The sequence below is a fragment of the Roseateles puraquae genome (assembly GCF_002205845.1).
GTDB classification, from domain to species: Bacteria; Pseudomonadota; Gammaproteobacteria; order Burkholderiales; family Burkholderiaceae_C; genus Pelomonas; species Pelomonas puraquae.
Genome location: NZ_NISI01000006.1, coordinates 282208 through 337814 on the forward strand (window position 1 = coordinate 282208; position 55607 = coordinate 337814).

A 55607-nucleotide genomic window follows, 5' to 3' on the forward strand; every position below is an offset into this window, starting at 1 on the left:
GCCCTGGCGCAGCACCTGCACCTCGAAGCGCTCGCCCAGACGCGCCAGACGCCGGCTCAGCGAGCCCGGCGCCCGCAGCCAGTCACGCAGGCTGTCGCGGGTGGCGATGCCCACTCAGCCGAACTCGCGGCCAAGTTCCGCCGCGCGCTGCTGAGCTGCGCGCACCGCACGGCGGATGGCGGCGTCCACACCGTCTGCCTGCAGCGACGTGATCGCCGCATGCGTCGTGCCGCCCTTGCTCGTGACCCGCTCGCGCAAGGTGGTGGGCGATTCATCGGAGCGCAGGCCCAGCGCCGCGGCACCACCGCAGGTGGCCAGCGCCAGGCGCCGGCCCTGCTCGGCGGTCAGGCCCATGTCCACGGCCGCGGCCATCATGGCCTCGACGAAGAAGAAGAAATAGGCCGGCCCCGACCCCGACAGCGCGGTGACCGCATCCAGGTCGTCCTCGCGGTCCACCCACAGGGTCTGCCCGGTCGGCTTGAGCAGTCGCTCCACCGCCGCCCGCTCGTCGGCCGACACCGACGGCCGGGCATACAGGCCGGCGATGCCCTTGCCGATCAGGGCTGGCGTGTTGGGCATGCTGCGCACGACGCGCTCGCTGCCCGTCACACGCGCCAGGCTGTCCGACGGGATGCCGGCCATGACCGACAGATGCAAGGCGTGCGCCAACCAAGCCTGCAACGGTTCGGCCGCGGCCGTGAACAGCTGAGGCTTGACCGCCCAGACGATGGTGCCAGCCTGGGCCAGCGAGGCGTCACCTGCGGGCAGGGCCTCGATGCCGAGGTCGGCGCGCAGCTTGTCGCGCTGCGCCTCGTGCGGTTCCACGACGATGACGTCGTTCGCCTTGACCTGGCCCGCACGCAGCAGGCCGCCGAGGATGGCGCCGGCCATGTTGCCGCCGCCGATGAATGCCAGGGAAGAAGCCATGGGCGGCAGTCTAGGGCTTGTTCAGCAGGCGCTTAGACGATCAGCGCCCGCCGCTGCGCCTCGACCTGCTGCCTGACCTGCGACTGCAGCGCCACCACGCGCGGCAGCTCGCGCACGCTGGCCAGGGCCGGGTCATGCGGCACCGTCCAGGCCCGCCGCCAACCCAGGTTGACCGCCTCTTCCAGCAACGCCGCCGCCGCTTGCGGCCGCCCGCGCAGGGCTTCGATGCGGGCGCGCAGGAAGGGCCCGGTGTGCCAGGTGTTGCCCTGCTGGCGATAGCGCTTGAGGAAGGTCTCGGCCTGGGCGAGCAGCGGCTCGGCGCGCGCTGACTCCCCCAGGGCCACCCACACCGCCGCGGCATCGATCAGCGCATGGCGCCCATTGAAGGCATCCCAGTTGCCCCAGGCGGGCAGCGGGTCGGACAGCATCAGCCCCACGGCGGGCTCGAACAGGCGCCGAGCGCGCGACAGGTCACCGAGCTGAACCCACAGCAGGGCCGTCTCGATCTCCAACTCGCGCGCACCGCTGGCGGGCAACTTCAGGCCTTCCAGCGTGCGGCGCAGCGCGGCCTCGTCGGCCAGCTGCAGGCGTGCAGCGCCCAGCCGCGATTCCGCCGGGTGGGCGGCCAGCGACTCGCTCTGCGCGAAGGCATGGCGCGCCTCGTCGGCCAGCCCGAGGTCAAGGTAGAGCCAGCCCAGCTGCAGCCACAGCGCATCGCGGCGCGGATCGATCACCAGCGCCTTGCGGTAGCCCTGCACCGCCTCGCCCAGCTGGCCGCGGGCGTAGCCCACCAGCCCGAGGCCCCAGGCGCCATTGGCATGCCGGGGCGCCAGCGTCATGGCACGTCGGTAATGGGCCTGAGCGGCGTCGAAGCGGCCGGCGTAGGTGGCCGCCAGGCCCAGCAGATGCTGCACCTGCACCGCAAGCGGGCTGAGCTGCGCCGCCCGCTCCAACAGCGGCAGGGCCGCCACCGGGCGCCCGTCGTCCATCTCGTTCTTGGCCATCCAGCCGAGCAGGGTCACGTCACTGGGCGACTGCTGCAGGGCCGGCGCCAACCAGCGCCGGGCCTCGTCGTGCAGGCTGAGGTTGGCCTTGAGATGCCCCTGCAGGCCCTGGGCGAGCGGCAGGTCGGGGGCCAGCTGCAGGGCGCGGTCGATCAGGGGCTGCGCGCGGGCGTCCATGTCGCGCAGGGACAGGCCGCCGCCGTAGTGGAACTGGGCGATCCAGGTCGCCGCCTGGCCGACATAGGCCGGCGCGAAACCGGCATCGCGATCGATGGCCCGCTGGAAATACTCGCGTGCCTTCAGGATGCCCGGCAGCTGCGCGCTGCGCTGGTGCTGCAGGCCGGTCAGGTAGAGCTCGTAGGCATCCGGCGCCGCGGGGGGTGTCGCCCGCGCCACCGGCGTCGCGCCCAGCGCCTGCAGCGCCTGGTTGGCCACCTGCACCGCCAGCCGGCTCAGGTCGGCCAGTTCGACCTCCAACGCCTGCTGCCAGACCAGTCGCAGGCGCGGCAGGCCGTGCAGGTGCAGGCTCAGGCTGACCCGTTGTGCCGAACGCGTCAGCTCGCCGCCGAGCACATGGGTCACGAAGCGCTGCTCGGCCAGCGGCTGCAGCGCATCGGGGCTGTCGAACTGGAAGGAGGTCGCTCGCGCCAGCACGCGCACCTGGCCGTGCGCGGTCAGCGCGCCAATGACCTGCTCGGCCAGGCCCTCGGCCAGCGGCTGCTCGAGCTTGTGCGCCGAGGTGTCCTTGAAGGGCAGCACCGCCAGGCGCACCTGGTCAGGCGGCATCTGCGCGGCGCGGGGCCACCACCACACCGCGCCGCCGGCGGCCGCCAGCGCGGTCAAGCCGCCGCCCAGCAGCCAGCCGCGCCGGCGAGGACCAGGCTGCGATGTGCGCGCCGCCACCTCCGCCGGCTGGGGCGCCGGGCTGACTGCCGGCGGCTGGACCGGTGCCGCTGCCGCTGGCTCGGCTGGCACCGGTGCCCGCGGCACCCGCACCGGCTGCACCACCGCCACCAGCCGGTAGCCCTTGCGCGGCACCGTGGCGATGTAGCGCGGGCGGCTGGCGTCGTCGCCGAGCACCTGGCGTAACTGAGACACCGCCTGGTAGACCGAACTCTGGGTCACGACCAGATCGGCCCAGACCTCGGTCAGCAGCTCGTCGACCGTCAGCACCTCACCCGGGCGCTGGGCCAGCGCGGCCAGCAGGCGCATGTTGCGCGGCTCGATCTTCACGATCTCGTCGCCCCGGCGCAGCTCGTCCAGCCGGCTGTCGGCCAGCCAGTCACCGATGAGCCACTGTTCCGCGGGCGCCTGCGAAGCGTCCGGCTCCGTCGATCGCACGTCACCCCCCGGGTTGAATGGCTGCATAAGTCGTTGTTTTCACTGCAGAAATTCTCTCTTGAGGCAAGCCTCAGAGAAGGTTGAGGACATCCGTGTCGCCGCTCGACAGCATGCGTCACACGCGGCACGGCCGGCGCGGCGGCGCAGCCGGGCCCCACCGCCCACTGCCGCGCAGTATCCGAAGAACCCAGGCCCCGCAGCGTCCCCTTTTTGAGGGCGGCATGCGGCGCCCACCTGCCGACCGACATTCCGACACCCGTCCATGCTGCGCCTGCTGACCGTTCCCGCCTGGGCCCCCGAGGGCGCCGCGCCGCACCGCCTGCCAGCCACCGTGCCTGGCGCCCTCGTCCTGGTGCTGGCCCTGCAGGGCGACACCGGCATGCCGCGCGAGCGGCTGGCGGCGCTGTTCTGGCCCGACGCCGCGCCGGCCGATGCGCTGCATCACCTGCGCGTGAACCTGCACCGCGCCCGCACCCTGCTGCGCGGCTGGGGCTTTGCCGAGCACTTGCGGGCCGAGGGCACGCACCTGCACCTGACGCTGCCCACCGACCTGACCGACGACGCCGGCGCCAGCGCGCCGCCCGACGCGCAGGACTGGCTGGCCGGCTGGCGGCTGAGTGGCTACGAAGGCTTCGAGGCCTGGCGGCGAGAAACCGCTCAGGCCCTGCACCGGCGCTGGCTGCAACGACAGCGCCAGCAGCCCGCGGCCGCCCCCGCCAGCCCGCCGCCGCCCGCGCGTGAGGCCGAGCACGAGGCCCTGCGCACCAGCACGGCGCCCGCCCTGCTGCTGCTGGGTGAGCCCGGGGCCGGCAAGACCACGCTGCTCAGCGCCGCTTTCCCACAGGCACCCTGCCTGCGCGGGCTGGAAGGGCTGCACGGCATGCCCTACCGGCCGCTGCTCGACGCCCTGCGCACCCGCATGCCCACCCTGCAGGCCGCCGTCGACGACCCCCGCGGGGCGCTGGGCGCCTACCGCCTGGACCTGGCGCGCCTGCTGCCCGAACTCGCCCCGGACGAACCCCTGCCCCCGCTGGACGCGCTGACCGCCCAGGCCCGGCTGACGGAGGCGCTGGCGCGCGCCTTCGAGGCCCTGGGCCCCGTGCTGCTGGTGGACGACCTGCAATGGTGCGACCCCGCCACCGTCGAGTGGCTGCTCATGCTGGCCCAGGGAGATCGCCTGCGGTGGCGTGCCGCGGCTCGCTGCCACGACATGCCGACCGCCACCACGCAGGCCCTGCGCCCGCTGGTGGATGCCGGGCGGCTGCTGACCCTGTCGCTGGCGCCGCTGACCCGGGCCGAGCTCGCCGCCGTCTGCCGCGCCCGCTGGCCGGGCAGCAACTTCGCCGACACCGCTCTGGACCAGCTCCATGCGCTGAGCGCCGGCAACCCCTTCGCCCTGAACGAGCTGGTCGCCGCAGGCGCTCCTGCACAGGCCTTGGGGCAGTCGCTGCCCGAACGTGTCCAGCAGATGGTGCAGCGGCGGCTGCAGGCCCTCCCACCCCTGGCGGCCCAGGCCGTGGAGGCAGCCGCCGTGATGGTGCAGCCCGCGCCCGCACAAGCCCTGCGCCACCTGCTGGGCCTGCCAGCCGGCGACGCAGGCGACGCCGCCTGCCAGCAGGCGCTGGCGCAAGCGCTGGACGCCGGCATGCTCGCCGAGCAGGCCGCCGGCCTGGCCTGCGCGCACGACCTCATCCGCCAGGCCACGGCCGCCCAGCTGGGCGACGCGCGCCGGCTCAGCCTGCATCGCCACGCCGCGCTGTGGCTGGGCACGCGGCCGGAGGCCGACGCCATGACCGTGGCCGAGCACTGGCGCACCGCCGGTGAGCCGCAAACGGCACTGGCGTGGCGACATCGCGGCGCCGAACAACTCAAGGCGCGTGGCCGCTACGACGAAGCCTGCGCCGTCTGGCGCGAGGTGGCCGACGAATCGCTGGACCTGACCCAGTCGCTGCTCGCCCGACTGGAGCTGGCCGCCTGCGATCTGTTCGAAGACCTCGCACGGGGCGAGCAGGCCTTGAACGCCATCCGCGCCCAGTTGGACGGTGTGAGCGACCCGGCGCAGCGCCAGCTGATGGAAGGCCGGCTGCGCGCCGCGCTGGTGGACAACCGCGTCTTCGCGGGTGACCTGGCCAGCGCCGGCAGGCACGCCGCGCGGCTGCGGGAGCTGCTGCCCGAGCTGCCCACGCGAGAGCGCATCCAGGCTTGCGAGGTGCTCATCGAGCTGGCCATGCGCGAGCCCGACATTCCGGCCGCCTGGGCGCTGCTGGCCCAGCTGCGCGAACTCGCGCCACGGCTGCCGTCCGTGCTCAGCTTCGAAGGCCAGATCCACTGGTTCGGCGGCCATGTGCGTGCGGCGCACGACGCGCTGGCCCGGCTGCTGCAGCGCCACCCCGACTACTGCCGCGGCCTGACCGTCGAGAACGACCTCGCCGTGATGCTGCACACGCTGGGCGAATTGGCGACCGCCGAAGACATGGCCCGCCGCAGCCTGCGGAGCTGGGCCGGTGTGATGCACACCGAATGCCTGTCCAGCCTGGTACTCGGCAGCGTGCTGACCTCCGCCGGCCGCCACGCCGACGCGCAGGCCAGCCTCCAGCGCGCCCTGAGCCTGGCGCAGGCCCAGTCCAGCGCACTGTTCGAGGCCGAGGCCCGGGTGCGCCTGGCCCGGCTGCACCTGCAATGCGGCCGGCCGGCGGAGGCCGCCGGGCTGCTGGCCGCCGCTGCACCGCTGTTGCGCGACGCCGAGGAGCCGCTGCGCGTGTCGAACTGGGTGCTGATGGCCACGCTCAAGGCCACCGCCAATGGCCACGCCCCCGCCCCACAGGATATCGACCGCCTGCGGGCCGCCAGCGCCCGGCTCCAGCACCCCTTGGTGCAAGCGCGCGAGGCCCGCGTGGATGCCGAACTGGCGCTCATCGCGGGTGACGGCACGGCCGCCCTGGCCGCCGCCGACCGCCAGGCGGCCGTGGCCCGCAGCCACGGACTGCAGGAATGGGCCACCGAGGCCGCCTTGCTGGCTCTGCGCGCCCGCCGCCTGCTGGGCGAGCCCGCCGCCAAGCTGCGCCCGCTCGCGCAGGACATCGAGGCCCAGGCCGCAGCCCAGGGCTATGCCGACCTGCGCTGGCGTGCGGCGGCCTGGCTGGCCGCGCATGGCGGCACGGCGGCCGATGGACGTCGGGCACGGGCCGCCCTCTCGAGGCTGCGGGGCAGCGAGCGCCCCTCGCTGTTCAACGCCGACGTCGCCGCGACGCGGGAGCCCCGGTGGGCCTGACCGCCTCTCCTCCCCCATCCGCGGGGGCGCCACGAGGCGGCCAAGCCGCAGCGGAGACCACGGCTGAGACGCCGCTGAGACGCCCGCCGGACAGCATGACAGCCAGACCGATACGCCCCGACAGCCGGGGCACCGCCCTTTCAGGAGAGGACCGCTGCATGACCCCCACCCCCGTCGCCTTCCCCCGCACGCCGATGCCCACCGCGCGCCGCACGCTCGCGCTGCTGGCCACGCTGTGCGCCGCCGCCAGCGCCCAGGCCGACACCCGCGTCTACACCAGCGAGGCCGAGTTCCTGGCGGCCCTGGCTGGCACGCGGACCGAGACCTTCAACCAGTTCAACCGCGACATCTCCATCGCGTCCGACCACCCGGCTTCCAGCGGCAACTTCGGCGGCGACTTCACGTTGCAAGGCGGCTGGATGATCGACGCCCCGCAGACGCTGAGGGACATCGACGGCAGCACCAACCTGTTCTTCGGCATGAGCCCGGGCAGCTGGGCCGACATGAGCTTCAGCACGCCGCTGCGCGCCTTCGGCGCCTGGTTCAACGGGGTGCCGCCGACCTTCATCATCGACGCCAACAGCCTGGAGGGCTACGGCTCCTACCGGCGCGTCGCCCGGCTGGAGCCTACCGGCAGCGGCCTGCAGTTCATCGGCTTCACGTCCGACCAGACGTTCAACCGCCTCGTGTTCGAGAGCGCCGGCTGCTGCTCGACCAGCTTCGCCATCGACAACCTGAGCTATGCCACGGCCCTGGCCCCGGTGCCCGAGCCCGAGACCTGGGGGCTGATGGGCCTGGGCCTGGCCGGGCTGGCGGCCTGGACGCGCCGTCCCGGCCAGCGGCGCCCACGCCGCGGCTGACGCGCACGACACCTGGCCCGGGAGAACGCCATGTCCAAGTCCCTCGATGAGCTCCTCACCAAGCTGCCCGAGTGGCTGGGCGAGTTCACGCGCACGCTGGCCCACCCGAGCCGCGTGCTGGCGGAGCAGCTCAGCACCGCCGCACCCGCCAGCGGCGAAGCCGGCGGCCCAGCGCCAGGCAAGCCGATGCAGGACGGCGCGGCCTTCCTGATCCTGTCCTTCGCCGTGGCGGCGGGCGTGGCCATCGCCTTCCCCGTCGCCAGCATGGATTCGCTCGACGCGACCCCGTCCGACGGCGTGCTGGCCCGCAGCGCGGTGGTGCTGCGCCACCTGTTCGTCTTCCTGGCCGCGGCCGCCATCGTGCATGGCGCCAGCAGGCTGCTGGGCAACCGGCAGGCCTTCGCCGGCTTCTTCGGTGCGGTGGCGCGCTTCGGCGGCGCCACGCTCGTGCTGCTGGCGCTGGCCGGCGCCCTGACCAACATCGGCATGGCCGACCCCGTCGCCGCGCGCAACTGGCAGGAGCTGCGCCAGATCACGCAGCAGATGGGCGAGGGCGCCCGCACGCTGGCATGCGCCGCCGACGCCAAGACAGGCGTGCCGGCGCCGGGCGCCGCGGTGCCGTCACTGGACCCGGCGCAGCTGGCCCGCGGCCAGGCGCTCTACCTCGACACCGCCGCGCGCCCGCTGATGCTGGTGGCCAGCGGCCTGGAGTTCCTCTGCCTGCTGGCGCTCACCGTCTGGCTGGGCTGGGTCTGGTGGCGCTATCTGCGGGTGAGCCAACTGACCCCCGCCCGCGCGCTGGCGGCCAGCGCGCTGGGTGTCACGGGGCTGGGGGCAGGCTATCTGGTGCTGGTGCTCATCGACAGCGGCCAAAGGGTGTCCTCGCTCATGCAGACCTGCCCGCAGCCCTGAGTTCCATCGCACCGTTCTTACCTCGCATCCATGGGAGATTCACCATGAAGAAGTTGCTCCAACCTCGCTTGCTGGCCGCCGCGGCACTCGCCGCCGGGGCTGCACCGGCCACGGCCGCCACGCCGGTGTTCGTGAACCCGACCACGCCGTACCTGTCGAGCGCCGACATCCCCGTGGGCTTCTACTTCGGCGGCGCGCCCACGCTGCTGGACACGCTGGAAGACGGCAGCCTGGATGCCAGCCTCACCGGCACCCACGGCGTGCTGCTGGACGTGGGCTTCGGCGGCGCACGCGACTCGGTGGACGCCGACGATGGCCTCATTGACGGCAACTGCGGGCCGCAGACCGCGGGGCGCTGCGTCAGCTGGTTCAACGGCAACGGCGCGGAGGGCGTGACCTTCACCTTCGTCGGCAGCGGCGCCATGCCGACCGCCTTCGGCCTGGTTTGGACAGATGGCGGCGGCATCGTCACCTTCAGCGCCATCGGCGCCGATGGCCAGAGCCTGGGCAGCATCAACGCCAGCGGCTTTGCGGATGGCAGCTTCGGCGGCACCACCGGTGAAGACCGCTTCTTCGGCGTGCAGTTCGCCGGGGGCATCCGGTCCATCACCATCACCAACAGCAGCGGCGGCATCGAGGTCGACCACATCCAGTACGGCGCCATGGCGCCGGTGCCCGAGCCGGGCAGCTGGGCGCTGCTGGCCGCCGGTCTGGCCGGGATGGCCGGCTGCAAGCGCCGCCACACCGCCCGCGCTTGAGATCCGACGTCAAGGAGCCCACCCATGCGTCCCTGCCCCACGCTCATGCGCGCCCTGCCCGCCGCCCTCGCCCTGATCGGCCTGCTGCCTCACAGCGTCGGCGCCGCCGTGCATCTGTGGACGGGTGCAGGCAGCAGCGCCAACTGGAGCGACACCGCCAACTGGACGGGCGGCCTGCCGGCCAATGGCGGCGAGCTGCTGCTGGACAGCGCCGCCCGCCCGGCCAGCTTCAATGACCTGGCAGGCCTGAGCCTGCTCGGCCTGACGCTGGGCGCGAACGCGCCGGCACCCACGCTCAGCGGCAATGCGCTGCGCTTCCAGGGCCCGGGCGCCTACCTGCGCATGCTGTCCAACGGCGGCGCCGGCACCGTCAGCAACGCGCTCGTGCTGGACAGCACGCTGCAACTGACCGGCGGCCCCAGCACCGCCAGCCAGCTCTTCCTGCGCGGCGCCATCAGCGGCAGCGGCGGTCTGGACGTGGTCGGGGGCACGGCGGTGCTCAGCGGCAACAACAGCTTCGGCGGCACGACCCGCGTGGCAGCCGGTGCCGCCCTCGGCGTCGCCGGCAACGCGCTGGCAGGTACGGCCGGCATTCAGGTGGCGCGCGGGGGCGAACTGCAAATCGTCGGCTCGAATGTCATCACCTCGCTGAACGCGCCGCTGGCGCTCGGAGGCCGGCTCAGCAGCAGCGCGCCCGAAATCGTCGTGAACCCGTTGATCGGCCTCCAGCCGGGTGGCCTGTACACAGGCCCGATCACCGTCACCGACGATGCTGAGATCCTGGCGCTGGGCGGCACGCCGGGGGCACCGGTGCGATTCATCGTCAACGGCGGCATCGACCTCGCCGGTCAATCGCTCACGCTGGCCACCGACAGCGGCAGCAACCGCCTTCAGACCGCGGCGATCGGCGGCACCGGCACCCTCACGCTGCGGCCGCAAGGTGGCGAGATCACCACAGGCGCCGTCACCGGCACCACGACACTCGCCGCCAGAGGCAACGCCGGCAGCGCCACCGTGGCCAGCCTGGCCGGCGATGGGCGCGTGCTGGTGGACTTCGACAGCAGCTTCGGCCAGCTCACCATCACCGGCGCCTTGACCGGCCAGCGCGACCTCGACGTGCGCCGCGGCACGCTGAACCTGGGCACGGTCACACCGCTGAGCTTCACGGGCCAGATCACGCTGCGCGGCGAGGGCACGCTGAGCCTGGGGCGGGAGAGCTATCTCGGCAGCGCCAGCCCCGTGCTGCAGTTCGACGGCGGCGGCCGGCTCGTGCTGCGTGATGGCTTCGGCCTCACGCGCGACATCAGCACCACCGGTGGCCGTGGCGTGCTGGCGTTCGGCGGCACGACGAACACCGTCAGCGGCAACATCAGCGGGGACGGCGGCATCAGCTTCATCGGCGGTGTCATTACCGTCACCGGCAGCAACGGCTTTGCCGGTGGCCTGGCCGTCTTCAACGACGGCAGCATCAACGCGGCGGGCCAACCCAACACGACCACGCTGCGCTTCGTGCACGACGGCAACCTGGGCGCCGCAGGACAGGGCATCACGCTCGGCGGCGGCCTCGCCCTGCCCGATGGCTACGACCTCAGCCGGCCCCTGACCGTGGTGGACACGGCGGCCAACCTCAGCGGCAGCGGCAACCACGTCATCAGCAGTGCCATCAGCGGCGACGGCCGACTCAACCTCGGCGGCGCCGCGCGCTACGTGCTGACCGGCATCAACACGCACACTGGCGGCGTGGCGCTGGCCGGGCAATCCAACGGCCAGGCGGCCGAGCTGGTGATCGACAGCGACGCCCGCCTGGGCGCCGCGACCGGTGTGCTCAACATCGGCCGCACCGCAGCCAACAACGCCCTCATCACGCTGCCCGGCACTTTGGTCGCGGCGGGCAACCTGGACATCGCGGCCACGCGCAGCACCAGCTTCCGCAACATGACCGTGGACACCAACGCCTTCGACGTGGTGTTCAACCAGCCCATCAACGGCCTGGGCATCACCAAGGCCGGTGCAGGCACCTGGACGCTCAACACGGCCAACACCAACACCAGCGGTGACAACGTCGTGCAGGTGCTGCAGGGCACGCTGGCCCTGGGCGCCAACGAAGCGCTGGGCGCACGCAACCTCGTGACCGTGGCCGATGGCGCCCGGCTGGCGCTGAGCGGCCACGTGCTGACCATGACGTCGCTGGACACCGCCGCCGGCAGCACGGTCGACCTGGGCACGGGCGGCACGCTGCGGCCGTTGTTCGGAACACTGGAAGGCGCGCTGACCGGGCAAGGCAGCCTCGTCGTCGGCCGCGCGGGCTTTTCGCCCGCCGCCGTGACGCTGAACGGCGCCAACCGTTTCACCGGGGCCATCGTCGTCACCCAAGGCAGCCGGCTGACCATGGGCCATGCGGATGCGCTGGGCAACTCCGGCACCTTGCTGACGCTGGACAACGGTGCGCTGGAAGCCAGCAACCGGCTGACCGCACCCGTGGTCATCAGCGCAGCGACGCCCCTGCAGATCGGCGCGGGTGGCGCCGGATTCGTGGCCGGCGGGCAGTCCATCGTCATCGAGCGCGCACTGACCGGCCCGCTGACGCTCAGCATCCAGGGCGGCAGCCGGCCGGGCGACAGCGGCGACAAGTTCGACGTGCGCCTGGCCAACCGCGCCAACAGCTTCGTCGGTGACCTGCAGCTGGGTGACCCCCAAGGCTTCGGCACCGCGGTGCTGGGCATCACGGCCGACGGCTCCCTGGGGGCCGCCGGCAACCGACTCATCCTCGGCAAAAGCTTCTTTGACGGCGAGTCCACCCGCAGCGCCCAAGGCGGGCTGCGCGCCTGGGATTCGCTGACGCTGGCCGCCACGCGGACGGTGCTGCTGGATGGCGAGTCGGGCAGCACGGCCGGCTTCATCGACACCAACGGCCACACCCTGGTGCTGGCGGGCCGCATCGGCGAACTGCAGTCCGGCCTCGGGCTGCTCAAGACCGGCGCCGGCACGCTGGTCGTCAACGGCGTGCAGGCCTACACCGGCCGCACGACGGTCGAGGCCGGCACGCTCGGCGGCCATGGCGAACTGGAGGCCGTGCGCCTGCGCGGTGCCGAACTCGCCCCTGGCGAGAGTGCGGGCTTGCTCAGCATCCGCCAGGACCTGAGCTTCAGCGATGGCGCGCTGCTGACGCTGGAGCTGGGTGGCCTGCTGCGCGGCAGCGGCTACGACGCGCTCGACGTGGGCGGCAGCGTCGACCTGGGCGACAGTACAACGCTGCGGCTGAGCTTCATCGGCGGCTTCGTGGCGGCGGCCGGCCAGACCTTTGAGCTCATCCACACGGGCGGCGGCCTCTTCGGCCAATTCGCCAACGCGGCCGATGGCGAGCGGCTGCTCACCACCGACGGCAGCGGCAGCTTCGTCGTGCACTATGCCGACGGCCAAAGGCTGCTGCTCAGCGACTTCCAGGCCACCGCCGTGCCCGAACCGGGAAGCTGGCTGCTGATGCTGGCGGGCCTCGCGGCGCTGGGTGTGCGGCGGCCAAAGCGCTGAAGTCGCACGAGGCTGCGGGCGTCGGCGGCAGGCCGACTGGTGGCGCGGCCGGGCCGCTTGGTTCCCGGCCGGCCCCGTCTCGTGGCATCGGCACCCGAGCTGGGGAGAGCCTCCCTAGAGTGCGGCCCTGAGGTCACCGGCCAGGGCCGGCGAGAGGTGACGGGGCTTGCCATGCCAGGCGCCCCGCCCGCGGACCTCACCTGCCCCGGAGCCAGCCGCGCCGGCTCGAGTCCCGCTTCTCCCGCAACGCCCGTGTCCACCACTTACATTTTCTACTCTTCCGACGACAGCTGCGGCCCTTGGTTCGGCCTTCAGCTGGCCCGAGGCCTGGCCGAGCACCGCATGCGCGTGCGGCTGTTCTGCCACGACGTGCCGGCCCTGTCGGTGGCACAGGCCCACCTGGACCCGCGCGTGGTCATCCAGCACCTCGGCCAGGTCGAAGTGCTCGACCACCGGCTGGCCCGCAACGTGGGCGCTGCGCGCAACCTCGTCGACCTCTTCGGCGCCGTGCCGCCGGCGGCCTACATGGCGCGCTACTTCAGCCAGCCGACCAGCGGCAACCGCTACTCACTGCATGCGCCGTGGTCCACCCAGGGCGCGGGCACGCCCATCCTGCTGCGCTCGCAGACCCAGACCCACCGCCATTTCGACCTGCATCTGGGCGACTCCCCCCAGACCGCCGGCCTCATCCGCAGCTTTGGCCACAGCCACCTGCTGCGCAACAGCCCGCACAGCACGCTGGCCGCGCGCGCCAGCCTGCTGAGCCTGCTGGGCCTGCCGAGCGACCTGATCAGCGGCGAGCGCAGCCTCTACCTCAGCGCCAGCCCCTCCATCGCCTGGCCGAAATGGCTGCAGAGCCTGATCGAAGGGGAGACCACGCACTGCCTCTTCATCGAGTACGGCGAGTTGCAGCAGCACATCGCCCCCATCTTCTCGCGCGTGCCCGGGCAGCCGGGCACCAGCTCGCTCGGCGGGCTCACGGTGGTCTTCCTGCCGCCGCTGCTGTGGGCGCTGGAAGACGAAGTGCTGACCCTCAGCGACCTCGTGCTGACCGACCGCACCGACGTCGCCTTCCGCGCCGCCGAGCGCGGCACGCCGGCCATCCGCGCACGCCTCAGCTCGGTCGATACCGACCTCACCGACTGGTGCTTCGGCCGCACGCAGGTGGCCCTGGCTGAGGTGCACCGGCAGGCGGCCAACTCCTTCGGCTCCGGGCGCAGCCTGGTGGAAAGCTTCGACGCCGTGATGGCCCGCCTGGCCGACTTCAAGGCGCATGCCCGGCAACTGCAGACACGCATCGGCCGCGCGCCAGACCTCGTCTCGATGATGCTCACCGCCAGTGACATCAGCAGCGCGACCCATGTCGAGCGCCTGTTCGCGCCGACCGAACCCAACCCGATGCTGTGACATGCCGCAGGACACGCCCTACGACCTGCCGCGCGTGCTGGTGGTGTGCAACACCACGGCGCTGCGCCGCGAACTGGCCGATCTGCTGTACGAAATGTGGGTAGAGCCGCACTGGCATCTGCAGCTCGGCGGCCTGGCCGAATACGCGGCCTGGTGCCGGCCCCAGGTGATCGTGCTGGCCATGCGCAGCCCGCAGGAGAACCTCGCCGCCTACACCGCCCTGGAAGCCGCCTACGGCGACTCGCCGGCCGTGGTCATCGGCATGCTCGGCGTGCCGATGGACGGCCTGGCCTTTCCGGCGCGAAGCCGGCTGCAGCTCGACAGCTACCTCACCCCGCCGCCCAGCCTGCACGAACTCGCCTGGCTCATCGGCCGCGCCACCGAGGGCAAGCGCCCGAGATCCATCCGAGACCTTCCGGCCGAGGTCCCCACCGTCACCCAGGGCAAGCCCGATGCAACCTGACACCCCGCCCGGCAACGACACCGAGGCCAGCCCGCCCGCCCCCCCGCATGCCGAGCCACATGCCGAGCCACATGCCGAGCCACATGCCGGGCCGGATGGTGCGCCAGCGCCGCACGCCGGGCTGCCGCGTTCGGTCGTGCCCTGGCTGGCCGCCGGAGCGGGCGCGCTGGCCGCCCTGCCCCTGTGGCTGCTGCGCGACTCAGCCGCCGCGCAGGCCTTCGCGCTGCTGGTCAGCGTGATCGCGGCCACCACCGCAGCCGGCATGGCCCGGCGGCCCGCTGCCGGCTGTGCCTTTGCCTTGGCCCTGCTGGCCGGGGCAGCCATGTCACTGCTGCTGGCCTCAAGCCCCGCCTCGCCGCCCGCGGCGGACGCGACCCACATGCCGGCCCTGGCGGCACTCGCGCTGGCTGCGCTGGCCTGCATCGCTGTGTCGCGCCATGCCCGTGCACGCCTGCAGGCCCACCGAGACGAGCGAGCCCGACACCGCGACACCGCCGAGGCCCTGCGCGCCCGCAGCCGCGAGCTGCAGGAGGCCACCAGCTCGCGCATCCGCATCCTCGGGACGGTCAGCCACGAGATCCGCCAGCCGGTGCACGCGCTGGGCATGATGGTCGAGCGGCTGCGCATCGACCCCGGCACCACCGAATTCCGCAGCCAGATCAGCGACATCGGCGCCGTGGTGCGTTCGCTGGCCCATTCGCTGGCCATGTTGCTCGACATCTCCCGGCTGGATGCCGGCACGGTCAACGTGAAGATGGGGACGGAGAGCGTGCGGGTGCTGATGGACCGGCTGCGGCGCGAGTTCGCGGTCGACGCCCGGCGCAAACACCTGATGCTGGACTGCAGCAGCACGCTCGACCTCAAGATCGAGACCGACATCGCGCTCTTCTACAACGTGCTCGCCAACTTCGTCAGCAACGCCATCCGCTACACCGACCAGGGGCACGTGAAGGTCTACACCTCGCGCAAGAGCGAGCAGGAGCTGTGGGTTCACGTGGCCGACAGCGGCCGCGGCATTCCGGACGACAAGCTCGGCGAGATCTTCAACGAGTACGTCCGCCTGGACCGTGAGCACCAGTCCGCCCAGGGCTTTGGGCTGGGCCTGGCCATCGTCAAGCGCACCGCCCAGCTCCTGGACCTGTCCATCCAGGTCGACTCCCGGCCCGGCGTGGGCAGCGAGTTCCGCATCTCGGTGCCCTGCACCGGCCCGCAAGGCGCGGCGGGCACGCCGGCCACGACCCTGCCGCGGCCCTCGATGGTCAGCCGCTCGCTGGTCGGGCTGCGCGTGGTGCTGGTGGACAACGACGAGCCGGTGCTGCGCGGCATGGACAGCATGGTGCGCGGCTGGGGCTGCGTGCCCCTGGCCTGCCAGAGCGTGGCCGAGCTGCAGGACAAGCTCGACGACATGGCCGGCGAGGAAGTCGACTGCATCATTGCGGACTACCACCTCGGCGTCGGCATGCCCAATGGGCTGGACGCGATCGAGCTGGTCCGCCGCCGGGTGCCCACACCGGTGGCCGCCACCCTGTTCACCGGCGACCTGAACATCCGCCAGGCCGACGTGGGCCTGCAGGACATCCGCGTGGCCCACAAGCCGGTCGTCCCGGGCCGCACGCTGGCGCTGCTGGAGGAAATGGCGGCCGAGGCGCGCCGCCACCGGCAGCAGGCGGCCGCTCAGCCCGCCGCCGCCGACGCCTTGCCTTGGGACCCTCCGGCCTGACTTCCTTGCCTGAGGTGTCAGGCAAGGCCCCCGCGCCTCAACCCGCGCGAGACACAAACCAGCGACACGGCTTGGCTATGCTGCCGCCGCCATGCCTGCACGCCGCTCGCCCGCCACGCCACGCCTCCTTGCCACGTTGACACTCGCCCTGGCCGGGTGCGCCAGCGGCCCGCCGGCTCCGCGGCCCTGGGTCGAAACGGCCACGCGGACCCTGAACCTGTCACTGGCCAGCGTCGAGGTGCAGGGCCGGCGCGTGACCCTGACCCGCAGCGCCTCGGCCAGCGGGCCGCTGCCGGTGGTGATCTATCTGCCCGGCATCGGGCAGGAGGGCGACAGCGGCCAGCGCTGGGCCACCGCCTGGGCACAGGCGGGCTATGCGGTGCTGGGCGTGCAACCCCTGGAAGACGATGCCGCGGCCTGGCGCTCGCCGCTGGCCCGCACGGGCGAGTTCCGCGCGCTGGGCGAGCGGCACTATGGCGCCGCCCAGCAGGCCGACCGTCAAGCCGCGCTCGGCCGCCTGCTGCAGGCGCTGCGGGCGTCCCCCAGCCTGGCCGGCGTGCCCCTGGACTGGCAGCGCACCGCGCTGGCCGGCTACGAGATTGGTGCGCAGGCGGTGCTGGCACTGGGCGGCGAGGCCGGGGGCTGGCAGCCGCGCGCGGTCATCGCGATCAGCCCGCCGCCGATGACCGCGGTGCCCGGCACACCGCCGGCGCTGATCATCACGAGCGACGCTGACGGCGACGCGCTGGGCCTGGTCACTGACCCCGCTCAGCGGCGTCGCGCTTTCGACAGCCTCAGCCCCGGCGCGGGCTGGCTGCTGCGCCTGCCAAGCCTGTCGCATGCCGCGCTGTCGGGCACGCTCGCGCCGGACGGCTGGCATGCGCAGGACCAACACCGCGGCGGCCCGAGCGGCGCCGGGGGCGGCGGTGGCCGGGGCGAGATGGGCGGCGGTCGTGCACCGCAAGGCCCGGCCGGCGGCGCGCCGCGCGGCCCGCGCAGTGGCAGTGCCACCGAGGCGGCGCAGGCCGACCTCGGCGAGGCGCTGCGCATGAGCCGCGCCTTCCTGGATGCCCAGTTGCGCGGCGCGGCGCTGCCGCCCTCACCCAGCCTCGTGGTGCGCTGACGCCTGTCGGCCGCGGCCGCTCAGTCTTCCAGGCCCAGGAAACCGCCGCTCTGGTGCGCCCACAGGCGCGCGTAGATGCCGTTCATGGCGAGCAGCTCGGCGTGCGTGCCCTGCTCGACGATGCGGCCAACGTCCATCACGATGAGCCGGTCCAGCGCCGCGATGGTGGACAGGCGGTGTGCAATGGCCACCACCGTCTTGCCCTCCATCAGCGTGTACAGGCTTTGCTGGATGGCGGCTTCAACCTCGCTGTCCAGCGCGCTGGTGGCCTCGTCCAGAAGCAGGATGGGCGCGTCTTTCAGCATCACGCGGGCGATGGCAATGCGCTGGCGCTGGCCGCCGCTGAGCTTCACGCCGCGCTCGCCCACGAAGGCCTCGAAGCCGGTGCGGCCCTTGGGGTCAGACAGGCTCGCGATGAACTCATCGGCATGCGCGCGCTCGGCCGCGCGATGCATCTCGGCTGCCGTGGCGTCGGGCCGGCCGTAGAGGATGTTGTCAGCCACCGAGCGGTGCAGGAGTGACGTGTCCTGCGTGACCATGCCGATGTGGCGGCGCAGGCTGTCCTGCGTGACCTGGGCGATGTCCTGGCCATCGATGGTGATGCGGCCACCGTCCGCGGGCAGGTCGTACAGGCGCAGCAGCAGATTCACCAGCGTGCTCTTGCCCGCGCCGCTGCGGCCGACCAGGCCGATCTTCTCGCCGGGGCGGATGGTCAGGTCCAGGCCGTCCACCACGACCTTGCCATTGGGGTAGGCGAAGCGCAGCTGTTCGAAGCGCACCTCGCCGCGCTTGACGGTCAGCTCAGTCGCGCCGCTTGCATCGGTGATGGCCTGCGGCTTGGACAGCGTGGCCAGCCCGTCCTGCACCGTGCCGATGTGCTCGAACAGCGAGGCCATCTCCCACATCACCCAGTGCGAGATGCCGTTGAGCCGCATCGCCATGGCGGTGGCGGCCGCCACCGCGCCCACGCCCACGGCAGAGACGCCCCACAGCCACAGCGACAGCAGCGCCGTGCTGCCGACCAGCAGGGCCGACAGCAGCGAGTTGACGATCTCGAAGCCGGTCACCAGGCGCATCTGGCCGTAGGCCGTGACCATGAAGTCCTGCATCGCCGACTTGGCATAGCCCGCCTCCCGCCGGCCGTGGGCGAAGAGCTTGACGGTGGCGATGTTGGTGTAGGCGTCGGTGATGCGACCGGTCATCAGGCTACGCGCATCGGCCTGGGCCTGGGCGATCTTGCCCAGCCGGGGCACGAAGAAGCGCAGCGCGCAGATGTACAGGCCCAGCCACACGGCAAAGGGCGCCATCAGCCAGGCATCGAAGCTGGCCACGATGCCCACCATGGTGCCGAAATACACCGCCACATAGACGAGGATGTCCACCACGATGAGCCAGGTGTCGCGCACGGCCAGCGCCGTCTGCATGACCTTGGTCGCGATGCGGCCGGCGAACTCGTCGCCGAAAAAGGCCAGGCTCTGGCCCAGCATGCGGCGGTGGAAGATCCAGCGCAGCCGCATCGGGAAATTGCCGAACACGCCCTGGTACTTCAACAGGGCCTGCGCGCCGGCCAGCAGCACGCCTGCGCCCAGCACGGCCAGCAGCAGGATCACGACCGGCTGCGGCCGGCTCCACAGCTCGGCCGGCTTGAGCTGCGCCAGCCAGTCCACCAGCGAGGCCATCAGGCTGAACAGCAGCGCCTCGGCCGCCGCGATGCCGGCCGTGAACAGCATGACCGCGAACAGATGCGGCCGCACGCCGTCGGCACAGCGCCACAGGAACGCGAAGAAACCGGCGGGCGGCGCGACGGCCGGGGTTTCGGGGTAGGGGTCGACGAGTCGCTCGAAGCGCGACACCAGCGGTTGGAACAGCGAAGCCATGGCGCTAGTGTCGCTTGGTAGCGCTGTCAGTGGCGCCGCCCATGGCGCCGGAGCGTGCAGGTCAGCGGCTCGCGGCCGAGGCCGGCAGCCCCGGCTGAGGCACCGTGACGCCCGGCGTCAGCGAGATCTCATCCACCAGCGTCACGCCGGTGACGAAGTAGCGCGTCTCGCCGAAGCAGGAGGTCGGCAGGCCGACCTTCTCCTCGTAGTGCAGGTTCACCCGCCGGCCCATGACCTTGTTGATGGCCGCAGCCGTCGCCTCGTCGTGCACCGTGAAGTAGAACTTCTCCACCGTGCTGGAGCCCGGCAGCGACACCAGCGCCTGCTCGCCCTCCCAGGTCTTGCAGATCCAGCCCTTGCGCGAGAACTTCTGCACCCAGCCGGCACGCTCGCCTTCGGAGTAGCTCCAGCGCCAGGCAAACGCGAACCAGGCGGACACGAGCAGCAGCAGGGCGACGACGGCGAGGGCAATCTTGGTGCGCATGGGGCCAGGGCGAGTGAGGGCGCGGCGATTGTGCGTCAGCGCGGCGCAGGCCTCGTCCTCGGAAGCGAGCGGCCAGTCATGTGCTGGTAAGTCAGGCGCCACGAGACTGGGGCGCATCACCCTCAGCGCCCCGATGCATGACCCCAGATGCCCGCCCGACCGGAGGCTCTGCATGAGCCCCACACTGGCCAGCCGCCGAACGCCGCGCCGCCCCGACAGTTGGGCCGGCGAGTGGCTGACACGGCTCTTCTTCCACGACGCCGAGGTGCAGGCCAACGAGGCCCTCGCACCCGGCCTGCACCGGATCACCCTGCAGGGGCCGCAGCTGCGCGGCCTGCTCTGGTCGCCGGGCGACAAGCTCCAGCTCAAGCTCGGCCGCGGCATGCAGACGCGCACCTACACGCCGATGTTCTGGGACAGTCAATCCGGCCGCACCGCCGTCCTCGCCCACGCGCTGGCGGACGGCCCCGGCAGCGACTGGGCGCGCCATGCGGCACCGGGCGACGTGCTGTCCGTGTTCGGGCCGCGCAATTCGCTGGCGCTGGGCGAGCTGCCCGCCACCCACAGCCTGCTGGTGGGTGACGAGACCACGCTCGGCCTGGCCGCGGCGTGGCGCCCGGCGCAAGTCCTGCTGGAGGCCAGCATCCCGACCGCCGTGCACATGGCCGCCCAAGCACTGGCGCAGCCGGTGCAGGTGGTGGCACGTGCTCCGGCCGATGCTCACTGGGCCGACCTCGCCGCGCTTGCTCGAAGCCAGTTCACGCCCGACACCTGGCTCGTGCTGGCCGGTCGCGCCGCCACGGTGCAGCACCTGCTGCGCGACTTCAAGGCCCACGGCATGCCGGCCCGCCGCATCCGCACCAGGGCCTACTGGGCCGACGGCAAGATCGGAATGGACTGACTTGCCGTCAGGTTGAACCCCTCGCATGACACTGCGGCCTCCCGCACTTCACCGCTGATCGAATCACCATGACCCCGACCCTGATGAAGCGTTCCACCCGCGCCCTGCTGACCGCAGGCTTGCTTGCCACCACACCCTGGGCCAGCCAAGCCCAGCCGACGGGAGACGACAGCCAGGAAGGCCGAAGCCGCTGGGGCCTCGGCCTGGCCGTGATGCCCGAGATCAAGCCCTACCGCGACTTCGACGGCAAGACCGAAGTCTGGCCGCTCATCACCTTCGAGAACCGCTGGGTGCGGGTGTTCGGCCCCGGGCTGGAATTCAAGCTCGGCCGCAGCGGCCCGCTGACCTACGGCCTGACGCTCGCCTATGCCGGCGACGGCTACAAGTCCAGCGACGCGCCCATCCTGACCAGCATGGACCGTCGCCGGGCGAGCGCCTGGCTGGGTGGCCGTCTCGGGCTGCAAACGAGCTGGGCGCAGTTCAGCGCCGAATGGTCGGCCGACACGCTGAGCTACAGCAAAGGCCAGCGGCTGCGCCTGGGCGCCGAGCGCCGTTTCTCGCTCGGCGAGTTCGGCCTGACGCCGCGCCTGACCGCCACGTGGATGGACAGCAAGTACGTCGACTACTACTACGGCGTCCGCGGCAACGAAGTCATCCCGGGTCGCGCGGCCTATTCGGCCGGCTCCACGGTCAACACCGAGCTCGGCCTGCGGGTGGACTACCGCATCGCACCCGAGCAGGTGCTCTTCGCTGACGTCAGCGCCACCGCACTGGGGAGCGCCATCAAGAGCAGCCCGCTGGTCGACCGCAGCACCTTGCCCGGCGTGCGCCTGGGCTGGCTCTACCGCTTCTGACCCCGTCGCTGACGTGGCCCGCGTTCTGCTTGTCGAAGACCATCCACGCCTGGCGTCCCTCGTGCAGCGAGCCCTGGAGGCCGCCGGCATCGCCTGCGACACGGTGGAGCGGATCGACCATGCCTGGCCGGCCCTGCAGTCGCAAGCTTATGCCGCAGCCCTGATCGACCGAGGCCTGCCCGATGGCGACGGCCTCGCCCTGGTGCAACGCCTGCGTGAACGCCAGCAGCACCTGCCCTGCCTGCTGCTGACGGCGCGAGACGCGCTGCATGACCGCATCACGGGGCTGGAAGCGGGTGCCGACGACTACCTCACCAAGCCCTTCCCCATGGACGAGCTGGTGGCCCGGGTGCGGGCCCTGCTGCGCCGGCCGCCGGTTCAGACCTCACTGGAGCCGAGCTTCGGCGACCTGCAGGTACAGCCGGCACTCGCCCGCCTGGTGTGTGGCGAGCAGACGGTGGCGCTGCCGCGCAGTGAGCTGCAGATCCTGCTCAGCCTGATGCAGGCCGGTGGCACGCCGGTGCGTCGCCAAGCCCTGGAAGCGGCCGGCTGGGGCGCGCACGAGGCCGTCACGCCGAACGCGCTGGACGTGGCCCTGCACCGCTTGCGCCGCAAGCTTGGCGCTGCCGGCTCGCGGGTGCGCATCCTCAATCAGCGCAATGTCGGCTATGCGCTGGCCGACTAGCCTCCAGGGCCGGCTGCTGGCCGCCTACCTCGCTGCCTGGCTCGGCACCGCCGCGCTCGTGGGTGGCGCCGTCATGCTGTACCTGCGCGGCGACCCGATGCGCTGGGCCGACCATTCCGGCGCCATCTTCGCGATGAAGCTGGCCGACGCGCTTGGCCAGGATGCCGACGACCGGCTCACTGTCGTGCCACCCCCGGAAGCCGTCCGCTGGCTCATCGAGGCGCTGCCGCATGACTTTGGCTACCGCGTCTTCGACGCCCGCGGCCGTGTGCTGCTGTGGAGCTCGCCGGAGACCGCGTCCGGATGGACCGCAGCCGGCCTCGTGGCCCAACCCAAAGAAGGCCCGAGCCGGGCCGACATCGGCGGCCAGCCCATGCGACTGTGGACCCGCGCGGCCGAGTTGCCCAACGGCCCGGTCTGGGTCCAGGTCGGCGCCAGCGAGCGCCTGATCGCCCTCGTGCACTCCGGCACCACGATGCGCTTGGGCGGCGCGATGGCGGTGACGGCGGTGCTGTCGATCCTGCTGCTGGGCGTGGTGCAGTTCTTCGTGCTGCGCCAGTTGATGCGGCCGGTCAGGCGCCTCTCGCGGGAAGCCATGGATGTGGCCCACCAGCCCGGCCGGCGTCTCCGGCTGGACGACCTTCCGGCCGAGCTGCAGCCGCTGGTGCAGACCTTCAACCAGAGCCTGGACAGCGTGGAGCTGGGCTATGAGCGGCAGCTGCGCTTCCTGGCCGATGCGGCGCATGAACTCAAGACGCCGCTGGCCTTGCTGCGCGCCCAGGTCGAGCTGGGCGAGAAGCCCGCGGTACTGCTCGAAGACATCGACCACATGACCCGGCAGGTGCAGCAACTGCTGCTCTTGGCCGAGGTGACCGAGCTGCACAGCTACCGTCACGAGCCGCTGGACGTGGCCTGCGTGGTCGACGACGTCGGCCGATTCCTGCAGCCACTGGCCGCCCGCCACCGGGTGCTGCTGCGCAGCGAGACCAGCCAGCCGCCCAGCGGCCTGCAAGGCGACCGCGACGCGCTGTTCGCGCTGGTGAAGAACCTGGCCGAGAACGCCATCTCCTGCTCACCGGCCGGCGGCACCGTGCGGCTGTCGCTGTCGCCGTCCAGCCTGGTGGTGCGTGACGAGGGCGGCGGCATCGCACCGGCGCATTTCGAGCACCTGTTCAAGCGCTTCTGGCGCGCACCCAGCCGGCGCGACCGCGGCGCAGGGCTGGGCCTGGCCATCTGCGAGGCGGTCAGCCGGGCGCACGGCTGGCGCATCGCGGTGCGCAATGCGCAGCCGGGCGCGGAGTTCACAGTGCACTTCGGCGCCCAGTCCTGAGCGCTGGCGCCGGGCCGATCAGTCGGCAGCCTCGGGATGCCGCTCCCGCCAGGCGCGCAGGGCGCGGCGGTAGTCGTCCATCGCGAGGTCGTGCAGGTCGAAGATGCACGGGTCGCAGCCGTTGCCGCAGCAGGCATCGAAATCGGGCGCCGGCGGCGGCTCGGGGCGGGGGTCGTCAGTGGGAGCGGGTGATGCGGGCACGGTCATCGCGCCGAGATTTTGAAGCAGCGAAGATGACCGCATGACACACGCGCCCACCGAAGGTTCATGGACTCGCTGATCACGGCCGCCGGCCGGGCCTTGGCGGCGGGTGACGCGCTGACCGCGCTCAAGCGGGTGGCGTTGCGCGAGGACCCACCGGCGCTGGCCCTGCGCGGGATTGCGATGGCCCAGCTCGGCGAACTGGCGCGCGCGCAGGACTTGCTGAAGCGCGCGGCCCGAGGCTTCGGGCCGCAGGAGCCCCTCGCCCAGGCCCGCTGCACCGTGGCGGAGGCCGAGGTCGCCCTGGCGCTGCGCAACCTCGCCCAAGCGCCGGCTGCCCGCGCCGCGCTGGCCAACGCGCAGTCGGTGCTCGCCCAACGCGGCGACATCGCGAACGCGGCGCACGCCCGTCTCATCGCGGCCCGCCGCGCGCTGCTGATGGGCCACCTGCAGGCCGCCGCCGACGGGTTGGCGACACTCGACGCCACGGCGCTGGCGCCGCAGCAGCGCGCGCTCGCGGCCCTGGTGCGCCTGGAGCTGGCGTTGCGAGGCCTGCAACTCGATCAGGCCCGGCAAGCGCTCGCACAGGCCCAGACCGCCGCCCGGCAGGCTGGCATTCCCGCGCTGCAGGCCGAAGTGGCCGATGCAGGCGCAGTACTGGACCGGGTGGCCGCACGCCGCTGGCTACCGGCTTCACAGCAGTGGCAGCCGCTGCGGCTGGCCGACGTGGCGACGCTGCTCTCGGACCCCGACCTGGTGGTGGATGGCTGCCGCCATGCCCTGCATGCCGGCACGTGGCGCTTGTCGCTCGCGCGGCGCCCCGTCCTGTTCACGCTGTTGCAGGGCCTTGCCGAGGCCTGGCCGCAGGCCGCCACACGCGAGCACCTCATCGAGCGCGCGTTCCGGCTGAACCCGCCGGACGACAGCCATCGGGCACGGCTGCGCGTGGAAATCGGTCGACTGCGGCGACTCGTTGCGCCGGTCGTCGGCATCGAGGCCACGCCCCAAGGCTTCGCGCTGCAACTGCGACCGGGCCAGTCGCTGGCGCTGCTCGCGCCCCCGTTGGCGAGCACGCTGGATGCCGTGACGGCGCTGCTGGCCGACGGGGCCGCCTGGTCCACCTCGGCGCTGGCCCTGGCCACTGGAGAGAGCCAGCGTCAGCTGCAACGCAGCCTCGCTGAACTGCTCGCCCAGGGCCGCGTACGCGCCATCGGGCAGGGCCGCGCACGCCGGTGGCTGGCTCCGACGCTGACGGGTTTCACGACGATCTTGTTACTCCCCGCCGCGCTGCCGTCTGGTTAAGGTTCAGACCTCACCACCGGAGCCCTGCATGAGTACCCAGCCCGCCGACATCGTTCGTGAATACGGTCCGTTTGAAGGCCATGACCAGGTCGCCGGGGTCACGCATGACGGCCGGCGGGTGTGGGCTGCCACCAGCACCACCCTGCTCGCCTTCGATCCCGCCACCGGCGAGGTCGAGCAGCGCCTGGAGCGGCCCTGCGATGCCGGCACCGCCTTCGACGGGCGCTATCTCTACCAGCTGGCCGAGGCCCGCATCGACAAGATCGACCCGGCGACCGGTGCCGTGGTGCACACCATCCCGGCGCCCGGGCAGGGCGGCGACTCGGGGCTGGCCTGGGCCGAAGGCAGCCTGTGGGTGGGCGAGTACCGGGCGCGCCGCATCCACCAGGTGGACCCCGAGACCGGCGCAGTGCGACGCAGCATCACCTCCGACCGCTTCGTGACCGGCGTGACCTGGGTCGACGGCGAGCTCTGGCACGGCACCTGGCAGGACGAGGCGAGCGACATCCGCCGCATCGACCCCGCCGATGGCCGCGTGCTGCACTGCCTGCAGATGCCCCCCGGCACCGGCGTGAGCGGCCTGGAGTCCGACGGCGGCGCACTGTTCTACGCCGGTGGCGGCCGCAGCGGCAAGGTTCGCGCCGTGCGCCGGCCAGTCACGCCAGCGGACTGAAACCTGACCGATCCACCGCCCACCCGGGCACCGGGTGGCGCCGCTGCATGCCCGACTTCCTTCACCCCCGACCCAGGAGATGTCATGACCCCCACCATCGTCACCCGCGACCAATGGCTCGCCGAGCGCCGCGCCTTGCTGGCCCGCGAGAAGGAACTCACGCTGCTGAACGACCGCCTCGCCGAGGCCCGCCGCGCCCTGCCGTGGGTGCGTCTGGCCCAGGACTATGTGTTCGACACCCCCGACGGCCCGCGGCGCCTGGCGGACCTATTCCAGGGGCGACGCCAACTGCTCGTGCAGCACTTCATGTTCGGGCCCGGCTGGGCCGAAGGCTGCCCGAGCTGCTCCTTCATGGCCGACCACCTCGACGCCATGGCACCGCACCTGGCCCAGCGCGACATCAGCTTGCTGGTCGTGTCGCGGGCACCGCTGGCCGAGATCGAGGCCTTCCGGCACCGCATGGGATGGCGGTTCGCCTGGGCCTCCTCGCACGGCAACAGCTTCAACCGCGACTTCAACGTCAGCTTCGGCCCGCAGGATCGCATCGACGGCGAGGTGTTCTACAACTTCGAGATGCAGCCGCTGACCTTGCAGGAGGCGCCCGGCATCAGCATCTTCTGCAAGGACGATGCGGGCGAGGTCTTCCACACCTACGCCACCTTCGGCCGCGGCCTGGAGGTGATGATGGGCAGCTACGACCTGATCGACCTGACCCCACGCGGCCGCGACGAGGCCGGGCTGCCCTACCCCATGGCCTGGGTGCGCCACCACGACCGCTACGAGGCGACGACCCCGCCAGCCGCCGCCTGCTGCGCCCGCCAGGCCTGAGGCATGGACAGCCTCGCCCCCTGGCTGGCCGTGGCGGGCGCCGGCGCTCTGCACGGCCTGCACCCGGCCTGCGGCTGGGCGGCGGCGGCCTGCATGCCCAGCCCGCGCGCCGCCCTGTGGCCGATCGCGGTCGGGCACGCCGCGACGCTGCTCGGCGTGGCCGTGGTGGTTGCGCTGGGCGGGCCGGTGGCGGCCTGGGCCTGGGGCAGCGCGGCAGGGCTTGGCGCCGCGCTGATCGCCCGGCGCGCCCGCGCCAGCCTCGCCCTCGGCGCTGGCCTCGCTTCAGCGCTCCACGGCAGCGCGCTGATGCTGCTGCCGGCCTTGATGCCGGTCTGCCTGGGGAATGGCGCGGTGCGGAGCCTGACCGCCTCCGGCTCACTGCCACTGGTGCTGGCCGCCGCTGCCGTGCACCTGGCTGGCCTGCTGGCCGCAACGGCAGTGATGGCTTTCGGCGGCCGCCGGCTGGCGCGGCGGTGGATTTCTATACTCGCCCGCCATGAGTGCTTCTCCCGCCATCACCCCCGCCGATGAACTGAGCGACGTTGTCGAAGCGCTGCGCGCCGCCCGCCGGCAGTGGCGCGAGGCCCACCGCCGTGGCGGTGATGGCCGCGAGCTGCCGTCGCGCGAACTGCTGGCCGGCATGGTGCAGTGCCTGTCGGGCGCGCTGTTCCCGATGCGCCTGGGCCCGCCGACGCTGCGGCCGGAGAACGAGGATTTCTACGTCGGCCACACGCTGGGGGCCGCCATGACCACGTTGCGCCAGCAGGCCGCGCTGGAGCTGCGCCACGATGCCCGCCAGCGCGGCGAGGCCGAGCCGGCGCAGGATGCCGGCGAGCTGGCCAGCCGCTTTCTGCGCACGCTGCCGCGCCTGCGCGTGCTGCTCGACAGTGACGTGCTCGCCGCCTACCAGGGCGACCCCGCCGCACGCAGCGTCGACGAGGTGCTGCTGTGCTACCCGGGCCTGCGCGCGCTCATCAGTCACCGCATCGCGCATGAGCTCTACCAGCTCGGCCTGCCGCTGCTGGCCCGCGTGGTGGCGGAGCTGGCGCATGCCGACACCGGCATCGACATCCACCCCGGCGCCACCATCGGCAGCGGCTGCTTCATCGACCATGGCACGGGCGTCGTCATCGGCGAGACCGCCGTGCTGGGCGAGCGGGTGCGCATCTACCAGAACGTCACGCTCGGTGCGAAGAGCATCCCGACCGACGGCGACGGCCTGGCCGTGAAGGGCCAGCCCCGTCACCCGGTGGTGGAAGACGAGGTCGTCATCTACGCCGGCGCCACCGTGCTGGGCCGGGTGACCATCGGCCGCGGCTCCATCATCGGCGGCAATGTGTGGCTCACCCGCAGCGTGCCGCCCGGCAGCGTGGTCACGCAGGCCGACTCAGTCGGCTGCGGCTGAACCGGGCTGGGCCTGCACGTCCAGGCCCAGACGCCGTGCCAGCGGCGCCAGCGTCGGCCCCTGCACGAGCAGCGACAGCAGCACCACGACAAACGCGACATCGAAGAAGCGCCATCCGTCGGGCAGCCCGGCCAGCACCGGGTAGGTTGCCAGCACGATGGGCACCGCCCCGCGCAGGCCCGACCACGCGACGAAACACTGCGCCCGCCAGCTGAATCCCAGCGGCGCGAGACACAGCACCACGGCGGCGGGCCGGGCGACGAACATCAGGCCTGCGGCCATCGCCAACGCGGGCCCGATGAGGCGCCACACCTCGTGCGGCGTCACCAGCAAGCCCAGCAGCAGGAACAGCACCGCCTGCGCCAGCCAGGTGTAGCCATTGAGCCCCGGCAGGCTCATCACCGCCACACGCTCGCCGCGATGGCGAACCAGCAGGCCGGCGAGGTAGACCGCCAGGAAGCCCGAGCCGCCACTGCGGTTGGTCACGGCGAACAGCAGCAGACCGAGGGCGGCCATCAAGAGCGCGGCCAGGCCGTCGTGGTCATCGGCGATCGGCAGCCGGCGCACCCACCAGGCCGCCAGCATGCCGCCGCCCAGGCCCATCAGCAGGCCCAGCCCGAGCTGCTCGGCCAGCAGCGGCAACAGGTCGCCTGCGCCGGCCACGCGCAGGTCGCCCGCCTGGCCCAAGGGGGTCAGCCAGGCGATGAGGCCGAGCGTGAGCACCATGGCCATCGGGTCGTTCATGGCCGACTCGACCTCGATGGTGGCTGCCAGCCGCGGCGCCAGGCGCAACTGGCTGGCGCTGAACTGGGCGAACACCGCGGCCGCGTCGGTGGACGACACCGCCGCGCCCAGCAACAGCCCTTCCACCCAGCTCACGCCCAGCACGGCACGCGCCAGACCTGCCACGATCAAGGCCGTGACGGCCACGCCCACCGTGGCCAGCAGGCCCGCCGGCCACATGCCGCGGCGCACATCCACCCAGCGGGTGCGCAACCCGCCGTCGAACAGGATGAGGGCCAGCGCGAGATTGCCCACGTTGACCGCCAGCCGATGGTTGTCAAAAGGCAGGCCCAACGGCCCGTCCACCCCGGTGAGCATGCCCACCGCCATGAACACGAGCAGATGCGACAGGCCGAAGCGGTGGGTGTAGAGCGCCCCCGCGATGGCGACCAGCACGAGGGCGGCCACCGCCGCCGTCAGCAGCTCGGGCCCGGCGGCGATGTCATGCAGCACGGGTCAGCCTGCCTCAGCCTGCGGGCTGGGGCACGATGTCAGGCGCATCGGGCTGCGGACCCGGCCGACCACCCGAGCCTGGCAGACCGACCACCTGCAGGGTGTTGGACACGTAGGCGAAGTTCAGTCCTCGCGCCTGCAACGCCCGCATCAAGGCCAGGTTCAAGGCCTGTTGGCGGTCCATGTAGACGTCGTAGCTCGGGTCCTTCACGCGGTAGACCACCTCGAAGTTCAGCGCGTTCTGGCCAAAGCCCTTGAAATGGGCGCGCACGTACTCCAGCAACGGGTCGGCCTCGATCAGCTGCTGCACCAGCGGCGGCACGCCGGCCACCTCGTCGGCGGTGGCGTCGTAGGTGATACCGAAGCTGAACAGCACCCGCCGCGTCTGCAGCCGCTTGAAGTTGGCCACCGTGCGCTTGAGCAGCTCGGCGTTGGACATGACGATCTGCTCGCCGCCCAGGCTTCGGATGCGCGTCGTCTTCAATCCGACCCGCTCGACCGTGCCCGTCACGTCGCCCACCGTGATGGAGTCGCCCACCTCGAAGGGCTTGTCCACCGCAATCGCCAGCGACGCGAACAGGTCGCTCAGGATGTTCTGCACGGCCAGTGCCACCGCGATGCCGCCGATGCCCAGGCTCGCCACGAAGGCAGTGATGTTGACGCCCAGGTTGGACAGCACCGCCAGCACGACCACCACCCACACCGCGCCGCGCGCCCCCCAGCCGAGCAAGGTGGCCGAGGCGGACAGCGCCGCTCCGCCGCCATGGCGCTGCTGGTAGCTCTGCAGCAGGCGTGCCACCGCTTCCTGACCCCACAGCCCCAGCTGCAGCGCGACCACGGCGAACCACAGCTGGCCGACACGGTCGTGCCAGCGGTCGTCCAGCGGCAGCATCTTCAGGCCCACCAGCAAGCCGGTGATCCAGATCAGGGCCGCATTGGTGCGCTCCAGCACACCCACCAGATGGTCGTCTACCGTCGTGCGGGTGCGGGCCGACAGCGCACGCAGGCGGCGCACCAGCAGGCTCAGGCCCACACGCAGCAGCAAGATGGTCGCCAGCCCCGCGAGCACCGCGGGCAGCAGCTCAGCCCAGCCGAGGTCAGGCGACAGGCGATCGGCACGGGCGAGGAATTCATGCCAGGTCATCGGCAGCTCCTTCAATCACAAAGGCACACGCTAGGGCGGGCGCGGCGCGCCGTCTGTCGGCAGCCCGGCGCCCTGGCTGTGGGCCACGGCTGACACGGCACGGGATGCCGGGTGCACAACGCGGCCTCGGCTGACAGGCGTCGGCCGCGCCCGCCCCTAACGTCGATCATCACCGCCAAGATCACCGGCAAGGAGCGCCCATGGACACCACCACCCACCACGACCTCACCGCGCTGTTCGCCCAGCTGGGCCTGCCGGACTCGCCGCGCGAGATCCAGGCCTTCATCCGGCTCCACCGGCCCCTGCCGCAGACGCTGAACCTGTCGGAGGCGCCGTTCTGGAATGCCGCCCAGGTGGCCTTCCTGCGCGAACAGTGGCACCAGGACGACGGCGACTGGTGCGTGCCCATCGACCAGCTCAACGCCGCGCTGCGGGAGCACCCCGATCCGGAGGAGCTCACGCAGGCGCCGGACAGCCCCCTCGCATGAAGCTGCCCTCCTGGACGGCCCTGCTCGGCCGCCAGGCAGCGCTTCTGCGCTCGGCCGGTTCGGCGCTCGGCACGCGCTACCGCCCGCCACCGGGAGACGGCCAATGGTTGATGGGACTGGTCATGGCGGCCGATGGCCCACGGCGCTACTACCTCTTCCGGCCGGCCGGCGTGCGCTTCGGGGAGCGCTTGCCGCTGCTGGTGATGCTGCATGGCTGCCACCAGGACGCGCGTACCTTTGCGGCCAGCACCCGCATGAACCGCATCGCCGCCCGCGAGCGGTTTCTGGTGCTCTACCCGGAGCAGACGCGGCTCGCGCATGCGCAGGGCTGCTGGCACTGGTTCGACACCCAGGGCGGGCGGGCGCAGGCGGAGAGCGCCTGGATCCTGCGCGCCATCGATCAGGTCCGGCTGCTGTACAGCGCTGACCCCAGCCGCACCGCCATCGCCGGGCTGTCTGCGGGCGCCAGCATGGCGGCACTGCTGGCCACGCAGCATCCGCAGCGCTTCCGCGCCGTGGTCATGCATTCCGGGGTGCCGCCCGGCCTCGCACCGACCGCCGCCACCGCCCTGCGTGCGATGCGCGGGCAGCGCATCATGGCGCCCTTGCCGCCCGGCGAGCACCGCTGGCCACCGCTGCTGGCCCTGCATGGCGAAGCAGACGGCATCGTGTCGCCGCGCAACGCCGCAGCCGCCGTCCAACGCTGGGCCGACGCTGCGGGTGCCACGCCAGGGCCACCGCAGCCGCAGCGCCGCGGCCAGCGCCATCCGTTCACGGTGACGCATTACCGCTGCGGCCGCGAGCTGGTGGCCACGCTTGCCTTGATCCACGACCTCGGCCACGCCTGGAGCGGCGGCGCCGCCCGCCAGCGCTTTGGCGAGCCCCGCGGGCCGGACGCGTCGCGCCTGGCCTGGCGCTTCATCGCTCGCCAGATGGCGGCCCCCCGCTGAATCTCGGCGATGGCTAGGGTTGCAGGCCGGTCATTATTTCGATAATAATCGAACTATGGATGAATCAGCCGTCGTCAAGGCCTTGGCCGCCCTCGCCCAACCCTTGCGCCTGCAGGTCTTTCGCGCCCTTGTCGTCGTCGGCGATGCCGGCCTCACGCCAGGCGCCATCCAGGAAGGCCTGGGCGTGGCGCCGGCGACGCTATCCTTCCACCTGAAAGAGCTCGTGAACGCGGGCCTCGTCACCCAGGAGCGCGCCAGCCGCAACCTGATCTACCGCGCCCACTACGCCCAGATGAACGACCTGCTGGGCTACCTCACCGAGAACTGCTGCCAGGGCAGCGCCTGCACCCCCTCTGCTGCCGCCTGCTGCCGCTGAACACCATGACCACCCACGTCCTCATCCTCTGCACCCACAACTCGGCCCGCAGCGTGTTGGCTGAAGGCATGCTCAACCACTGGGCCAAGAAGCTCGGCAAGGACGTGCAGGCCCACAGTGCCGGCAGCGCCCCGAGCGGCACGGTCAACCCCTTCGCGCTCGAGGCCCTGCACCTCGCGGGGGTCGACACCCACGGCGTGCGCAGCAAGAGCTGGGACGAGTTCACCGGCCCTGACGCACCGCCGCTGTCGCTCGTGATCACGGTGTGCGACAGCGCCGCGGGCGAAACCTGCCCGCTCTTCTACGGCGGCAAGGCCGGCGAGCCGCTCAAGGTGCACTGGGGCTACCCCGATCCGTCCGACACGCGCGGCGACGCCGCCAAGCGCCGCGCCTTTGAGCTGACGCGCCAGGCCATTGGCTACCGCATGCTGCAGCTGCTGCACCTGCCGATCGCCACCATGAGCAAGCCGCGACTGCAGCAGGCGCTGGCCGAGATCGCCGCCAGCTGAGATGCGCCTGCCTCGCCAACTTCTTGCCGAGGCGCTCGGCACGGCGCTGCTGCTGGCCGTGGTCATCGGCTCCGGCGTGATGGCCGAGCGGCTGTCGGGCGGCAATGTCGCGCTGGCATTGCTGGCCAACACAGCGGCCACCGTCGGCGGGCTGTATGTGCTGATCGAGGTGTTCGGCCCGATCAGCGGCGCTCATTTCAACCCGGCGGTCAGCGCCGTCATGGCCTGGCGTGGCGAGCTGCCGCGGGCGGCGCTGCTGCCCTTCGTCGCCGCGCAACTGTTGGGCGCCTGGGCCGGTGCGCTGCTGGCGCATGCGATGTTCGAGTTGCCGCTGCTGCAGTTCTCCACCCACGTGCGCACCGGCACGGGCCAATGGCTGGCCGAAGGCGTGGCCACCTTCGGCCTGCTGCTGGTCATCCTGCGCGCACCGGCCGGGCGCGCAGCCGGGCTGGTGGCCGCCTACATCGGCGCGGCCTACTGGTTCACCGCCTCCACCTCGTTCGCCAACCCGGCGGCCGTGTTCGGCCGGCTGTTCAGCGACAGCTTTGCCGGCATCGCACCCGCCAGCGCGCCGGGCTTCATGCTGGCCGAGCTGGCTGGCGCTGCGCTGGCTGTGGTGACGAACCGGCTGCTGGCACCCCAACCCGACACCCGCACAGGCCCCGTGCCCTGAGCGAGCACGCGAGCCCGGACGAAAGACCCATGAACAGCGGGGCCACGGCCCCGCTCTTCTGACCCATTTAGTTGCTATTGACAACCAAACCAGCCCCCCGGCAACATGCGAGCGCCTTCCCACCTCCCGCCCCGCCATGACCGAGTCCACCGCCGGCGCGCTGCTGCGCGAGGTTGCCCGCCTGTACACCCGCGCGCAGCGGGTCGTGGCCGACTGCTGTCGCACCACCAGCACCCAGTGCCATCTGTTGACCGAGCTGGGGCGATCCGGGCCGCTGTCGCTGTCGGAACTCGGCCTGCGGGTGAGCCTGGAGAAGAGCTGGGTGTCGCGCGCGGTGGAGGCCATGGTTGCCCGTGGGCTGGTGACCAAGGCGCCGAACCCGTCCGACGCAAGGAGTTGGCTCGTCACGCTCACCGCCGACGGCGAACGCACGGTGCATGAGTTGAACCAGACCCTCGACGAGCACGCGCAGCAGCTGCTGGCATCGCTGAGCGAGCGTGACCGCGCCGCCGTCGAGACCTCGTTGTTGACGCTCCTGAAAGCCTTGCGCGACGACCCGGCAGCCACCTGCTGCCTGCCGCCCGCGGGACGCCAGGAGCCCCTGCCGGGAAGCCCGACATGTCGCTGAACGCCCCCATCACCCTTCGCCCCGCCGGTCCGTCGGACTGGCCCGCCATCCAGCGCCTGCTGCTGGCGCATCAACTGCCCACCGCCGGTGCGCAGGATCATCTCGCCACCACCTTGCTCGCCCTGCGCGCGGGCGAGGTCGTCGGCTGCGCCGGTGCCGAGGTCTACGGCAGCATCGCGCTGCTGCGCTCGGTGGCCGTCGCACCGGGCCTGCAGCGCCAGGGCATCGGTCGCACGCTCGTCGAGCGGTTGCTGCACGAGGCCCGCGCACGTGACATCGCCACGCTCTATCTGCTGACCGTCACGGCGCCGGAGTACTTCGCAGCGTATGGGTTCAAGCGCCTGCCCGTCGAACAAGCGCCGGCGGCGCTGAAGGCCTCGGCCGAGTTCCAGGGCGCCTGCCCGGCCTGTGCCGCGTTGATGGCGCTGCCGCTGCGCGAGGTGCCCACGGCACCGGCCGACCTGCCGGTGGCCGTACTCGGCGCCGGACCGGTGGGCCTGGCCGCACTGGCCCAGCTGCTGGAGCGCGGCCTGCCCGCCGTGGTGCTGGAAGCCGGCGCCACCGTCGGCGCCCACCTGGTGGACTACGGGCACGTGCAGCTCTTCTCGCCGTGGCGCTTCAACGTCGACCCCGCCATGGCCCGCCTGCTGGCACCCACCGGCTGGCAGGCCCCTCCGGCCGACGTGTTGCCACGCGCCGCGGAGGTCGTCGCCCAGGTGCTGCAGCCCTTTGCCGACTTGCCGGCGGCCGCGGCCTGCCTGCGACGGGGCGCCCGCGTAACCGGCATCAGCCGGGAAGGCCTGGACAAGGTCAAGACCGGCGGTCGCGACCGCGCTGCCTTCGTGGTGCACTACCAGCTCGGTGGCCAGCCCCGCACGCTGCGCGCCCGCGCCGTCATCGACGCGACCGGCACCTGGGGTCAACCCAACCCCCTTGGTGCCGATGGCCTGCCGGCGGAGGGTGAAGCGCGAGCGGCTGATCGCATCGTCTATGGCATCCCCGACATCGCCGGCGCCCAGCGCGCACGCTATGCCGGACGGCACACCTTGGTGGTGGGCGCGGGCCATTCAGCCGCCAATGCGCTGCTGGCGCTGGCCGACCTGGCACGCGAGGTGCCGGGCACGCGGCTGGCCTGGGCCGTGCGCACGCCGCAGCTGCGGCGCGTGTTCGGCGGGGGTGCGGCTGACGCTTTGCCGGCCCGGGGGGCCCTGGGTGCCTCGCTGCGCCGCCTGCGCGATGGCGGCATGCTCGCCTACCACGCCGGGCTGCACATCACGCGCATCGAGCGCCACGGCGAGCAACTGCGCGTGGTGGGCCAGGACGCCCGGCAGCAACCGGTCGTCGTCGACGGCCTGGACGAGATCATTTGCGCCACCGGCCAACGGCCGGACCTGAGCCTGACGCGCGAGCTGCGCCTGCGGCTGGACCCGGCGCTGGAATCCACCGAGGCACTGGGTCCGCTGATCGATCCCAACCTGCACAGCTGCGGCACAGTGCGGCCCCACGGCCACCGCGAACTCGCCCATCCTGAACTCGGCTTCTACACCGTCGGTGTGAAAAGTTATGGGCGCGCCCCGACCTTCCTGATGGCCACCGGCTTCGAGCAGGTGCGCTCGGTGGTGGCCGCCCTGGCTGGCGATCTGGCGGCTGCCGATCGGGTCGAGCTGGATCTGCCCGAGACGGGTGTGTGCTCGACGGACCAGGCGCCCCCGACCCCGGGCGAGGGGTACGGCAGCTGCTGTGGCCCGGCGCCAGCGCGGCAGGTCGAGGCCGCCGTGGCGGTCTCCCTCGCGCCTCGAAGCGCCACCACGGCGTCGGGCTGCTGCGGCTGACGATGGGGGCAGCGCGCCTGCATGTCGTCACCACGCTGGGCACGGCCCAGACGCTGGCCTGGGCGTCGTCGTACTACCTGCCCGCGGTGCTCGCGCGCCCGATGGCAGCGGATGTCGGTGTGGCGGAGCCCACGGTCTTTGCCGCCTTCTCGGCGGCGCTGGTGGTGTCGGCCCTGATCGGCCCGCAGGCCGGCCGGTCCATCGACCGCTGGGGCGGCCGGCCGGTGCTCATGGCCACCAGCGGGGCCTTCGCGCTGGGCCTGGCCCTGCTGGCGCTGGCGAGCGGCCCCTTCAGCCTTTTCGCGGCCTGGCTGGTGATGGGTGTGGCGATGGGCAGCGGCCTGTATGAAGCCGCCTTCGCGGGCCTCGTGCGCCTGTACGGGCATGAGGCTCGCGGCGCCATCACCGGCATCACGCTGATCGCCGGGTTTGCCAGCACGGTGGGCTGGCCCTTGTCCGCGGCGCTCGAGCACGCCTTCGGCTGGCGCGGCGCCTGCTGGGCCTGGACAGGCCTGCATCTGGTGGTGGGCCTGCCCTTGAATGCCTGGGTGCCGCGGGCCGAGGCCCGGCCTGCGCCGCCACCTCGGGCCGCATCGAATGCCTCGCACGCATCGGCCCCCGTGGCCGAGTCGCCCGTAGTGCCTTGGCGCAGCGCCGTGCTGCTGGCGTGGGTGTTCGCGGTGACGCTGTTCATCAGCACCGCCATGGCCGCCCACCTGCCGCATCTGCTGGATGCGGTGGGCAGCGCGCCGGGGGCGGCCATTGCGATCGGCGCGCTCGTCGGCCCCGCGCAGGTGGCAGGCCGGCTGCTCGAGTTCGGCCTGCTGCGCCAGATGCATCCGCTGATCTCGGCCCGGACGGCAGCCGTCATGCATCCGCTGGGGGCTGGCCTGTTGGCCGTGTTGGGAGCGCCGGTGGCCGCGGTCTTCGCGCTGCTGCACGGCGCTGGCAACGGCATCCTCACGATCACCAAGGGCACGCTGCCGCTGGCCCTGTTCGGCAGCGCCGGCTACGGTCAGCGCCAGGGCTTGCTGATGCTCCCGGCGCGCCTCGGCCAGGCGCTGTCACCCTGGCTGTTCGGCCTGCTGCTTGTGCGCTTTGGTGCGGCGGCCCTGTGGTTCTCGGTGGCGCTGGCGCTCAGTGCGCTGGCAGCACTGCTCCTCATTCCCGCACCGGAGGCCCCGCATGAAAGTCCGCACCGCCATACCTGACGACGCCGCTGCCATCGCGGCCATCTATGCGCCGATCGTCCGGCACACCGCCATCTCCTTCGAGACCGAGCCGCCAAGCGAGGCCGAGATGCGCGAACGCATCGAGAAGACGCTGGCCAGCCTGCCCTGGCTGGTGGCCGAGGACGCCGCGGGCGAGGTGGCTGGCTATGCCTACGCCAGCCGGCATCGAGAACGTGCCGCTTATCAATGGTCGGTGGACGTGACCGTCTATGTGCGCGATGACGCCCGGGGCCAGGGCGTCGGGCGGGCGCTGTACGAACACCTTCTGCCGCTGCTGGCGGCACTGGGCTATCACCAGGCGTTTGCCGGCATCGCGCTGCCCAACGCCGGTAGCGTCGCGCTGCATGAAGCCGCCGGCTTTGCGGCCCTCGGCGTCTATCGCCGGGTCGGTTTCAAACTCGGGCAGTGGCGTGACGTGGGCTGGTGGCAGAAGGCGCTGCGCCCGACGGACGGCGCACCGCCGACCGCACCACACCCGTTCAGCGCGCCGCGTTGATCTGCTGGATCAGCGCCCGGTGCGAGGGCAGATCGGCCACGGCGCGCTCGGCATAACGCTGGATCTTGGCGAATACCTTGGCGGCCTCGTCCACGCGGGGAAAGTCGTCGCGGCCGGCGCTGAGGTCGGTGGGATAGCCCATGCCGTAGAGGATGTACTGGTAGTTGAAGAAGGCGAAGGTCTCGGTGTCGAGCACGAAGTCGAAGCGGCCCGGCGGGCGCAGGCGCCATTCCTCCAGCAGGCCGGCGAGCCGCTCGGGCAAGGTGGCCGGCGCGATGTTGTCGCGCCAGAAGGGCTCGGGCCGGCGGCTGAGGGCGTAGTGCAGCTTCAGGAAGTTGATGATGTTGTCAAAGCGCGCCGTCATCAGCTCGTTGAAGCGCCGCGCTGGCGCGTGCATCGGGCCGCTGTGCGGCAGCATCTCGGCCACCATGCCCACGGCCGCCTCGATCAGCACCAGTCCGGTGGCCTCCAGCGGCTCCAGGAAGCCGGCGGACAGGCCGATGGCCACGCAGTTCTTGACCCACTGCTGCTCGCGGTAGCCCGGCGCGAACGGGATGCTGCGCAGGCCCAGGTCCTCGGCGCGGGCGCCGCAATAGGCCTGCAGCAGCTCGGCGGCGCGGTCATCGCTGATGTGGCTGCTGCTGTAGACGCAGCCCACGCCCCGCGCGCCGTTCAGGCCGATCTCCCACAGCCAGCCGGCCTCGTGCGCGGTGGCGATGGTGCAGCTTTCCATCACCGCCTCGTCGCCGAGCGGCACCTTGCAGGCCAGCGCCCGGTCGGCAAACAGCTGGCCGCGCGCCGACTTGAAAGGGCTGCCCAGCGCCCGGCCGATCAGCTCGGCGCGAAAGCCGCTGCAGTCGATGAAGAGGTCGGCCTCGAAGCGCTGCTGGCGATCGGTGTCGATGTGGGCGATGGCGGCCTGCCCGTCGAGCTGCACGGCACTGACCGTGCCGGCCTCATGCCGCACGCCCAGCTCGCGGGCGCGGTCGGCGAGCAAGCGCGCGAGCTTGTGCGCGTCGAAGTGATACGCGTAATTGAGCGGCGCGGCATAGCCGGCCTCGCCGGCGCGCTTGGGTGCGCGATGGGCGGCCGCCACCCGGGCCTGCAGCGTCATGGCCTCGGCGAAGGGCGCACGCACGGCTTCGTCCTGCAGCAGCCAGTAGGGCACGAGGTTGAGGTCTTCGGCGAAGTAGGGCGCCTCGAAGGGATGGAAGAAGGCATGCCGGCGCCCTGCCTCGGGCGCGTGGGCCCAGTCGACGAAGCGAATGCCCTGCTTGAGCGTGGCAGCGGTGGCGCGGATGAAGCGGGCCTCGTCGATGCCGAGGTACTGGAGCGTGTTGCGGATGGTCGGGAACGTGCCCTCGCCGACGCCGACGGTGCTGATGTCGGGCGACTCCAGCAGCGTCACCTCCAGCTGGCTGCGCTCCGACAGCTTCAGCGCCTTGGCGAGGTAGGCCGCGGTCAGCCAGCCGGCGGTGCCGCCGCCGACGATGAGGATGCGTCGCTTGTTCGTCATGGATTCATCTCGTATTCGGGCCGAGCGCTGGGCCGCTCCCGAGCCGGCCCGCCATGGCGATGTGCTCGTGGCTCAAGGCCGCGAGCATCGCCGTCCCCGCGGGGGATCGGCCAAGGTAGGCCTTGGACGAGGGGCCTCATGCGCGGGTGTAGAGGTTCTTGAGCCATTGGTGGCCGGTCTGGGCGCCATGGCTCCAGTCGTCATCCTCGTCGCCCGGCGGGGCGACGTAGCCGGACGGGTTGAGCAGCTTCACCCGGCCGGCGCGAAAGGCCGACACGCGGTGGGTCACGAAGGTCAGGCCGTGCTCCAGCGCGGTGGCGGCCAGCAGGCCGTCGCGCGTGTTGGCGTAGGGCAGCTGGGCACGGCGGCGCACCACGGCGGCATCCACCGGCAGCACGCGGCCCTCGAAGGCCGGCATCACGCGCTGGTCGATCCAGTCGCGCACCAGGAGGCCGGCCGCGCGGTCCTTGCGGGCCAGCCGCGCCGCGGCGTTCTCGATCTCCAGCAGGTTGAGGGCCGAGATGAAGAGCTTGTGCCGCGGCAGGCCCGCCGCCCAGGCCGCCAGGCCCGCGTCGGCCGGGCCGGCCCGGGCCTTGCGCAGCTCCAGCACGATGCCGGTGTCGAGCAGGAACATCAGCCGACGGGCTCGCGGTGTTCCCAGGCGCCTTCCGACGACGCCTCGGCCGTGTCGAGCGCCACCGCCTCGGGCAGGGCGAGCAGGTCCAGGATGCTCTCGGCCTCCCCGGTCAGGCGCCGGTACTCGGCCATGCTCATCAGCACGTGCGTGGGCTGGCCGCGGTCGGTGATGAGCACGGGCTCGGCCTGGGCCAGGCGCTTGGCCTGGCTGACGTCCCGGTTGAACTCGCGGCTGCTCAGAAGCTTCATCGTGCCGGCAATGTAGCGAGCCCCCGCCCGCCGCACAATGTGGATGTAGGTACGTCGGCACAAAGCGGTGAGATCCGATGGACAGCGCAACCACGGCTGGCACAGTGCGCAGCGGCCGGTGACCTCGGGTTCAACCGGCTGGAGACAACGTTGTCTGACCCGGGTTTTCCTGGGTTCACACGACCTCATGAAAGCGCTTCCAGAAGAAGACCCCATGGAATTCGACCTGCTCGCCACCCTGGCTGATGTGTTTGCCAAGCACGGCCCCGCCGCCCCGGCGGTGGCCCAGACCTACTCGCCCGGCGACTTCAGCATCCGCTTCTTCCTGCAACTGGCCATCATCCTGCTGGCCTGCCGCGTGGTCGGCTGGGCAGGGCGCAAGTTCCTGGCGCAGCCGCAGGTGGTGGGCGAGATGATTGCGGGTGTGCTGCTCGGCCCGTCGCTGTTCGGCATGCTCGCCCCCGAGGTGCAGGCTGCCATCTTCCCGAAGGAGATGCGCAATGTGCTCTACACCGGCGCGCAGCTGGGTGTGGGCCTGTACATGTTCCTGGTGGGCACGACGCTGCGGCTGGACCACTTCGCCACCAAGGCGCGCAGCGCCATCGGCGTGTCGGTGGCAGGCATCACGGCGCCGTTTTTCTTCGCCTTCCTGATCACGCCGCTGCTGCTGACGGTGCCGGGCCTGTTCGCCGAGGGCATCTCCACCGCCAACGCGACGCTCTTCATGGGCGCCTGCATCGCCCTGACGGCCTTCCCGATGCTGGCGCGCATCATCAATGAGCGCGGCCTGGCGAACACCTCGCTGGGCACGCTGTCGCTGACCGCGGGCGCCTTCGACGACGCGGTGTCGTGGTGCGTACTGGCGCTGGTGCTGGCCGCCTTCGGTGCGGGCCCAGGTGTGGCCGTGCTGGCCATCGGCGGGGGCGTGCTCTACGCCGCCTTCATCCTGCTGTTCGGCCGCCGGCTGCTCGCGCCGCTGGGTCGCATCGTCGAGCGTGAAGGGCACATGAGCACCACCATCCTGGGCGTCACGATGGCGCTGTTCTGCCTGTCGGCCTTCGTGATGGACGCGGTGGGCATCCACTCGATCTTCGGCGGCTTCATCCTGGGCGCGGTCATGCCGCGCGGGCTGTTCGCGGCGGAGCTGAAGAAGAAGGTCGAGCCCTTGGCCGTGGTGCTGCTGCTGCCGATGTTCTTCACCTACTCGGGCCTGAACACGCGGCTGGACATGATCGACACCATGGCCCTGCTGGCGATTGCGGGCGGCATCCTGGTGGTGTCGGTGCTGGCCAAGTTCGGCGCGTGCTACCTCGCGGCGCGCCTGGCCGGCGAAGACAACCGCACGGCACTCGGCATCGGCGCACTGATGAACTCGCGCGGGCTGATGGAGCTCATCATCATCAACATCGGCCTGCAGAAGGGCATCATCGGCCCGGCGCTGTTCTCGATGCTGGTGCTGATGGCCGTGGTGACCACCATGATGGCCACGCCGCTGTTCGAAGCCGTCTATGGCCGCAAAGCGCGCGAGTCGGGCGAGCTGGACGCGCTGCCGCGCAACACGGCCGATTCCGCGGCCTGAAGGTTCAGTGCTGCAGCGCGGCTGGCCGCACCTGCTGCACCAGCGCCATGAGGAACCGCCCCGGCTCCTCATGCGGTGCGAGATGGGCCGACTGCTCGAACCACACCAGCTGCTTCAGCGGCGCCTGCAGCTTCTCCAGCCAGGGCTCGATGACCGAGGACGGGGTCGTCAGGTCGTGCCGCCCCAGCAACATGAACACCGGATAGCGCACCTGGCGGATGGCCGTGTGGTCGACCCGGCGCATGTCGGGCAGCAGCGCAGGCACGGAGAGCTGGCCCATGACGTAAGGTCACGCAACGCCGGCACGACTGCGTCCCATGCGCTCACAACTCCTGCTCCTGCTGCTCGGCCCGGCCCTGCTGGCCGGCTGCGCCCAGCTTTTGCCACCGACCGACACCCTCACCCTGCCACGCCTGCAGGCCTGGGTGGACGGCCGGCGGGTCGACTACGTCACCACCGACATCTCCGATGGCCCCATGGCCGCGCAGGCGGGCGTGAACCATGTGCCGCGGCTGCGGGATGCGCTGGGCCAGGGGCGCGCGTCGATCACCGAGCGGGTCTACAAGTTCAGCGACGGGCGGCAGATCAGCGTCTTTCCGTCCGCGCCCGCCGCGACCGGCGCGCCGCCGGATGCCAGCTACAGCCCGCTGTGGCGGCTGGTGCTGGTCGCCTGGAAGCCGGGCGCCTCGGTGCGGGAGCTGCGCTCCGAAGAAGCCGTGCTGGCCGCGGTGGAGGCGGGCGAGCTGTCGCTGGACGTGACCGACATCGTCGTCAATTGCCCCATCGTGCCCGGCGCCCGGCGCTGAATGCCCAGCAGCAGGGCGAGGCCCGGCACGCGGCGCGCCCCAAGGTAGCCGACGGTGCAGATCACCAGCGTCAGCCCGATCAGCAGCAAGGCCTCCACACCCCAGGGCAGCGCCAGCGGCTTGAGGGCCTGGGTCAGCACCACGATGACGCTCTGGTGCAGGATGTAGAAGCAGAACACCGCCGCGCCGGCCTGCCGCAACGCCGGCGACTCCTGCGTGAAGGCGCGCTGCGCCCAGCCACAGGCGGCCACGATGCACCACCAGGTCTGCGCCCCGCGCAGCACCCGCGCGGCGGTCAGCACTTCATCGGGCGGCGTGGCCTCGGCATAGGTCGCATTGAACCCAATGATCAGGCCCCAGCCCACGAGCGACACACCGAGCGCCCACCAACGCAGCCGCAGCGCCGCCGCCCACAGGCCCGCGGCCAGCGGCGTGCGGCTGGCCCAGCCGATGGCGAAGAGCAGGCTGTACTGGGCATGGTTGTACAGGTCGTGTGTCAGGTTGTGCGTGGACGGGTGATGCGGCATCAGCGTGACGCGCAGCACGGCCAGCGGCACGGCGGGCAGCAGCAGCCAGGCCCAGGCCGGGCCGTTCAGCGCGGCCTTCCAGGGCAGGCGGCTGGCGATGGCAGCCATGCCCGCGCCCAGCACCGCGTACAGCCACAGGTAGGGCAGGAACCACAGGTGGTTCCACGTCGGCACGCTCATGCAGTCGCTGCCGCGGCAGTACTTGCCGCCGCGCAGGTAAGCCGCCCAGAAGTCGAGATAGCCCCCATCCCCCGGCAACAGCTGCGGCGCCTTGGTCAGCACCTCGAAGTACGCCTGCGGCGTGACGATGACGGCCATGCCGAACACCAGCGGCAGCAGCAGGCGCAGGCTGCGGTCCTTCAGCGTGCCCAGCGCGCCACGCCGTGCAAACAGCCCCTGGCAGGCCGCCCCGCCGATGAGGAAGAGCAGCCCGAGTCGCCAGGGCGAGCTCAGCTGCATGAAAGGCTCCAGCGCGGCGCTCGCGGCCGGGCTCTTCACATGCCAATCCCAAGTCACGTAGTACATGCCCACGTGGTAGGGGATGAGCAGCGCGAAGGCGGCGACGCGCAGGCCGTCGAGGAAGGGCAGGCGGGGGGCGGCGGTGTTCATGGACAGCAGCTTCGACGGGGCGCCCGCGCGGGGCCAGCGCCATGGGGCAAGTCGCCCGGGGCGCGGGGCCAATGGCAACGCCTGCGGCGATTCACCGCGCCATTCGCCGCACAACATGCGGCAAATGAGCCGCTTGCGGTGGTTCAAGCCCATAATCACCGCATGTTCAGCGGCGAATACATCTGGCAGCAGCGCGACTGGCCCGTCTGGCGCTTCGACCTGGCGGCGCTGGCCACACCGCTGGCCGCCGTCAGCCAGGCCCAGGGGCGCTTGCTCGGCCGACTGGCAGATGTGGGTCTGGCGCTGCGTGACGAGGCCAGCCTGGCGGCGCTGACCGACGATGTGCTCAAGACCAGCGCGATCGAGGGCGAGGCGCTGGACGTGGCGTCGGTCCGCTCCTCGGTCGCGCGCCGCCTGGGCGTGGACATCGGCGCCCTCGCCCCCGCCGACCGCCATGTGGACGGCGTGGTGGACATGGTGCTCGACGCCACCAGCCGCGCCGCCGACCCGCTGACCGAAGCGCGCCTCTTCGGCTGGCATGCCGCCCTGTTCCCGACCGGCTACTCCGGCCTCGCGCCGATCGCCACCGGCCGCTGGCGCGACGATACCCAGGGGCCGATGCAGGTCGTGTCGGGTCGGCTCGACCGGCAGCGCGTGCATTTCGAGGCCCCGCCTGCCGCACGCCTGCCCGCGGAGATGCAGCGCCTGCTCGCGTGGGTCAACCAGCCGGCGCCGGCCGAGCCCGCGCTGCTGCGTGCGGGCCTGGCGCATCTGTGGTTCGTCACGCTGCACCCCTTCGATGACGGCAACGGCCGCATCGCCCGCGCGGTGGGCGACCTGCTGCTGGCGCGGGCCGACGGCAGCCCTCAGCGCTTCTACAGCCTGTCGGCGCAGATCCAGCGCGAGCGCCGCGCCTACTACGACATCCTGGAGCGCACGCAAAAGGGGTCGATGGACGTCACCGACTGGCTGCTGTGGCTGCTGCAGATGCTGCACGCTGCTCTCGACCAGGCGCATGCCACGCTCGACGCCGTGTTGCGCAAGACGCGCTTCTGGCACCAGGCCCCGGCCGGCGCCCTCAACGAGCGACAGGTGAAGGTGCTGAACCGCCTGCTGGACGGCTTCGAGGGCAAGCTGACGACGGCGAAGTACGCCGCTCTGGCGAAGTGCTCCAGCGACACCGCCTTGCGCGACCTGACGTCCCTGGTCACCCTGGGCCTGCTGCGGCGATCAGAAGCCGGGGGTCGGAGCACCCACTACGAACTCCGCCAGGACGTCCCGGTAGCCCCGTGACACCCGCAGCACCTGGCCGCCGGTCAGGGTCAGCAGGGCTTCGCCACCGGGCAGGCGCTCGATGCGGTGCACGCAGCCGGGATTGACCGCGTGGCTGCGGTGCACGCGCAGGAAGCGCGCGGCCCAGCCGGGTCGGGCCAGGGCCTCGGCAAGTGTGGCGCGCTCCAGCAGGCTGCGCGGCGGCAGGTGCAGCTCGATGTAGTTGTCGGCCGCCGAGATCCAGTGCACCTCGGCCAGGCGCACCCGCTCGCCGGCCACCCACCATTCGCCCGCGGGGGCCGCCGGGCGGGCGAGTTGCTCGCGCACGCGGGCCAGCGCGGCCTGCAGGCGATCGGCGGTGTAGGGCTTGAGCAGGTAGTCGAGCGCCGCGAGCTCGAAGGCCTGCAGCGCATGCTCGGCATGCGCCGTCGAGAAGACGATGCAGCGCACCCCGCGCTCACGCAGGGCCGCGGCCAACTGCACGCCGCTGCCGCCGGGCATCTCGATGTCCAGCAGCGCGAGGTCGGGCACCGCGCAGCCAGCAGGCACGAGGGCGAGCGCCGCTGGTGCGTCGGCCGCCTCCAGCAGCTCGGCCACGTCGGGCTCGGCCAGCAGCAGGCGGCGCAGCTTGGCGCGCGCGGCGGGTTCGTCGTCGACGATCAGCACCCGCATGGCATCACCAGGTGCAGGGCCATGCCGCGCCCCTCGGGCCCGAAGTCCACGCGCGCTGCCGTGCCGTAGCGGGCCTGCAGGCGTTCGCGCAGGTTGCGCAGGCCCAGGCCGCCGTCGGGGTCGGGGGGCAGCGGCTCGGGCGCGGGGCCTTCGCCCTGATTGCGCACCGTCAGCACCAGCTCGTCGCCCTCGCGGCGGGCCGACACGGCCACAGTGACCCGGCCGCGGTGGCGCGCCACGTCATGCTTGACCGCGTTCTCGACCGGCGCCAGCAGCAGCAGCGCCGGCAGCCGACAGGCCCGCGCGGCATCGTCGGCGTCGATCTGCACCACCAGCCGCTCCGGCCCGAAGCGCGCCTGCATCAGCGCGAGGAAGGGCTGCACCAGGGCCAGCTCGTCGGCCACGCTGTGCTCGGCCCGCTGCTGCGCGGCCAGGGTCTGGCGCAGCAGCTGGGCCAGGTCGCACAGCAACCGGTCGGCGCGGGCCACGTCCTCGTACATCACCGAGGAAATCAGGTTCAGGGTGTTGAAGAGGAAGTGCGGCTGCACCTGGTCGGCCAGCCGCGCGAGCCGCGCCTCGGCCAGCTCACGGCGGGCACGGTCCAGCTCCTGCGCGCGGGCATTGGCAGCCTGGGCCATCCACACGCCCCGCGAGATCAGGCAAAAGCTCAGGTAGCTCACCGCGTCCTTGCCGCCCTCGAAGACCAGCAGCGTGGGCAGCGCATCGGGGTGGTATTCAACCCCCGCCAGGCCGTAGACGAGCAGCCGGATGCCGAACATGCCGGCGATGTGCAGCAAGCTGAACAGCGGCAGGGCCACGGCATGTGCCGCCAGCTGCTGCGGCCAGGGGCGGCCGGCCAGTCGCCCCACCAGCGCATGCACCGCCAGCACCAGCAGGCCGATGACCGCGATGGAGCTGAACTCCCACAGGAAGGGCTCCCAGGGCCGCGTGCCGCCGGAGAGCCGGTAGGCCTCCAGCGCCGAGGCGCTGAGCAGCAGGCCGACGACCGTCAGCAGGGCGAGGTAGGGCAGGCGCCAGCGGCGCGCGGGCAGGAACATGGCGCGAAGGGTAGCGGCTGCGCGCTGCCCGGCCGCGCGGTTCGCCCCGCGCAGGCCGCGGTTCGCCCCTGGCGGGTCAGGCCGTCATCGCCGCGGCTTGCCGGCGCCGCGCTCGCCGCCAGGCACCATGCCGCCGCGGCGCTCTGCGTCCAAGCCTGGCGTGGCGCGCAGGTCGGTGTCGACCTGGCCTTGCTGCAGGTCACGCGCCGCACGGCGAATGTGGGGATCGGGCTCGGCCGGTGTGGCGGCAGCCTGCTGGTCGCGGTCGTGCGGAAGGGACGGGCCTGCGGGGCGGGACGCATCACCGCGGCTGCGCGGGCGGTCGGCGTGCACCTGGGCAGGATCGGGCGTTCGTTCAGGGGCAGGACGGGACATGGCGGGACTCCAGCAGTCAATGCCTGCACTGTGGACGCGCTGGCGCACGGGCGTCGTCGTCCGCGGGCGGGGTTGCCTGTCGGCCGGCGCGCCGTCCTACAGACGGCTCCGACAGCGTCCGGGGTCGCGGGATGACGGCGACCCCGAGCATGCATGACCATGGCCTCCCTTCTCACCGCGGCTCTGCCCTCGCCTGCCGGCCCCGCCACCTCTCACTGGGAAGGCGGCGGCCGCGACTGGCGCCTGGTGCTGGCCGGCGACTGGTCTGAGGCGCTGCCCGCCCCGCCGGCTGCGTTGCGCGCGGAGCCCGGCACACGCATCCGCGTCGACATGGCGCGCCTGACGCACTGGCAGCCACCGCTGGCCGGCGCGCTATGGCAGCTGCTGGCCCCGCTGGCACGCGCCGGTGTGAAGCTGGATCTCGGGGGGCTGCCGCGCGCGCTGCGCAGCCAGCTCTTGCGCAGCCTGCCGGGCGACACCGGTCGCGCCGCAGCCGAGCCTGAAGGCCCACCGCCCCGCTGGCACGAGACGCTGAGCTTCATCGGCGCCACCTTGGCCGCGCTGGGCCGGCTGCTGCGCGGCCGCACCGCCATGCGCCGCAGCGACTGGCTCTGGCAGGTCGAGCAGACCGGGCCGCGCAGCCTGGGCATCGTGCTGCTGGTCAGCTCACTCGTGGGCCTGATCGTGGCCTACATGGGCGCGGAGCAGTTGCAACGCTTCGGTGCGCAGAGCTTCATCGCCAACCTGGTGACCATCGGCGTCGTGCGCGAGATCGCGGCGCTGGTGGTCGGCATCGTGCTGGCCGGCCGCGTGGGGGCGGCGTTCGCGGCCCAGCTCGGCAGCATGCGCGCCGGCGAGGAGATCGATGCGCTGACCACGCTGGGCGTAGACCCGGTGGAGCACCTGGTGCTGCCCCGCCTGCTGGCGCTGCTGGTGACCGGCCCGCTGCTGACGCTGTGCGCGGGCGTGGCGGGCCTGGCGGTCGGCGGGGTCGTGGCCGTGGGGCTGTACGACGTGCCGATGGCCGCCTATGTGGCCACCACCCGCGAATCGCTGTCGGGCTGGGACCTGACGGTGGGCCTGCTCAAGGGCAGCGTCTACGCGATGCTGGTGGCTCTGGCCGGCTGCCGTCAGGGCCTGAACGCCGGGCGCAGCGCGCAGGCCGTGGGCGAGGCGACCACGGCCGCCGTGGTGCAGGCCATCGTGTGGATGGTGGTGGCGGCCTCGCTGCTGACGGTGATCTTCCAGCGGCTGGGGGTGTGATGAGCAGCGAGGTGCTGATGACGGTCGAGAACCTCAGCCTGCATGCCGGCGGCCGCGAACTGCAGCATGGGTTGAACTTCAACATTCATGCGGGCGAGGTGCTGGCCATCTGCGGCGCCAGCGGCTGCGGCAAGAGCACGCTGCTGCGCCACCTGATCGGCCTGCAGGCACCGCGCACGGGCTGCGTGCTGTGGACGGCCGGTGGCGCCGAGCGCGATGTGCATGGCGACGACCCGCCACGCCGCGAGATGGGCGTGGCCTTCCAGGCGGGCGCCTTGTGGAGCAGCATGACCGTGGGCGAGAACCTGATGCTGCCGTTGGAGCTCTACACCGAGCTGGACGCCGCCGAGCGCGAGCAACGGGCACGTGACAAGCTGGCCCTGGCCGGCCTGGACGACCCCGCCACCTTCGATGCCGAGCCCAGCCAGCTCTCCGGCGGCATGCGCAAGCGCGCCGCCATCGCCCGCGCGCTGATGCTGGACCCGCCGCTGCTGTGCCTGGACGAACCTTCCGCCGGCCTGGACCCGCTGACCTCGGCGCGCCTGGACGCCTTGATCCTGCAACTCAAGCGGGAGCTCGGCACGGCCATCGTGCTGGTGACGCACGAGCTGGACAGCCTCTTCGCTGTGGCTGACCGGCTGCTCTTCCTGGACGTGGCCGCCCGCACCGCCACGGCACTGGGCCCGCCGGCGGAACTCCGGGACCAGGGGCCGCCGGCGGTGCGCGAGTTCCTCACGCGTGGCCGTGTGACCGCCGATGCGGTGGAGGTGGCGGCATGAAGTCCCGCCGCGCCAACCCCTTCGTGATCGGCGCCTTCGTCGTGGCCGCGCTGGCCGCCCTGGCCGTGGCGCTGATCGCGCTGCCGGGCCGGCACTGGTTCGAGCGGCCGCAACGGGTCGTCATGTTCTTCTCGGGCTCGGTGTTCGGGCTGCAGAAGGGCGCGCCGGTGGTCTTCCGTGGGGTGCGGGTGGGCAATGTGACCGACATCAGCGTGCGCTACGAGGCCACCACCGACAGCTTCGCGATCCCCGTCATGGCCGAACTCGACGACGACGCGGTGCGAGGCCTGGAAGGCCGCTTCACGCATGACGACATCGGCCATGCGCTGCCGCTGCTGATCAAGCGCGGCCTGACCGCCCAGCTCGGCACGCAGAGCCTGGTGACGGGCCAGCTCTATGTCGACCTGGATTTCCGCAGCAAGCCGCCGGGTGTGCTGCATGGCGGCGAGCATGACGGCGCGACCGAGATCCCGACCAGCGCGACCGCCTTCCAGGCCTTGAAGAATCAGCTGGAGAGCGTGGACCTGCGCAAGATCCTGGACGACCTCAGCCAGATCGCCAACTCGACGCGGACCCTGGTGGCCGCACCGGAGCTGCGCCAGGGCTTGCAGGACTTCGCCGCCACCGCACGCCACGCCCGCGCACTGGCTGCGGTGCTGGAGCAGCGCGCCCGGCCGCTGACCCGCGGCGCCGAGCAGGCGATGGCCAGCGTCGGCCGCGCCGGTGACAAGGTGGCGACCGCGGCCGACAAGCTGGGTGACGGTGCCGACAAGGCCGGCGCGCTGCTCGACCCGCAGGGGCCGGTCGTGACCGACCTGCAGCGCACACTCGCCGAGCTGCAACGCGCGGGCGCCTCGCTGCGCGACGCCACCGACCGCGACGGACCGCTCCTGCAGCAGAGCGACCGCACGTTGCGCGACCTGTCCGCCGCGGCACGTGCCCTGCGCGAGCTGGCCCGCACGCTGGACGCCCAGCCCGATGCCTTGCTGCGGGGTCGCCAGCCCGATGCGCCGCCGCCGGCCACCCCAACTCCGGAGCCCGCCCGATGACGCCTGCCGCCCTGCCTCGTCGACACCTCCTGTTGAGCCTTGGCGCCCTGGCCCTGGCCGGCTGCGCCAGCCGCTCGGCCCCCGCGCGCCGGCTCTACGGCCTGACCGGTGTGCCGCCCCTACCCGCTGACGCCCGGTCGGGCCAGGACGGCCGCGCCTGGGTGCTGAGCCCGCAGGTGGCCCTGCCTGAACTGCTGGACCGTGAAGAGATGCTGGTGGCCGACGGCCGCGCCGGCCTGCGCCCCTGGCCCGAGGCCCGCTGGGCCGAGCCCCTGCGCGATGCGCTGCCGCGCGTGCTGGCCGACGACCTGCGCCGGCTGCGCCAGCCCTACCCGGTCACGCTCGCCACACCGTTGAACCGCGACCTCGAAAGCCTGCGCCTGGTGGTGCAGGTGGATGAGTGGCTGGCCCGGCCCAGCGGTGCCGGCCTGACGCTGCAACTGCGGGCACGCTGGCACTTCACGCCGCTGCAGGCCCCCCCCGACACCGCGCAGCCGCCTGCCGGCAGCGCCGAGCTGTCACTGCCCTGCGCCGCCGATGCCGACGCGCTGGCCGCGGGCTACCGCCAGAGCGTGCTGCTGCTGGCGGCGCGCATCGTGGCGGCAGGCTAGCCTCAGCTCCCCGAGGTCAGCTTCGCCGCAAACGCCTTGTGCACGCCCAGCAACGCAGTGGCGCGCTGGGTCTGCACCTGGATGAGCGCGTCCTGCGCGGCCAGGCGCTCCTGCTCGGCGCTGAGCAGCGCGTAGAAGTCGGTCACGCCGGCCTCGTAGCGCTTCAAGGCCAGGTCGCGGGCGCGCTGCGTGGCCTCGGCGGCGGCCGCCTGGGCGGTGGCTTGCTGTTCGGTCTCGCGCAGCGTGGAGAGGCTGCCTTGGGCGTCCTGCAGTGCGGTGAGCTGCGCCTGCTCGGCTGAGGCCACCGCGGCGTCGAAGCCCGAGCGGGCGGCCGAGGCTTCGGCCTTGCGGGCACCAAAGTCGAGGAAGTTCCAGTTCAGCGCCGCGGCGATGCTGTGGATCTGCGTGCCGCTCTTGAACAGGTCGCTGCTGCTGCCGGCGCTCCAGCCGATCTGGCCGGTCAGGCCGAGCGTGGGCCAGCGCGCGGCCCAGGCGACCTGGGCGCGGGCGGCGGCCGCCTGGGCGCGGACGGTGGCGGCCTTGACGTCGGGGCGCGCCGCCAGCAGGCCGGCCGGGTCGGGCAGGGTGCCCAGGCTGATCAGGCGCGGCTCGGGCATCGAGGGCAGGGGGTCGCTGTCGGCCTTGTCGCAGTCAGCCGGCGGCTGGCCGCGCAACACGTCGAGCTGCAGGCGGGTCAGGCAGGCCGCATTGCGCAGGGCCGGCACGCTGGCCGAGGTCTGCGCGACGAGCGCCTCGGCGCGAGCCTGGTCCAGCGCCGTGCCGCGGCCGGCGCCGACGCGGGCCTTCACAAGGTCCAGCAGCTGGTTCTGCACCACCAGGGTTTCCTTGGCGAGCTTGAGCCGGTGACCCAGGCCGATAAGCTGGGCCTGCAGGTTCAGCGCCGTACCGGCCAGGCTGAGGGCGGCGGCATCGCGGTCCAGGGCGGCACTTTGAGCGTCATAACCCGCCGCCTGGGCGGTGGCGGACACGCGGCCCCAGAGGTCGACTTCCCAGCTCGCCGTGGCGTTCACGCCGTAGCTGTTGAAGTTGTTGTAGACGCCCTGGTCGTTGGGCGCGCGCTGGCGGCTGGCATTGGCACCGGCGCTGACCGACGGCAGTCGCCGGGCACCGGCGGCATCGGCCAGGGCTTCGGCCTGCTTGAGCCGGGCGGCGGCGGCGCGCAGGTCGCGGTTGTTGGCCAGCACCTCGTCCACCACGCGCTGCAGCTGCGCGCTGTCGACGAAGGCCGTGGTCATCGTTGCGGCGCCGGGGTTGGCTGGCGGCAGCTGGGTGAAGCTGGCGGGCGCGAGATTCTTCGGGCCGTCCTTCAGGCCAGGAGCGGCGCAGCCCGCGAGCAGCGCAGCAGCCGCGGCCGCCAGGGCGAGGGGGGTCAGGCGGACGAGCATGTCAGTGGCCCTCCTTCTTGGCGTTTTCGGCATCGTCGATGCCAGGGTGGAAGGCGTGCGCCGACGCGTCGACCTGGGCCCGCAGCGCAGCTGCACGGGCACGGCGCTTCTCGGTGCCGGCGCGCAGCAGGCTGTAGAACACCGGCGTCAGGAAGATGCCGAACAGCGTCACGCCCAGCATGCCCGAGAACACCGCGATGCCCATCGCACGGCGCATCTCGCTGCCGGCGCCGCTGCCCAGGATCAGCGGAATGACACCGGCGCAGAACGCGATGGACGTCATCAGGATGGGGCGCAGCCGCAGGCGGCAGGCTTCGATGACGGCATCACGGATGCTGCGGCCCTGCTCTTCGAGTTCCTTGGCGAACTCGACGATCAGGATGGCGTTCTTGCACGCCAGGCCCACCAGCACCACCAGCGCCACCTGCGTGAAGATGTTCAGGTCGCCCGCCTGCATGAAGGGCGGCAGGTGCGACAGCCACACCCCGAACAGCGCCGACAGGATGCACATCGGCACGATCAGGATGATGGCCAGCGGCAGCGTCCAGCTCTCGTACTGGGCGGCCAGCACGAGGATGACCAGCAGCACCGAGAAGGCGAGCACGGCGGCCAGCGTCGGCACCTTGATGTCGGTGCCGGGCAGGGTCACGTCGCGGGTCAGGCGGTCCTGGTAGCTGAGGTCGGTGAACTCATAGCCGAAGCCGCGCGGCAGGGTCTTGAGCAGGCGCTCGATCTCGACCTCGGCCTGGCCCGACGAGAAGCCGGGCTTGGGCGCGCCGTTGATGTCCGCGCTCGGGAAGCCGTTGTAGCGGGTGACGCGGGTCGGGCCGAAGGTCGGCTCGACATTCATCAGCGAGCCCAGGGGCACCATGTCCCCAGCACCGTTGCGCGTCTTGAGCTGGACAACGTCTTCGGCCTTGGCGCGGAAGGGCGCATCGGCCTGCACGATGACCTGGTAGGTCTTGCCGAACTTGGTGAAGTCGTTGACGTACAGCGAGCCGAGGTTGATCTGCAGGGTGTCGTAGATCGAACCCAGCGGCACGCCCATCTGCTTGGCCTTCACGCGGTCCACGTTGGCGAACAGCTGCGGCACGTTGATGTCGTAGGTCGAGTACGGCGTGCCGATGGACGTGTTGGGGTTGCCGTAGATCTGGCCCAGCGTGCCCCAGGTCGCACCGTAGAGTGCCTGTTCGCCCTGGCTGCTGCGGTCCTGCACCTGCACCTTGAAGCCACCCGCGATGCCCAGGCCGTCGACCGGCGGCGGCGGCACGACGAACATGCGCGCGCCCTTGATCTGCTGGATGGCGCCGTTGACCTGGCCCAGGATGGCTTCCTTGCTCAGCTCACGCGAGGTGCGCTTGTCGAAGCTGTCCAGGCCGAAGAACACGATGCCTTCGTTGGGCGAGGCCGAGAAGCCGGCGACCGACAGGCCGGGGAAGGCCACCGAGTCGACGATGCCGGGCACCTTCAACGCGATGTCGCTCATCTGGCGGATGACTTCCTCGGTGCGGTCCAGGCTCGCCCCGGCCGGCAGCTGGGCCACGCCGATCAGGTACTGCTTGTCGGGCGCGGGCACGAAGCCGCTGGGGATGCGCGAGAACACCAGCGCGGTGGCACCCAGCAGCAGCGCATAGATGACCAGGGCGAAGGACTTACGCTTGAGGATGCCGGTCACGCCGCGGCCATAGGCCGCCGAGCGGCGCTGGAAGGCGCAGTTGAACCAGTGGAAGAAGCGGCCGAAGACGCGGTCCATGCCGCGCGTGAGCGCGTCCTTGGGGGCATCGTGCGGGCGCAGCAGGATGGCGGCCAGCGCCGGCGACAGCGTCAGCGAGTTGAAGGCCGAGATCACCGTCGAGATGGCGATGGTGACCGCGAACTGCTTGTAGAACTGGCCCGACAGGCCCGGCACCAGCGTCAGCGGGATGAACACCGCGCACAGCACCAGCGCGATCGCGATGATGGGCCCGGAGACCTCGCGCATGGCCTTGACGGTGGCGTCATGCGGCGTGAGGCCGTCCTGGATGTTGCGCTCGACGTTCTCGACCACCACGATGGCGTCGTCCACCACGATACCGATGGCCAGCACCAGGCCGAACAGCGTCAGCGTGTTGATCGAGAAGCCCAGCAGCAGAAGCACCGCGAAAGTGCCGACGATAGACACCGGCACCGCCACCAGCGGAATGATGGAGGCGCGCCAGGTCTGCAGGAAGATGATGACGACCAGCACCACCAGCGCCACGGCCTCGAACAGCGTGTGCACGACCTTCTCGATGGAGGTCTGCACGAAGCGCGTGGGGTCGTAGACGATGGCGTAGTCGACCCCCTTGGGGAAGCTGGCCTTGAGCCGCTCCATGGTCTTGCGGACGTTGTCGGAGATGGCCAGCGCGTTGGAGCCCGGCGCCTGGAAGATGGCGATGGCCGCGGCTTCCTTGTTGTTCAGCAGGCTGCGCAGCGCGTAAGTGTTGGCACTGATCTCCACCCGGCCGACATCCTTCACGCGCACGAAGGCGCCGGTGGCCGGCTCGGTGCGGATGATGATGTTGCCGAACTCCTCTTCGCTGGCCAGTCGGCCCTGGGCGTTGATGGCGAGCTGGAAGTCGGTGCCCTTGGGCGACGGGGACGCACCGACGACACCGGCCGCCACCTGGGTGTTCTGCTCGCGGATGGCGTTGACGACGTCGGTCGCGGTCAGGTTGCGGCCCGCGAGCTTTTGCGGGTCGAGCCAGATGCGCATCGCGTAGTCGCCCGCGCCGAAGCTCAGCACCGAGCCCATGCCGGGAATGCGCAGCAGGTCGTCACGCACGTTCAGCGTGCCGTAGTTGCGCAGGTACAGCGCGTCGCGCGAGTTGTCCGGGCTGACCAGGTGGACCACCATGGTCAGGTTCGGGCTGCTCTTCTCGGTCGTCACGCCGATCTGGCGCACGATGTCGGGCAGACGGGGCAGGGCACGGTTGATGCGGTTCTGCACCGCGGTCTCCGCGGCCTCGGGGTGGGTGCCGATCTTGAAGGTGACGGTCAGCGTCATGGCGCCGTCACCCGTGGCCTGGCTCTCGAAATACAGCACGTTTTCGAGGCCGTTGATCTGCTCTTCCAGCGGCGTGGCCACCGTCTCGGAGATCACGCGTGGGTTGGCACCCGGGTACTGGGCGCGCACCACCACCTGCGGCGGCGCGACCTCGGGGTACTCCGAGATCGGCAGCAGCGGGATGGCCAGCGCGCCGATGAGGAAGATGAAGAGGGACAACACGGTCGCGAAGCGCGGCCGGTCGATGAAGAAGCGTGAGATGTCCATGGGGCTACCGCCTTGGCGTTACTTCGAGGCGGCGGAGGCCGGGGCGGGCGCGGGGGCGGCGCCTGGCGCGCCGGGTTGCGGTGCCGGGATGGGCATGCCCTTGTCGTCCACCTTCAGCACCTGGGGCGTGACCGGGGCGCCCGGGAAGGCACGCAGCAGGCCGTCGACGATGACGAGCTCGCCCGCCTTGACGCCATCGACCACGCGCATGCCGTCGATCAGGGCGCCCGGGTTGACCGGACGCGGCTGCACGATGTTGTTGGGGCCGACGACGAGCACGATCTTCTTCGTCTGGTCGGTCGTGATCGCGCGGTCGGGCACCACGACGCCGCTGTAGGTGGCGCTGCCGCCGAGCTTCACGCGGGCGTACAGGCCGGGCGTGAACTGGCCGCCCTTGTTGTCGAACACCGCGCGGGCGCGGATGGACGCGGTGGCGGGGTTCAGGCGGTTGTCGACGAAGTCGAGCTTGCCGGTGTGCGGGAAGCCGTCT

The 55607-nt window shown here is 71.9% G+C and carries 52 protein-coding genes and 1 pseudogene (2 of these 53 only partly in view); 34 read left to right on the plus strand and 19 right to left on the minus strand.

What is annotated here, in order from left to right; translation table 11 throughout:
- The 3 genes in view from CDO81_RS16320 to CDO81_RS16330 are tightly spaced (at most 32 nt apart) and all read right to left on the minus strand, a layout consistent with a single transcriptional unit that may run on beyond the window.
- Positions 1-114, minus strand: partial view of a chorismate--pyruvate lyase family protein gene (locus CDO81_RS16320; RefSeq protein WP_088484283.1) — the 5' end (the start) only. The gene continues 429 nt to the left of window position 1, outside the view; 114 of the gene's 543 nt are visible here — the first part of the coding sequence; it begins with the start codon at positions 112-114; its stop codon lies beyond the left edge, outside the window.
- Entirely contained in the window at positions 115-927 is an 813-nt protein-coding gene (gene proC / locus CDO81_RS16325; RefSeq protein WP_088484284.1) for a pyrroline-5-carboxylate reductase, read from the minus strand.
- Positions 928-959: 32 nt separating this feature from the next.
- Positions 960-3299 carry a winged helix-turn-helix domain-containing protein gene (locus CDO81_RS16330; protein ID WP_088484285.1) on the minus strand — a complete coding sequence of 780 codons (2340 nt, stop codon included), beginning with the start codon at positions 3297-3299 and terminating at the stop codon, positions 960-962.
- Between the two features lie 235 nt (positions 3300-3534).
- Between CDO81_RS16330 and CDO81_RS16335 the strand changes: the two genes are divergently transcribed.
- The 9 genes from CDO81_RS16335 (at position 3535) to CDO81_RS16370 (ending at position 17314) form a co-directional block, all read left to right on the plus strand.
- Positions 3535-6543, plus strand: coding sequence for an AAA family ATPase (locus tag CDO81_RS16335; protein ID WP_088484286.1), 3009 nt, complete (start codon positions 3535-3537; stop codon positions 6541-6543).
- A 158-nt stretch (positions 6544-6701) separates the two neighbouring features.
- Entirely contained in the window at positions 6702-7403 is a 702-nt protein-coding gene (locus CDO81_RS27670) for a PEP-CTERM sorting domain-containing protein (protein WP_144397280.1), read from the plus strand.
- Positions 7404-7433: 30 nt separating this feature from the next.
- A complete protein-coding gene (locus tag CDO81_RS28140) occupies positions 7434-8315 on the plus strand; it encodes a hypothetical protein (RefSeq protein ID WP_158218312.1) in 882 nt (293 codons plus the stop codon).
- Positions 8316-8359: 44 nt separating this feature from the next.
- Complete coding sequence (locus tag CDO81_RS27680; RefSeq protein ID WP_144397281.1) at positions 8360-9073, plus strand: PEP-CTERM sorting domain-containing protein; 714 nt, start codon at positions 8360-8362, stop codon at positions 9071-9073.
- 24 nt (positions 9074-9097) lie between these two features.
- Positions 9098-12601 (plus strand): beta strand repeat-containing protein, encoded by a 3504-nt coding sequence (locus CDO81_RS16350; RefSeq protein WP_088484289.1) that lies wholly within the window; start codon positions 9098-9100, stop codon positions 12599-12601.
- Positions 12602-12853: 252 nt separating this feature from the next.
- Positions 12854-14008: an elongation factor P maturation arginine rhamnosyltransferase EarP gene (gene earP / locus CDO81_RS16355; RefSeq protein ID WP_088484290.1), complete on the plus strand. Its 1155-nt coding sequence runs from the start codon at positions 12854-12856 to the stop codon at positions 14006-14008.
- A gap of 1 nt (position 14009) precedes the next feature.
- Positions 14010-14471 (plus strand): hypothetical protein, encoded by a 462-nt coding sequence (locus CDO81_RS16360; RefSeq protein ID WP_088484291.1) that lies wholly within the window; start codon positions 14010-14012, stop codon positions 14469-14471.
- Complete coding sequence (locus tag CDO81_RS16365; RefSeq protein WP_088484292.1) at positions 14461-16191, plus strand: ATP-binding response regulator; 1731 nt, start codon at positions 14461-14463, stop codon at positions 16189-16191. The genes CDO81_RS16360 and CDO81_RS16365 overlap by 11 nt, the downstream gene beginning before the upstream one ends.
- 91 nt (positions 16192-16282) lie before the next feature.
- Positions 16283-17314 carry an alpha/beta hydrolase gene (locus CDO81_RS16370; protein WP_088484293.1) on the plus strand — a complete coding sequence of 344 codons (1032 nt, stop codon included), beginning with the start codon at positions 16283-16285 and terminating at the stop codon, positions 17312-17314.
- A gap of 20 nt (positions 17315-17334) precedes the next feature.
- Here CDO81_RS16370 and CDO81_RS16375 read toward each other — a convergent pair whose 3' ends face one another.
- Together CDO81_RS16375 and CDO81_RS16380 are read right to left on the minus strand one after the other, a co-directional pair.
- Positions 17335-19170 (minus strand): ABC transporter ATP-binding protein, encoded by a 1836-nt coding sequence (locus tag CDO81_RS16375; RefSeq protein WP_088484465.1) that lies wholly within the window; start codon positions 19168-19170, stop codon positions 17335-17337.
- Between the two features lie 82 nt (positions 19171-19252).
- Positions 19253-19675: a hypothetical protein gene (locus CDO81_RS16380; protein WP_193466510.1), complete on the minus strand. Its 423-nt coding sequence runs from the start codon at positions 19673-19675 to the stop codon at positions 19253-19255.
- 172 nt (positions 19676-19847) lie between these two features.
- Between CDO81_RS16380 and CDO81_RS16385 the strand changes: the two genes are divergently transcribed.
- The 4 genes from CDO81_RS16385 (at position 19848) to CDO81_RS16400 (ending at position 23445) form a co-directional block, all read left to right on the plus strand.
- Positions 19848-20576: a siderophore-interacting protein gene (locus tag CDO81_RS16385; RefSeq protein WP_158218313.1), complete on the plus strand. Its 729-nt coding sequence runs from the start codon at positions 19848-19850 to the stop codon at positions 20574-20576.
- 68 nt (positions 20577-20644) lie between these two features.
- Entirely contained in the window at positions 20645-21430 is a 786-nt protein-coding gene (locus CDO81_RS16390) for a MipA/OmpV family protein (protein WP_088484295.1), read from the plus strand.
- A 13-nt stretch (positions 21431-21443) separates the two neighbouring features.
- Positions 21444-22115 (plus strand): response regulator transcription factor, encoded by a 672-nt coding sequence (locus CDO81_RS16395; protein ID WP_088484296.1) that lies wholly within the window; start codon positions 21444-21446, stop codon positions 22113-22115.
- Positions 22099-23445: a sensor histidine kinase gene (locus CDO81_RS16400; protein ID WP_158218314.1), complete on the plus strand. Its 1347-nt coding sequence runs from the start codon at positions 22099-22101 to the stop codon at positions 23443-23445. The genes CDO81_RS16395 and CDO81_RS16400 overlap by 17 nt, the downstream gene beginning before the upstream one ends.
- A gap of 18 nt (positions 23446-23463) precedes the next feature.
- Here the strand turns inward: CDO81_RS16400 and CDO81_RS16405 are convergent, their stop codons facing one another.
- Entirely contained in the window at positions 23464-23652 is a 189-nt protein-coding gene (locus CDO81_RS16405; RefSeq protein ID WP_088484298.1) for an oxidoreductase-like domain-containing protein, read from the minus strand.
- A 60-nt stretch (positions 23653-23712) separates the two neighbouring features.
- On the opposite strand from CDO81_RS16405, the gene CDO81_RS16410 reads away from it, so the two are divergent.
- From CDO81_RS16410 to epsC, 5 genes are all read left to right on the plus strand, one after another.
- Entirely contained in the window at positions 23713-24948 is a 1236-nt protein-coding gene (locus CDO81_RS16410; protein WP_088484299.1) for a helix-turn-helix domain-containing protein, read from the plus strand.
- Between the two features lie 28 nt (positions 24949-24976).
- Entirely contained in the window at positions 24977-25621 is a 645-nt protein-coding gene (locus tag CDO81_RS16415; protein ID WP_088484300.1) for an NHL repeat-containing protein, read from the plus strand.
- A gap of 84 nt (positions 25622-25705) precedes the next feature.
- Positions 25706-26449 (plus strand): DUF899 domain-containing protein, encoded by a 744-nt coding sequence (locus CDO81_RS16420; RefSeq protein WP_088484301.1) that lies wholly within the window; start codon positions 25706-25708, stop codon positions 26447-26449.
- A 3-nt stretch (positions 26450-26452) separates the two neighbouring features.
- A complete protein-coding gene (locus CDO81_RS16425; protein ID WP_193466511.1) occupies positions 26453-26980 on the plus strand; it encodes a hypothetical protein in 528 nt (175 codons plus the stop codon).
- The gene (gene epsC / locus CDO81_RS16430) at positions 26946-27854 is read left to right on the plus strand and encodes a serine O-acetyltransferase EpsC (protein ID WP_088484302.1); all 909 of its coding nucleotides are present in this window, start codon (positions 26946-26948) and stop codon (positions 27852-27854) included. The genes CDO81_RS16425 and epsC overlap by 35 nt, the downstream gene beginning before the upstream one ends.
- On the opposite strand, the gene CDO81_RS16435 is transcribed toward epsC, so the two are convergent.
- A complete protein-coding gene (locus CDO81_RS16435; RefSeq protein ID WP_088484303.1) occupies positions 27837-29090 on the minus strand; it encodes a potassium/proton antiporter in 1254 nt (417 codons plus the stop codon). The two genes, epsC and CDO81_RS16435, sit on opposite strands and share 18 nt — an antisense overlap.
- A gap of 13 nt (positions 29091-29103) precedes the next feature.
- Positions 29104-30234 (minus strand): mechanosensitive ion channel family protein, encoded by a 1131-nt coding sequence (locus CDO81_RS16440; protein WP_088484304.1) that lies wholly within the window; start codon positions 30232-30234, stop codon positions 29104-29106.
- A gap of 200 nt (positions 30235-30434) precedes the next feature.
- Here CDO81_RS16440 and CDO81_RS16445 point away from each other — a divergent pair, with 200 nt between their 5' ends.
- The 9 genes from CDO81_RS16445 (at position 30435) to CDO81_RS16485 (ending at position 37418) form a co-directional block, all read left to right on the plus strand.
- Positions 30435-30722, plus strand: a complete 288-nt coding sequence (locus CDO81_RS16445; RefSeq protein ID WP_088484305.1) for a DUF2789 family protein — start codon at positions 30435-30437, stop codon at positions 30720-30722.
- Positions 30719-31672, plus strand: a complete 954-nt coding sequence (locus tag CDO81_RS16450) for an extracellular catalytic domain type 1 short-chain-length polyhydroxyalkanoate depolymerase (protein ID WP_088484306.1) — start codon at positions 30719-30721, stop codon at positions 31670-31672. The genes CDO81_RS16445 and CDO81_RS16450 overlap by 4 nt, the downstream gene beginning before the upstream one ends.
- Positions 31673-31727: 55 nt before the next feature.
- Positions 31728-32048, plus strand: a complete 321-nt coding sequence (locus CDO81_RS16455; protein WP_088484307.1) for an ArsR/SmtB family transcription factor — start codon at positions 31728-31730, stop codon at positions 32046-32048.
- A 5-nt stretch (positions 32049-32053) separates the two neighbouring features.
- Positions 32054-32557 (plus strand): arsenate reductase ArsC, encoded by a 504-nt coding sequence (locus tag CDO81_RS16460; protein ID WP_088484308.1) that lies wholly within the window; start codon positions 32054-32056, stop codon positions 32555-32557.
- Position 32558: 1 nt separating this feature from the next.
- On the plus strand, positions 32559-33230 hold the full coding sequence (locus CDO81_RS16465; RefSeq protein WP_088484309.1) for an aquaporin: 672 nt from the start codon (positions 32559-32561) through the stop codon (positions 33228-33230).
- Between the two features lie 136 nt (positions 33231-33366).
- On the plus strand, positions 33367-33858 hold the full coding sequence (locus tag CDO81_RS16470) for a MarR family winged helix-turn-helix transcriptional regulator (RefSeq protein ID WP_088484310.1): 492 nt from the start codon (positions 33367-33369) through the stop codon (positions 33856-33858).
- Positions 33849-35690 (plus strand): arsenic resistance N-acetyltransferase ArsN2, encoded by a 1842-nt coding sequence (gene arsN2, locus CDO81_RS16475; protein WP_088484311.1) that lies wholly within the window; start codon positions 33849-33851, stop codon positions 35688-35690. The genes CDO81_RS16470 and arsN2 overlap by 10 nt, the downstream gene beginning before the upstream one ends.
- 2 nt (positions 35691-35692) lie before the next feature.
- The gene (locus tag CDO81_RS16480) at positions 35693-36901 is read left to right on the plus strand and encodes an MFS transporter (RefSeq protein ID WP_088484312.1); all 1209 of its coding nucleotides are present in this window, start codon (positions 35693-35695) and stop codon (positions 36899-36901) included.
- Entirely contained in the window at positions 36876-37418 is a 543-nt protein-coding gene (locus CDO81_RS16485) for an arsinothricin resistance N-acetyltransferase ArsN1 family B (RefSeq protein ID WP_088484313.1), read from the plus strand. The genes CDO81_RS16480 and CDO81_RS16485 overlap by 26 nt, the downstream gene beginning before the upstream one ends.
- Here the strand turns inward: CDO81_RS16485 and CDO81_RS16490 are convergent.
- The 3 genes from CDO81_RS16490 to CDO81_RS16500 all read right to left on the minus strand — a co-directional run bounded on the left by CDO81_RS16490 (position 37402) and on the right by CDO81_RS16500 (position 39819).
- Positions 37402-38934, minus strand: a complete 1533-nt coding sequence (locus CDO81_RS16490) for a tryptophan halogenase family protein (protein ID WP_088484314.1) — start codon at positions 38932-38934, stop codon at positions 37402-37404. The two genes, CDO81_RS16485 and CDO81_RS16490, sit on opposite strands and share 17 nt — an antisense overlap.
- Before the next feature lie 136 nt (positions 38935-39070).
- On the minus strand, positions 39071-39568 hold the full coding sequence (locus tag CDO81_RS16495) for a PIN domain-containing protein (RefSeq protein WP_088484315.1): 498 nt from the start codon (positions 39566-39568) through the stop codon (positions 39071-39073).
- Positions 39568-39819, minus strand: a complete 252-nt coding sequence (locus tag CDO81_RS16500) for a type II toxin-antitoxin system Phd/YefM family antitoxin (protein WP_088484316.1) — start codon at positions 39817-39819, stop codon at positions 39568-39570. The genes CDO81_RS16495 and CDO81_RS16500 overlap by 1 nt, the downstream gene beginning before the upstream one ends.
- Positions 39820-40033: 214 nt before the next feature.
- On the opposite strand from CDO81_RS16500, the gene CDO81_RS16505 reads away from it, so the two are divergent.
- The gene (locus tag CDO81_RS16505) at positions 40034-41398 is read left to right on the plus strand and encodes a cation:proton antiporter (protein WP_088484317.1); all 1365 of its coding nucleotides are present in this window, start codon (positions 40034-40036) and stop codon (positions 41396-41398) included.
- A gap of 4 nt (positions 41399-41402) precedes the next feature.
- On the opposite strand, the gene CDO81_RS16510 is transcribed toward CDO81_RS16505, so the two are convergent.
- Entirely contained in the window at positions 41403-41678 is a 276-nt protein-coding gene (locus tag CDO81_RS16510) for a hypothetical protein (RefSeq protein WP_088484318.1), read from the minus strand.
- Between the two features lie 37 nt (positions 41679-41715).
- Between CDO81_RS16510 and CDO81_RS29295 the strand changes: the two genes are divergently transcribed.
- A complete protein-coding gene (locus tag CDO81_RS29295; protein ID WP_420893086.1) occupies positions 41716-42204 on the plus strand; it encodes a DUF7482 domain-containing protein in 489 nt (162 codons plus the stop codon).
- A 59-nt stretch (positions 42205-42263) separates the two neighbouring features.
- On the opposite strand, the pseudogene CDO81_RS16515 reads toward CDO81_RS29295, so the two are convergent.
- Positions 42264-43493, minus strand: a pseudogene (locus tag CDO81_RS16515) (acyltransferase family protein); the annotation flags it as partial.
- A 9-nt stretch (positions 43494-43502) separates the two neighbouring features.
- On the opposite strand from CDO81_RS16515, the gene CDO81_RS16520 reads away from it, so the two are divergent.
- Positions 43503-44633, plus strand: a complete 1131-nt coding sequence (locus tag CDO81_RS16520) for a Fic family protein (RefSeq protein ID WP_088484320.1) — start codon at positions 43503-43505, stop codon at positions 44631-44633.
- On the opposite strand, the gene CDO81_RS16525 is transcribed toward CDO81_RS16520, so the two are convergent.
- From CDO81_RS16525 to CDO81_RS16535, 3 genes are all read right to left on the minus strand, one after another.
- The gene (locus CDO81_RS16525) at positions 44571-45284 is read right to left on the minus strand and encodes a LytR/AlgR family response regulator transcription factor (protein ID WP_088484321.1); all 714 of its coding nucleotides are present in this window, start codon (positions 45282-45284) and stop codon (positions 44571-44573) included. The genes CDO81_RS16520 and CDO81_RS16525 overlap by 63 nt on opposite strands.
- A complete protein-coding gene (locus CDO81_RS16530) occupies positions 45272-46342 on the minus strand; it encodes a sensor histidine kinase (protein WP_088484322.1) in 1071 nt (356 codons plus the stop codon). Before CDO81_RS16530 ends, CDO81_RS16525 begins: the two co-directional genes overlap by 13 nt.
- Positions 46343-46426: 84 nt before the next feature.
- Positions 46427-46717, minus strand: a complete 291-nt coding sequence (locus CDO81_RS16535; protein WP_088484323.1) for a hypothetical protein — start codon at positions 46715-46717, stop codon at positions 46427-46429.
- 159 nt (positions 46718-46876) lie between these two features.
- Here CDO81_RS16535 and CDO81_RS16540 point away from each other — a divergent pair, with 159 nt between their 5' ends.
- From CDO81_RS16540 to CDO81_RS16555, 4 genes are read left to right on the plus strand one after another with little or no spacing between them, the layout of a single operon-like run.
- Entirely contained in the window at positions 46877-47980 is a 1104-nt protein-coding gene (locus tag CDO81_RS16540; RefSeq protein WP_241517035.1) for an MlaE family ABC transporter permease, read from the plus strand.
- Positions 47980-48759, plus strand: a complete 780-nt coding sequence (locus tag CDO81_RS16545; protein ID WP_088484325.1) for an ABC transporter ATP-binding protein — start codon at positions 47980-47982, stop codon at positions 48757-48759. The genes CDO81_RS16540 and CDO81_RS16545 overlap by 1 nt, the downstream gene beginning before the upstream one ends.
- The gene (locus tag CDO81_RS16550; RefSeq protein ID WP_088484326.1) at positions 48756-49808 is read left to right on the plus strand and encodes an MlaD family protein; all 1053 of its coding nucleotides are present in this window, start codon (positions 48756-48758) and stop codon (positions 49806-49808) included. The genes CDO81_RS16545 and CDO81_RS16550 overlap by 4 nt, the downstream gene beginning before the upstream one ends.
- Positions 49805-50419 (plus strand): PqiC family protein, encoded by a 615-nt coding sequence (locus tag CDO81_RS16555; protein WP_088484327.1) that lies wholly within the window; start codon positions 49805-49807, stop codon positions 50417-50419. The genes CDO81_RS16550 and CDO81_RS16555 overlap by 4 nt, the downstream gene beginning before the upstream one ends.
- 2 nt (positions 50420-50421) lie before the next feature.
- Here the strand turns inward: CDO81_RS16555 and CDO81_RS16560 are convergent, their stop codons facing one another.
- The 3 genes in view from CDO81_RS16560 to CDO81_RS16570 are tightly spaced (at most 18 nt apart) and all read right to left on the minus strand, a layout consistent with a single transcriptional unit that may run on beyond the window.
- The gene (locus CDO81_RS16560; protein WP_158218316.1) at positions 50422-51825 is read right to left on the minus strand and encodes an efflux transporter outer membrane subunit; all 1404 of its coding nucleotides are present in this window, start codon (positions 51823-51825) and stop codon (positions 50422-50424) included.
- Position 51826: 1 nt separating this feature from the next.
- Complete coding sequence (locus tag CDO81_RS16565; RefSeq protein WP_088484329.1) at positions 51827-55117, minus strand: efflux RND transporter permease subunit; 3291 nt, start codon at positions 55115-55117, stop codon at positions 51827-51829.
- A gap of 18 nt (positions 55118-55135) precedes the next feature.
- A protein-coding gene (locus tag CDO81_RS16570) for an efflux RND transporter periplasmic adaptor subunit (protein WP_241517036.1) crosses the window boundary here: on the minus strand, positions 55136-55607 show its end. The gene runs 728 nt beyond the window's last position; only the last 472 of its 1200 coding nucleotides appear in the window; its start codon lies off the right edge, out of view; its stop codon occupies positions 55136-55138.

Coding starts and splice junctions, on each gene's coding strand:
- CDO81_RS16380 (WP_193466510.1), bottom strand. CDS start 19,675: ATGCGCACCAAGATTGCCCTCGCCGTCGTCGCCCTGCTGCTGCTCGTG.
- CDO81_RS16460 (WP_088484308.1), top strand. CDS start 32,054: ATGACCACCCACGTCCTCATCCTCTGCACCCACAACTCGGCCCGCAGC.
- CDO81_RS16420 (WP_088484301.1), top strand. CDS start 25,706: ATGACCCCCACCATCGTCACCCGCGACCAATGGCTCGCCGAGCGCCGC.
- CDO81_RS16440 (WP_088484304.1), bottom strand. CDS start 30,234: ATGACCTGGCATGAATTCCTCGCCCGTGCCGATCGCCTGTCGCCTGAC.
- CDO81_RS16490 (WP_088484314.1), bottom strand. CDS start 38,934: ATGACGAACAAGCGACGCATCCTCATCGTCGGCGGCGGCACCGCCGGC.
- CDO81_RS27680 (WP_144397281.1), top strand. CDS start 8,360: ATGAAGAAGTTGCTCCAACCTCGCTTGCTGGCCGCCGCGGCACTCGCC.
- CDO81_RS16480 (WP_088484312.1), top strand. CDS start 35,693: ATGGGGGCAGCGCGCCTGCATGTCGTCACCACGCTGGGCACGGCCCAG.
- CDO81_RS16535 (WP_088484323.1), bottom strand. CDS start 46,717: ATGTCCCGTCCTGCCCCTGAACGAACGCCCGATCCTGCCCAGGTGCAC.
- CDO81_RS16415 (WP_088484300.1), top strand. CDS start 24,977: ATGAGTACCCAGCCCGCCGACATCGTTCGTGAATACGGTCCGTTTGAA.
- CDO81_RS16330 (WP_088484285.1), bottom strand. CDS start 3,299: ATGCAGCCATTCAACCCGGGGGGTGACGTGCGATCGACGGAGCCGGAC.
- CDO81_RS16565 (WP_088484329.1), bottom strand. CDS start 55,117: ATGGACATCTCACGCTTCTTCATCGACCGGCCGCGCTTCGCGACCGTG.
- CDO81_RS16405 (WP_088484298.1), bottom strand. CDS start 23,652: ATGACCGTGCCCGCATCACCCGCTCCCACTGACGACCCCCGCCCCGAG.
- CDO81_RS16530 (WP_088484322.1), bottom strand. CDS start 46,342: ATGTTCCTGCCCGCGCGCCGCTGGCGCCTGCCCTACCTCGCCCTGCTG.
- CDO81_RS16560 (WP_158218316.1), bottom strand. CDS start 51,825: ATGCTCGTCCGCCTGACCCCCCTCGCCCTGGCGGCCGCGGCTGCTGCG.
- CDO81_RS16370 (WP_088484293.1), top strand. CDS start 16,283: ATGCCTGCACGCCGCTCGCCCGCCACGCCACGCCTCCTTGCCACGTTG.
- proC (WP_088484284.1), bottom strand. CDS start 927: ATGGCTTCTTCCCTGGCATTCATCGGCGGCGGCAACATGGCCGGCGCC.
- CDO81_RS16555 (WP_088484327.1), top strand. CDS start 49,805: ATGACGCCTGCCGCCCTGCCTCGTCGACACCTCCTGTTGAGCCTTGGC.
- CDO81_RS16400 (WP_158218314.1), top strand. CDS start 22,099: ATGCGCTGGCCGACTAGCCTCCAGGGCCGGCTGCTGGCCGCCTACCTC.
- CDO81_RS16450 (WP_088484306.1), top strand. CDS start 30,719: ATGAAGCTGCCCTCCTGGACGGCCCTGCTCGGCCGCCAGGCAGCGCTT.
- CDO81_RS16335 (WP_088484286.1), top strand. CDS start 3,535: ATGCTGCGCCTGCTGACCGTTCCCGCCTGGGCCCCCGAGGGCGCCGCG.
- CDO81_RS16510 (WP_088484318.1), bottom strand. CDS start 41,678: ATGGGCCAGCTCTCCGTGCCTGCGCTGCTGCCCGACATGCGCCGGGTC.
- CDO81_RS16385 (WP_158218313.1), top strand. CDS start 19,848: ATGAGCCCCACACTGGCCAGCCGCCGAACGCCGCGCCGCCCCGACAGT.
- CDO81_RS16485 (WP_088484313.1), top strand. CDS start 36,876: ATGAAAGTCCGCACCGCCATACCTGACGACGCCGCTGCCATCGCGGCC.
- CDO81_RS16350 (WP_088484289.1), top strand. CDS start 9,098: ATGCGTCCCTGCCCCACGCTCATGCGCGCCCTGCCCGCCGCCCTCGCC.
- CDO81_RS27670 (WP_144397280.1), top strand. CDS start 6,702: ATGACCCCCACCCCCGTCGCCTTCCCCCGCACGCCGATGCCCACCGCG.
- CDO81_RS29295 (WP_420893086.1), top strand. CDS start 41,716: ATGCGCTCACAACTCCTGCTCCTGCTGCTCGGCCCGGCCCTGCTGGCC.
- CDO81_RS16390 (WP_088484295.1), top strand. CDS start 20,645: ATGACCCCGACCCTGATGAAGCGTTCCACCCGCGCCCTGCTGACCGCA.
- CDO81_RS28140 (WP_158218312.1), top strand. CDS start 7,434: ATGTCCAAGTCCCTCGATGAGCTCCTCACCAAGCTGCCCGAGTGGCTG.
- CDO81_RS16495 (WP_088484315.1), bottom strand. CDS start 39,568: ATGTTCCTGCTCGACACCGGCATCGTGCTGGAGCTGCGCAAGGCCCGG.
- CDO81_RS16410 (WP_088484299.1), top strand. CDS start 23,713: ATGGACTCGCTGATCACGGCCGCCGGCCGGGCCTTGGCGGCGGGTGAC.
- CDO81_RS16545 (WP_088484325.1), top strand. CDS start 47,980: ATGAGCAGCGAGGTGCTGATGACGGTCGAGAACCTCAGCCTGCATGCC.
- CDO81_RS16520 (WP_088484320.1), top strand. CDS start 43,503: ATGTTCAGCGGCGAATACATCTGGCAGCAGCGCGACTGGCCCGTCTGG.
- arsN2 (WP_088484311.1), top strand. CDS start 33,849: ATGTCGCTGAACGCCCCCATCACCCTTCGCCCCGCCGGTCCGTCGGAC.
- CDO81_RS16540 (WP_241517035.1), top strand. CDS start 46,877: ATGGCCTCCCTTCTCACCGCGGCTCTGCCCTCGCCTGCCGGCCCCGCC.
- CDO81_RS16365 (WP_088484292.1), top strand. CDS start 14,461: ATGCAACCTGACACCCCGCCCGGCAACGACACCGAGGCCAGCCCGCCC.
- CDO81_RS16455 (WP_088484307.1), top strand. CDS start 31,728: ATGGATGAATCAGCCGTCGTCAAGGCCTTGGCCGCCCTCGCCCAACCC.
- CDO81_RS16525 (WP_088484321.1), bottom strand. CDS start 45,284: ATGCGGGTGCTGATCGTCGACGACGAACCCGCCGCGCGCGCCAAGCTG.
- CDO81_RS16445 (WP_088484305.1), top strand. CDS start 30,435: ATGGACACCACCACCCACCACGACCTCACCGCGCTGTTCGCCCAGCTG.
- CDO81_RS16505 (WP_088484317.1), top strand. CDS start 40,034: ATGGAATTCGACCTGCTCGCCACCCTGGCTGATGTGTTTGCCAAGCAC.
- epsC (WP_088484302.1), top strand. CDS start 26,946: ATGAGTGCTTCTCCCGCCATCACCCCCGCCGATGAACTGAGCGACGTT.
- CDO81_RS16425 (WP_193466511.1), top strand. CDS start 26,453: ATGGACAGCCTCGCCCCCTGGCTGGCCGTGGCGGGCGCCGGCGCTCTG.
- CDO81_RS16500 (WP_088484316.1), bottom strand. CDS start 39,819: ATGAAGCTTCTGAGCAGCCGCGAGTTCAACCGGGACGTCAGCCAGGCC.
- CDO81_RS16360 (WP_088484291.1), top strand. CDS start 14,010: ATGCCGCAGGACACGCCCTACGACCTGCCGCGCGTGCTGGTGGTGTGC.
- CDO81_RS16465 (WP_088484309.1), top strand. CDS start 32,559: ATGCGCCTGCCTCGCCAACTTCTTGCCGAGGCGCTCGGCACGGCGCTG.
- CDO81_RS16470 (WP_088484310.1), top strand. CDS start 33,367: ATGACCGAGTCCACCGCCGGCGCGCTGCTGCGCGAGGTTGCCCGCCTG.
- CDO81_RS16550 (WP_088484326.1), top strand. CDS start 48,756: ATGAAGTCCCGCCGCGCCAACCCCTTCGTGATCGGCGCCTTCGTCGTG.